The sequence below is a fragment of the Pseudomonas sp. GD03858 genome (genome assembly GCF_029840925.1).
In the GTDB taxonomy this organism is placed as follows: Bacteria; Pseudomonadota; Gammaproteobacteria; order Pseudomonadales; family Pseudomonadaceae; genus Aquipseudomonas.
Genome location: NZ_JAOCDM010000017.1, coordinates 1 through 57671, shown reverse-complemented (window position 1 = coordinate 57671; position 57671 = coordinate 1). Strand labels below are relative to the sequence as shown.

At 65.7% G+C, this 57671-nt stretch carries 45 protein-coding genes (1 of these 45 running past the window's edge); 12 read left to right on the top strand and 33 right to left on the bottom strand.

Annotation, left to right across the window (positions count from 1 at the left end):
- The 5 genes from urtE to urtA form a co-directional block, all read right to left on the bottom strand.
- A protein-coding gene (urtE, locus tag N5D48_RS07395) for an urea ABC transporter ATP-binding subunit UrtE (RefSeq protein WP_050707108.1) crosses the window boundary here: on the bottom strand, nucleotides 1–296 show its start. It extends 403 nt beyond the left edge of the window; 296 of the gene's 699 nt are visible here — the first part of the coding sequence; it begins with the start codon at nucleotides 294–296; its stop codon lies beyond the left edge, outside the window.
- A 127-nt stretch (nucleotides 297–423) separates the two neighbouring features.
- Nucleotides 424–1281 carry an urea ABC transporter ATP-binding protein UrtD gene (urtD, locus tag N5D48_RS07390; RefSeq protein ID WP_279882705.1) on the bottom strand — a complete coding sequence of 286 codons (858 nt, stop codon included), beginning with the start codon at nucleotides 1279–1281 and terminating at the stop codon, nucleotides 424–426.
- A complete protein-coding gene (gene urtC / locus N5D48_RS07385) occupies nucleotides 1278–2357 on the bottom strand; it encodes an urea ABC transporter permease subunit UrtC (RefSeq protein WP_279882703.1) in 1080 nt (359 codons plus the stop codon). The genes urtD and urtC overlap by 4 nt, the downstream gene beginning before the upstream one ends.
- Nucleotides 2357–3844, bottom strand: a complete 1488-nt coding sequence (gene urtB / locus N5D48_RS07380) for an urea ABC transporter permease subunit UrtB (protein WP_279882701.1) — start codon at nucleotides 3842–3844, stop codon at nucleotides 2357–2359. Before urtB ends, urtC begins: the two co-directional genes overlap by 1 nt.
- Before the next feature lie 113 nt (nucleotides 3845–3957).
- Nucleotides 3958–5223 carry an urea ABC transporter substrate-binding protein gene (urtA, locus tag N5D48_RS07375; protein ID WP_279882699.1) on the bottom strand — a complete coding sequence of 422 codons (1266 nt, stop codon included), beginning with the start codon at nucleotides 5221–5223 and terminating at the stop codon, nucleotides 3958–3960.
- Nucleotides 5224–5739: 516 nt separating this feature from the next.
- Here urtA and N5D48_RS07370 point away from each other — a divergent pair.
- The gene (locus N5D48_RS07370; protein WP_279882697.1) at nucleotides 5740–6039 is read left to right on the top strand and encodes a hypothetical protein; all 300 of its coding nucleotides are present in this window, start codon (nucleotides 5740–5742) and stop codon (nucleotides 6037–6039) included.
- 132 nt (nucleotides 6040–6171) lie between these two features.
- On the opposite strand, the gene cycA is transcribed toward N5D48_RS07370, so the two are convergent.
- The 13 genes from cycA to cbiE all read right to left on the bottom strand — a co-directional run bounded on the left by cycA (nucleotide 6172) and on the right by cbiE (nucleotide 18150).
- Nucleotides 6172–7587, bottom strand: coding sequence for a D-serine/D-alanine/glycine transporter (cycA, locus tag N5D48_RS07365; RefSeq protein WP_279882695.1), 1416 nt, complete (start codon nucleotides 7585–7587; stop codon nucleotides 6172–6174).
- 279 nt (nucleotides 7588–7866) lie between these two features.
- Complete coding sequence (locus N5D48_RS07360; RefSeq protein WP_279882692.1) at nucleotides 7867–9231, bottom strand: PepSY domain-containing protein; 1365 nt, start codon at nucleotides 9229–9231, stop codon at nucleotides 7867–7869.
- Between the two features lie 58 nt (nucleotides 9232–9289).
- Nucleotides 9290–11356: a TonB-dependent copper receptor gene (locus N5D48_RS07355; protein WP_279882690.1), complete on the bottom strand. Its 2067-nt coding sequence runs from the start codon at nucleotides 11354–11356 to the stop codon at nucleotides 9290–9292.
- 69 nt (nucleotides 11357–11425) lie between these two features.
- Nucleotides 11426–11857, bottom strand: coding sequence for a DUF2946 domain-containing protein (locus N5D48_RS07350; RefSeq protein WP_279882688.1), 432 nt, complete (start codon nucleotides 11855–11857; stop codon nucleotides 11426–11428).
- A gap of 25 nt (nucleotides 11858–11882) precedes the next feature.
- Nucleotides 11883–12365 carry a copper chaperone PCu(A)C gene (locus N5D48_RS07345; protein ID WP_279882686.1) on the bottom strand — a complete coding sequence of 161 codons (483 nt, stop codon included), beginning with the start codon at nucleotides 12363–12365 and terminating at the stop codon, nucleotides 11883–11885.
- Nucleotides 12366–12412: 47 nt separating this feature from the next.
- Nucleotides 12413–12802, bottom strand: coding sequence for a DUF2946 domain-containing protein (locus tag N5D48_RS07340; RefSeq protein WP_279882684.1), 390 nt, complete (start codon nucleotides 12800–12802; stop codon nucleotides 12413–12415).
- A 209-nt stretch (nucleotides 12803–13011) separates the two neighbouring features.
- Nucleotides 13012–13866, bottom strand: coding sequence for an SPFH domain-containing protein (locus N5D48_RS07335; protein ID WP_262952530.1), 855 nt, complete (start codon nucleotides 13864–13866; stop codon nucleotides 13012–13014).
- A 26-nt stretch (nucleotides 13867–13892) separates the two neighbouring features.
- Nucleotides 13893–14330, bottom strand: coding sequence for an NfeD family protein (locus N5D48_RS07330; RefSeq protein ID WP_279882679.1), 438 nt, complete (start codon nucleotides 14328–14330; stop codon nucleotides 13893–13895).
- 72 nt (nucleotides 14331–14402) lie between these two features.
- On the bottom strand, nucleotides 14403–14813 hold the full coding sequence (vapC, locus tag N5D48_RS07325) for a tRNA(fMet)-specific endonuclease VapC (RefSeq protein ID WP_279882676.1): 411 nt from the start codon (nucleotides 14811–14813) through the stop codon (nucleotides 14403–14405).
- Nucleotides 14813–15043, bottom strand: coding sequence for a type II toxin-antitoxin system VapB family antitoxin (gene vapB, locus N5D48_RS07320; RefSeq protein WP_279882674.1), 231 nt, complete (start codon nucleotides 15041–15043; stop codon nucleotides 14813–14815). Before vapB ends, vapC begins: the two co-directional genes overlap by 1 nt.
- A gap of 83 nt (nucleotides 15044–15126) precedes the next feature.
- A complete protein-coding gene (locus tag N5D48_RS07315) occupies nucleotides 15127–15855 on the bottom strand; it encodes a cobalt-precorrin-6A reductase (protein ID WP_279882673.1) in 729 nt (242 codons plus the stop codon).
- Nucleotides 15852–16946 (bottom strand): cobalt-precorrin-5B (C(1))-methyltransferase, encoded by a 1095-nt coding sequence (locus tag N5D48_RS07310; RefSeq protein WP_279882671.1) that lies wholly within the window; start codon nucleotides 16944–16946, stop codon nucleotides 15852–15854. Before N5D48_RS07310 ends, N5D48_RS07315 begins: the two co-directional genes overlap by 4 nt.
- Nucleotides 16939–18150 carry a precorrin-6y C5,15-methyltransferase (decarboxylating) subunit CbiE gene (cbiE, locus tag N5D48_RS07305; RefSeq protein ID WP_279882669.1) on the bottom strand — a complete coding sequence of 404 codons (1212 nt, stop codon included), beginning with the start codon at nucleotides 18148–18150 and terminating at the stop codon, nucleotides 16939–16941. Before cbiE ends, N5D48_RS07310 begins: the two co-directional genes overlap by 8 nt.
- A 167-nt stretch (nucleotides 18151–18317) precedes the next feature.
- On the opposite strand from cbiE, the gene cobG reads away from it, so the two are divergent.
- Genes cobG through cobJ form a run of 4 tightly spaced genes read left to right on the top strand, consistent with a single transcriptional unit; the run spans nucleotide 18318 to nucleotide 22681 of the window.
- On the top strand, nucleotides 18318–19643 hold the full coding sequence (gene cobG, locus N5D48_RS07300; RefSeq protein ID WP_279882667.1) for a precorrin-3B synthase: 1326 nt from the start codon (nucleotides 18318–18320) through the stop codon (nucleotides 19641–19643).
- Nucleotides 19636–20262, top strand: coding sequence for a precorrin-8X methylmutase (locus N5D48_RS07295; protein ID WP_279882665.1), 627 nt, complete (start codon nucleotides 19636–19638; stop codon nucleotides 20260–20262). The genes cobG and N5D48_RS07295 overlap by 8 nt, the downstream gene beginning before the upstream one ends.
- Nucleotides 20259–20993 (top strand): precorrin-2 C(20)-methyltransferase, encoded by a 735-nt coding sequence (locus N5D48_RS07290; RefSeq protein WP_279882663.1) that lies wholly within the window; start codon nucleotides 20259–20261, stop codon nucleotides 20991–20993. The genes N5D48_RS07295 and N5D48_RS07290 overlap by 4 nt, the downstream gene beginning before the upstream one ends.
- Nucleotides 20981–22681 carry a precorrin-3B C(17)-methyltransferase gene (gene cobJ, locus N5D48_RS07285; protein WP_279882662.1) on the top strand — a complete coding sequence of 567 codons (1701 nt, stop codon included), beginning with the start codon at nucleotides 20981–20983 and terminating at the stop codon, nucleotides 22679–22681. The genes N5D48_RS07290 and cobJ overlap by 13 nt, the downstream gene beginning before the upstream one ends.
- Before the next feature lie 12 nt (nucleotides 22682–22693).
- Here cobJ and N5D48_RS07280 read toward each other — a convergent pair whose 3' ends face one another.
- From N5D48_RS07280 to prmA, 8 genes are all read right to left on the bottom strand, one after another.
- Nucleotides 22694–23290: a MarC family protein gene (locus N5D48_RS07280; RefSeq protein WP_279882661.1), complete on the bottom strand. Its 597-nt coding sequence runs from the start codon at nucleotides 23288–23290 to the stop codon at nucleotides 22694–22696.
- 201 nt (nucleotides 23291–23491) lie between these two features.
- On the bottom strand, nucleotides 23492–26257 hold the full coding sequence (locus N5D48_RS07275; RefSeq protein ID WP_279882659.1) for a hybrid sensor histidine kinase/response regulator: 2766 nt from the start codon (nucleotides 26255–26257) through the stop codon (nucleotides 23492–23494).
- Between the two features lie 133 nt (nucleotides 26258–26390).
- The gene (gene purD / locus N5D48_RS07270) at nucleotides 26391–27686 is read right to left on the bottom strand and encodes a phosphoribosylamine--glycine ligase (protein WP_279882657.1); all 1296 of its coding nucleotides are present in this window, start codon (nucleotides 27684–27686) and stop codon (nucleotides 26391–26393) included.
- Nucleotides 27687–27871: 185 nt separating this feature from the next.
- Nucleotides 27872–29479: a bifunctional phosphoribosylaminoimidazolecarboxamide formyltransferase/IMP cyclohydrolase gene (gene purH, locus N5D48_RS07265; protein WP_279882655.1), complete on the bottom strand. Its 1608-nt coding sequence runs from the start codon at nucleotides 29477–29479 to the stop codon at nucleotides 27872–27874.
- 76 nt (nucleotides 29480–29555) lie between these two features.
- Nucleotides 29556–29876 (bottom strand): DNA-binding transcriptional regulator Fis, encoded by a 321-nt coding sequence (gene fis / locus N5D48_RS07260; protein ID WP_134692528.1) that lies wholly within the window; start codon nucleotides 29874–29876, stop codon nucleotides 29556–29558.
- Nucleotides 29873–30886 (bottom strand): tRNA dihydrouridine synthase DusB, encoded by a 1014-nt coding sequence (dusB, locus tag N5D48_RS07255; RefSeq protein ID WP_279882653.1) that lies wholly within the window; start codon nucleotides 30884–30886, stop codon nucleotides 29873–29875. The genes fis and dusB overlap by 4 nt, the downstream gene beginning before the upstream one ends.
- A gap of 198 nt (nucleotides 30887–31084) precedes the next feature.
- Complete coding sequence (locus N5D48_RS07250; RefSeq protein ID WP_279882651.1) at nucleotides 31085–32386, bottom strand: DUF3426 domain-containing protein; 1302 nt, start codon at nucleotides 32384–32386, stop codon at nucleotides 31085–31087.
- 43 nt (nucleotides 32387–32429) lie between these two features.
- Entirely contained in the window at nucleotides 32430–33308 is an 879-nt protein-coding gene (gene prmA / locus N5D48_RS07245) for a 50S ribosomal protein L11 methyltransferase (RefSeq protein WP_279882649.1), read from the bottom strand.
- A 212-nt stretch (nucleotides 33309–33520) separates the two neighbouring features.
- Here prmA and N5D48_RS07240 point away from each other — a divergent pair, with 212 nt between their 5' ends.
- Nucleotides 33521–37405 (top strand): DUF6543 domain-containing protein, encoded by a 3885-nt coding sequence (locus N5D48_RS07240; protein WP_279882647.1) that lies wholly within the window; start codon nucleotides 33521–33523, stop codon nucleotides 37403–37405.
- Between the two features lie 61 nt (nucleotides 37406–37466).
- On the opposite strand, the gene accC is transcribed toward N5D48_RS07240, so the two are convergent.
- The 6 genes from accC to N5D48_RS07210 all read right to left on the bottom strand — a co-directional run bounded on the left by accC (nucleotide 37467) and on the right by N5D48_RS07210 (nucleotide 45791).
- Complete coding sequence (gene accC, locus N5D48_RS07235) at nucleotides 37467–38822, bottom strand: acetyl-CoA carboxylase biotin carboxylase subunit (RefSeq protein ID WP_279882645.1); 1356 nt, start codon at nucleotides 38820–38822, stop codon at nucleotides 37467–37469.
- A 17-nt stretch (nucleotides 38823–38839) separates the two neighbouring features.
- A complete protein-coding gene (accB, locus tag N5D48_RS07230; RefSeq protein WP_279882643.1) occupies nucleotides 38840–39307 on the bottom strand; it encodes an acetyl-CoA carboxylase biotin carboxyl carrier protein in 468 nt (155 codons plus the stop codon).
- A gap of 101 nt (nucleotides 39308–39408) precedes the next feature.
- Nucleotides 39409–39861 (bottom strand): type II 3-dehydroquinate dehydratase, encoded by a 453-nt coding sequence (gene aroQ, locus N5D48_RS07225; RefSeq protein WP_279882641.1) that lies wholly within the window; start codon nucleotides 39859–39861, stop codon nucleotides 39409–39411.
- 177 nt (nucleotides 39862–40038) lie between these two features.
- Nucleotides 40039–41796: a protein-disulfide reductase DsbD gene (locus N5D48_RS07220; protein WP_279882639.1), complete on the bottom strand. Its 1758-nt coding sequence runs from the start codon at nucleotides 41794–41796 to the stop codon at nucleotides 40039–40041.
- A gap of 168 nt (nucleotides 41797–41964) precedes the next feature.
- Nucleotides 41965–43926 (bottom strand): methyl-accepting chemotaxis protein, encoded by a 1962-nt coding sequence (locus N5D48_RS07215; protein WP_279882637.1) that lies wholly within the window; start codon nucleotides 43924–43926, stop codon nucleotides 41965–41967.
- Between the two features lie 248 nt (nucleotides 43927–44174).
- On the bottom strand, nucleotides 44175–45791 hold the full coding sequence (locus N5D48_RS07210) for a PleD family two-component system response regulator (RefSeq protein WP_279882635.1): 1617 nt from the start codon (nucleotides 45789–45791) through the stop codon (nucleotides 44175–44177).
- 250 nt (nucleotides 45792–46041) lie between these two features.
- Here N5D48_RS07210 and N5D48_RS07205 point away from each other — a divergent pair, with 250 nt between their 5' ends.
- The 5 genes from N5D48_RS07205 to N5D48_RS07185 all read left to right on the top strand — a co-directional run bounded on the left by N5D48_RS07205 (nucleotide 46042) and on the right by N5D48_RS07185 (nucleotide 51079).
- Nucleotides 46042–47109, top strand: coding sequence for a DUF2333 family protein (locus N5D48_RS07205; RefSeq protein ID WP_279882634.1), 1068 nt, complete (start codon nucleotides 46042–46044; stop codon nucleotides 47107–47109).
- Nucleotide 47110: 1 nt separating this feature from the next.
- Entirely contained in the window at nucleotides 47111–47647 is a 537-nt protein-coding gene (locus N5D48_RS07200) for an NUDIX hydrolase (protein ID WP_279882632.1), read from the top strand.
- Nucleotides 47648–47974: 327 nt separating this feature from the next.
- The gene (locus N5D48_RS07195) at nucleotides 47975–48346 is read left to right on the top strand and encodes a translation initiation factor Sui1 (RefSeq protein WP_050703605.1); all 372 of its coding nucleotides are present in this window, start codon (nucleotides 47975–47977) and stop codon (nucleotides 48344–48346) included.
- A 152-nt stretch (nucleotides 48347–48498) separates the two neighbouring features.
- Nucleotides 48499–50412 (top strand): arginine decarboxylase, encoded by a 1914-nt coding sequence (gene speA, locus N5D48_RS07190; protein WP_279882630.1) that lies wholly within the window; start codon nucleotides 48499–48501, stop codon nucleotides 50410–50412.
- Nucleotides 50413–50623: 211 nt separating this feature from the next.
- Nucleotides 50624–51079 (top strand): transposase, encoded by a 456-nt coding sequence (locus N5D48_RS07185; RefSeq protein ID WP_279882628.1) that lies wholly within the window; start codon nucleotides 50624–50626, stop codon nucleotides 51077–51079.
- Nucleotides 51080–51213: 134 nt separating this feature from the next.
- Here the strand turns inward: N5D48_RS07185 and N5D48_RS07180 are convergent, their stop codons facing one another.
- Nucleotides 51214–52551, bottom strand: coding sequence for an MATE family efflux transporter (locus tag N5D48_RS07180; RefSeq protein ID WP_279882626.1), 1338 nt, complete (start codon nucleotides 52549–52551; stop codon nucleotides 51214–51216).
- Nucleotides 52552–52785: 234 nt separating this feature from the next.
- Between N5D48_RS07180 and N5D48_RS07175 the strand changes: the two genes are divergently transcribed.
- Nucleotides 52786–57671 (top strand): alpha-2-macroglobulin (locus N5D48_RS07175; protein WP_279882624.1); only part of this gene is annotated, 4886 nt, incomplete at its 3' end.

Genomic DNA, 57671 nt, shown 5'->3' with positions numbered 1-57671 from the left:
ATCAGCAGGTTTTCCTCGACGGTCAGGCGCGGGAAGATCTCGCGGCCCTGGGGCACGTAGGCGATGCCGGCGTGGACCCGTTGCTGGGGCTTGAGCGTGGTGATGGGCTTGCCTTCCCATTCCACGCGGCCCTCGCGGGCCGGCAGCAGGCCCATCAGGCAGCGCAGCAAGGTGGTCTTGCCCACGCCGTTGCGGCCCAGCAGGCAGGTGACCTCGCCGACCTTGGCCTCGAAGGACAGGCCGCGCAGGATGTGGCTGCCGCCGTAGTATTGGTGCAGGGTGTCGATTTTCAGCATGTTCTGCCCTTGAGTCGTTCAATTCGTGGGAGCGGGCTTGCCCCGCGATAGCGTCAGGCCAGGGAATGATGTTGGCCGGGCGGACGCAATCGCGGGGCAAGCCCGCTCCCACGTTGCCCGCATTGCCCTACCGCCCGAGGTACACCTCGACCACCCGCTCATCCTCCTGCACCTGCGCCAGCGATCCTTCCGCCAGCACACTCCCCTGGTGCAGCACCGTCACATGGTCGGCAATGCTGCCGACGAAGCCCATGTCATGCTCCACCACCATCAGCGAATGCCTGCCTGCCAAAGAGCGGAACAGCTCGGCGGTGAACTCGGTCTCGGCATCGGTCATCCCCGCCACCGGCTCGTCGAGCAGCAACAACCTCGGCTCCTGCACCAGCAACATGCCGATCTCCAGGAACTGCTTCTGCCCATGGGACAGCAACCCCGCCTGGCGCTGTGCCAGGGGCAGCAGGCGCAGGGTGGCCAGCACCTCCTCGATGCGCTGGCGCTGCTCGCCGGACAACCGCGCCACCAGGCTTGCCCACACCGACTTGTCGGCCTTGAGCGCCAGCTCCAGGTTTTCGAACACCGTCAGCGCCTCGAACACCGTGGGCTTCTGGAACTTGCGGCCGATGCCGGCCTGAGCGATCTGGTACTCGCTCATGCGTGTCAGGTCGAGGGTGTCGCCGAAAAACGCGGTACCTGTATCGGGGCGGGTCTTGCCAGTGATCACGTCCATCATCGTGGTCTTGCCGGCGCCGTTGGGGCCGATGATGCAGCGCAACTCGCCGACGCCGATGTACAGGTTCAGGTCGTTGAGCGCCTTGAAGCCATCGAAGCTGACGCTGATGCCCTCCAGGCTCAGCACCGTGCCGTGGCGGGTGTCGAGCCCAGCCTCGCGGCGCCGACCGAGGCCGATGGCCTCGCGACCGCTGCCGATCTGGTCGAAGATCGGTTCCAGCATGAATTCCGGATGCACCGGGGGCACGCTTCTCATGGCTGGCTCCTTTTCTTCACAAGGCCGACCACGCCCTTGGGCAGGTACAGGGTGACGAGGATGAACAGCGCGCCGAGGAAGAACAGCCAGAACTCGGGGAACGCCACGGTGAACCAGCTCTTCATGCCATTGACGACGCCTGCGCCAAGCAGCGGCCCGATCAGCGTGCCGCGCCCGCCGAGCGCCACCCACACGGCGGCTTCGATGGAGTTGGTCGGCGACATCTCGCTGGGGTTGATGATGCCCACCTGCGGCACGTACAGCGCCCCGGCCAGGCCGCACAGCACGGCGCTGAGCACCCACACCAGCAGCTTGAAGCCGCGCGGGTCGTAGCCGCAGAACATCAGGCGATTCTCGGCGTCACGCACGGCAGTGAGCAGGCGCCCGAACTTGCTCTGGGTCAGGCGCCAGCACAGGAACAGGCTACCCAGCAGCAGGCCCACGGTGAGCAGGAACAGCACGGCCCGGGTGCCTTGGGAGGCGATGTCGAAGCCGAGGATGGTGCGAAAACTGGTGAAACCGTTGTTGCCGCCAAAGCCAGTCTCGTTGCGGAAGAACAGCAGCATGCCGGCGAAGGTCAGGGCCTGGGTCATGATCGAGAAGTACACACCCTTGATCCGCGAGCGGAAGGCGAAGAAGCCGAACACCAGGGCCAGCAGCCCCGGCGCCAGCACCACCAGGCACAGCGCCCAGGCGAAATGCTGGGTGCCGGCCCAGTACCAGGGCAGCTCGCTCCACGACAGGAAGGTCATGAACCCCGGCAGGCCGTCGCCCGCCGCCTGGCGCATCAGGTACATGCCCATGGCATAGCCGCCCAGGGCGAAGAACAGGCCGTGGCCCAAAGACAGTAACCCTGCGTAGCCCCACACCAGGTCCAGTGCCAGGGCGACGATGGCGTAGCAGAGGATCTTGCCGACCAGGGTCAGGGTATAGGCCGAGACCTGCAAGGCGTGCCCGTCGGGCAGCAGCGACAGCAGCGGCAGGGCCAGCAGCACCAGGACGACAACGGCGCCGACGGCCATTGAAACCCGGGTGCCGACCTTGCGCGAGGCAGTGACAATCAATGGCTGGTTCATCAGTCGATTACCCGTCCCTTGAGGGCGAACAGGCCTTGCGGGCGCTTCTGGATGAACAGAATGATCAGCGCAAGGATGAGGATCTTGCCCAGCACCGCACCGATCTGCGGCTCCAGCAGTTTGTTGGCGATACCTAGCCCGAACGCTGCCCACAGGCTGCCGGCCAACTGGCCGACGCCGCCGAGCACCACCACCAGGAACGAGTCGATGATGTAGCTCTGACCCAGGTCCGGCCCCACGTTGCCGACCTGGCTCAGGGCCACGCCGCCGAGCCCGGCGATACCGGAGCCGAGGCCGAAGGCGAGCATGTCGACGCGGCCGGTCGACACCCCGCAGCAGGCCGCCATGTTGCGGTTCTGGGTGACGGCGCGCACGTTCAGGCCCAGCCGGGTGCGGTTGAGTAGCAGCCAGGTGAGCAGCACCACCGCCAGGGCGAAGCCGATGATCACCAGGCGGTTGTATGGGAGCACCAGGTTGGGCAGTACCTGGATGCCACCGGACAGCCAGGCCGGGTTGCTCACCTCGACGTTCTGCGCGCCGAAGATCAGGCGCACGGCCTGGATCAGGATCAAGCTGATGCCCCAGGTAGCCAGCAGGGTTTCCAGTGGCCGGCCATACAAGTGGCGGATCACCGTGCGCTCCAGGGCCATGCCGACCCCGGCGCTGACGGCGAAGGCCACCGGCAGGGCGATCAACGGATAGAACTCGATGGCGCCGGGGGCATAACGTTGCAGCAGCACCTGGACCATATAGGTGCTGTAGGCGCCGAGCATCAGCATCTCGCCGTGGGCCATGTTGATCACCCCGAGCAGGCCGAAGGTGATTGCCAGGCCCAGCGCCGCCAGCAGCAGGATCGAGCCCAGTGACAGGCCGCTGAAGGCCTGGCCGAGCAGTTCGCCGACCAGCAGCTTGCGCTGTACCTGGGCCAGGCTGGTTTCAGCGGCGGTGCGCACGGCGGCGTCGGTTTCGGCGTCGGGTTGTAGTAGCGCTTCGAGGCGGGTGCGGGCCAGCGGGTCGCCGGTTTCGCCGAGCAGGCGCACGGCGGCCAGGCGTACCGCGGGCTCGCTGGCGCCCAGTTGCAGGTTGGCCAGGGCCAGGCCGAGGGCGGCGTGCACGGCGGCGTCGGGTTCGCTGGCGAAGCGGCGGTCGAGGAAGGCCATCTGCGCCGGTTGCGCGGTTTTTTGCAGTTGTTGGGCGGCGGCCAGGCGGATGCTGGCTTGGTCGCTGAACAGCTGATGGCTGGCCAGGGCGTTGTCGATCAGGCCGCGCAGGCGGTTGTTCAGGCGTAGCTTGCGTATATCGTTGTCGGCGATGCGGCCTTGGCGCAGGTTTTCCAGCAGCGGCAGGCGGGCGGCATCGGGTTGCGCGGCCCAGGTTTCGAGCATGTTGGCCTGTTCGGCGGGCTTGGCGGTAAGGAAGAATTCGCCCTCGCTGGCTTGGGTGGCCAGGGGTAGAAGCAACAATAGTGTGAGCAGGAGTCTGAGCATAAGGGCAGTCCTGGAAAATCGGCGGTGGATTCATCGCGGGGCAAGCCCGCTCCCACGCCGTACCCACATGGGTGAGGGGGCAGGCGTGGGAGCGGGCTTGCCCCGCGATGGCGTCAGTTGCCTTTCACCGCATAGTCAGGCCGCTTGTCATTCCCCGGAATGAACGGGCTCCAAGGCTGCGCCCGCAGCGGCTGTTCGGTCTGCCACACCACGCTGAACTGCCCGTCATCCTGGATTTCGCCGATCATCACCGGCTTGTGCAGGTGGTGGTTGCTCTTGTCCATGGTCAGGGTGAAGCCCGACGGCGCTTTGAAGCTTTGCCCGGCCAGCGCCTCGCGCACCTTGTCCACATCGGTGCTGCCGGCCTTCTGCGCCGCCTGCGCCCACATGTGGATACCGACGTAGGTGGCCTCCATCGGGTCGTTGGTCACCGCCTTGTCGGCCCCCGGCAGGTTCTTGGCCTTGGCGTAGGCCTTCCAGTCGGCGACGAACTTCTGGTTGACCGGGTTATCCACGGACTCGAAGTAGTTCCACGCGGCCAGGTGCCCCACCAACGGCTTGGTGTCGATGCCGCGCAGCTCCTCTTCTCCCACCGAGAACGCCACCACCGGCACGTCGGTGGCCTTCAGCCCCTGGTTGGCCAGCTCCTTGTAGAACGGCACGTTGGAGTCGCCGTTGACCGTGGAAATGACCGCCGTCTTGCCCCCGGCCGAGAACTTCTTGATGTTGGCGACGATGGTCTGGTAATCGCTGTGGCCGAACGGCGTGTACACCTCTTCGATGTCCTTGTCGGCCACGCCCTTGCTGTGCAGGAAGGCGCGCAGGATCTTGTTGGTGGTGCGCGGGTAGACGTAGTCGGTGCCCAGCAGGAAGAAGCGCTTGGCGCCGCCGCCGTCCTCGCTCATCAGGTACTCGACGGCCGGGATCGCCTGCTGGTTGGGCGCCGCGCCGGTGTAGAACACGTTCGGCGACATCTCTTCACCCTCGTACTGCACCGGGTAGAACAGCAGGCCGTTGAGCTCCTCGAACACCGGCAGCACCGACTTGCGCGACACCGAGGTCCAGCAGCCGAACACCACCGCGACCTTGTCCTGTGTCAGCAGCTGGCGGCTCTTCTCGGCGAACAGCGGCCAGTTGGACGCCGGGTCCACCACCACCGGCTCCAGCAGCTTGCCGTTGACCCCGCCCTTGGCGTTGATCTCGTCGATGGTCATCAGCGCCATGTCCTTGAGCGAGGTCTCGGAGATCGCCATGGTCCCGGACAGCGAATGCAGGATGCCGACCTTGATGGTCTCGGCGGCCTGGATGCTCCAGCTCAGGCCCATCGCGGCGATCGATGCGCTGAGGGTAAAGGCCTTGATCAGACTGCGTCGCTTCATGTGCTCACTCCGATGTGATGGTGGGTGTTGGCCTAGTTGGAGAGTGCAAAGGCTGTGCCGAGCGATGGAATGTGCGTGATAGAGCGGTTGTGCGACGAATCGGGGCGCGGGGTGGGGCCAGGATGGTGCTTGCAGGTTGGGCCTGCACAGGATTGGGGCCGGGGGCGATGAACACTTTTGACACATAAGCACTACTTGAGTACCGTGCCGCACCGCAGTAGTTTCTGCGGTTCGGGATTGGCGTCCCGCTGTCAGAACCGGGCACATCGCACCTGCGATAGCGTGTCCTGCATGGTTGCACCCGTTATGGGCGGAGCCGTGTGTGGGAGCCTTCGGGCTCACCGGACCTTCTGACCGGCAACGCCAACCCGCACGGCTCCGTCCACCCATATTGGCGTATGGGCACGGAGAGACACTTCAGAAGGCTGCAAGGAGTAGCACCATGCTCAAGAAGATCGTTCCAGATCCACCGTTCGCATTTGTTGATATCGCCACCTTTCATCGAGAGGTGCAGCCATGAGCCAGGAATCGCTGGTCAACCACAGTCCCCGCCAATCACGTCCCGTCACTGCTTGTTCCCACTTCGGCACCTGCAATCACGCCCATGATCCGATTCTCTCGGTACGTGCTGGCGTTGATAGCGAGGATGCGCTGGTGTGCGCCGTGGCGGCGTTGAAGGCGGCGTATGAAACCAATGCCGCAGCGCTGGAGAAGGCGGGGGAGCCGTTGCGCAGTTTGCTGACGGCGACCGAGAACTCGCTGGAGAAAGGCCTGGCGTTGGCCGAGGCGGTGCTCGAGGGATTGGAGCAGGCTTAGTGCCTGGCTGAACATCCTGGGGCTGCTGCGCAGCCCTTTCGCGACACAAGGCCGCTCCTACAGGGGAACGCAATCTCCTGTAGGAGCGGCCTTGTGTCGCGAAAGGGCCGCGCAGCGGCCCCATTGGCCAGATCAGTTGTTAGACGCTTCACGCACCGACGCACGCGGCTGACGCCTGCTGCGCACAAACTGATAGGTCACCGCCAGAATCACGAACCAGATCGGCGTCACCACCAGCGCCGAGCGCGTATCCGCCTCCAGGCTCAACAGCACCAGAATGCCGGCAAAGAACACCAGGCACACGTAGCACATGAAACGCCCGCCGGGCATCTTGTAGGTGGACTGCTCATGCAGCGCCGCGCGCTGTTTGCGGTAGCTCAGGTACGACAGCAGGATCAGCGTCCACACGAACATGAACAGCACCGCCGACACCGTCGTCACCAGGGTGAAAGCTTCGATCACATTGGGTACCAGGTAGATCAGCACCGCGCCCAGCAGCAGGCAGGTGCAGGAGAAGTACAGGCCGTTGGCCGGCACCGCGCGGCGCGAGAGTTTCTCGAACGCCTTGGGCGCATCGCCCTCCTGGGCCAGGCCGAACAGCATGCGGCTGGTGGAGAACACGCCGCTGTTGGCCGACGAGGCCGCCGAGGTGAGCACCACGAAGTTGATGATGCTCGCCGCCGCCGGCAGGCCGGCCAGCACGAACAGCTCGACGAACGGGCTCTTGCCCGGCACCACGTCGCGCCATGGCGTTACCGCCATGATCGCGATCAGCGCCAGCACGTAGAACACGATGATGCGGATCGGGATCGAGTTGATCGCCCGCGGCAGGGTGCGCTCGGGGTTCTTCGCCTCGGCGGCGGTGGTGCCCACCAGCTCGATGCCGACGAAGGCGAACACGGCGATCTGGAAACCGGCGAAGAAGCCCAGCATGCCGTTGGGGAACATGCCGCCGTCATTCCACAGGTTGGCCAGGGTGGCGGTGTGGCCTGCTGGCGACTGGAAGCCGGTAACGACCATGTACAAGCCGGTGGCGACCAGGCCCATGATGGCGATGATCTTGATCAGGGCGAACCAGAATTCCATCTCGCCGAACATTTTCACCGTCACCAGGTTCAGCGACAGCAGCAGGGCCACGCAGCTCAGCGCCGGTATCCACTGTGGCAGGTCCGGGAACCAGAATTGCGTGTAGGCGGCGATCGCCACCACGTCGGCGATGCCGGTGACCACCCAGCAGAACCAGTAGGTCCAGCCGGTGAAGTAGCCGGCCCAGGGGCCGAGCAGGTCGGCGGAGAAATCGATGAACGACTTGTAGTTGAGGTTCGACAGCAGCAGCTCGCCCATGGCGCGCATGACGAAGAACAGCATGAAGCCGATGATCATGTAGACGAAGATGATCGACGGGCCGGCCAGGCTGATGGTCTTGCCCGAGCCCATGAACAGGCCGGTGCCGATGGCGCCGCCGATGGCGATGAGCTGGATGTGGCGGTTGGTCAGGTTGCGTTGCAGGTGCTGCTCTTCGGAGGGTGTCTGGGAGGTCCGGGTCATAGGCTGCATTCCATTGAGGGTCAGTCTTTTTGTGAGCGAAAGCCGAGTAGGCTATCACGTCGCGTTCCGATCGCGGGTGCGGCAGATCGGCACGATCTTGGCGGTGCAGCGCGGTCGGGGACATGATCGCGGTCAATGGATGGATCACACATCCTGGGGCTGCTGCGCAGCCCTTTCGCGACACAAGGCCGCTCCTACAGGCGACCGCGTCCCCTGTAGGAGCGGCCTTGCCGAGGCGTCGGGCCGGTCGGAAAGGGGCGCAACGCGCCCCCGGCAATCTCAAATCTGGACCATGGCCCGGCGTCTCACCACCAGGCTATCCACCACCCACATCACCACCATCGAAACCCCCACCAGCGGGAAGGCGACGCCCAGCACCACCATCACCCCCACCGCCATCTTCCAGCGCGGCAGGTCATGACGCAGCGGCGGCACCCCCAGCCCACCGGCCGGCTTGCGCTTCCACCACATCACCAGCCCGCTCACCGAGCCCAGCAGGATCATCAGGCACACCAGCAGGATGACGATCTGGTTTAACGGCCCGAACATCTTGCCCTCATGTAGCATCACCCCCAGCTCCGTGGCACGCGCCACCGGGCTGTAGTCCTGCCAGCGCACATCGGCCAGCACCTTTGCGGTGTACTGGTCCACATGCAGGGTGGCGTCGTTGCGCGGATCGTCGGCGAATACCGCGATGGTGAACACGCCGTCGGCACTGGTCGGCAGGGTGATGCTGTAGCCCGGCTCGACCTCGCGCAGATCGGCGATGTTCTCGACCTGCTGCAGGCTGACCTGCGGCGCGGCGGGGGCGTGATCCATCATGTGATGCCCGGCATGCTCGGCATGGGCACCGGACACCGGCATCGGGGTGTTCTCCATGGCCCACGGCACGGTCTGGCGATGGGCGCTGTTGAGGTCGCGGGCTTCTTTATCGGACTTGGGCACGTCATTCCACATGGCCGCCGGAAAGCGGTTCCACAGGTCGGCATACTGCTTGCCCCACAGCCCGGTCCAGGTCATGCCGCTGATCAGCATCAACAGCAGCAATGCCGAACCCCAGAAGCCGGTGACGGCATGCAGGTCGCGCCACAGCACACGGCCGCGTGCGCTCAGGCGTGGCCACAGCACCCCGGCGCTGCTGCGCCCGCGTGGCCACCATAAATAGAGGCCGGACACGACCAGGACGATGCCCCAGCCGGCCGCCAGTTCCACCAGCCGGTCGCCGACCGTGCCGACCATCAGTTCGCCATGCAGGGCGCGGGCGATGGCCTGCAGGTTCTGCTTGCCGTCCTGTTCGCCCAGTACCTTGCCGCTGTACGGATCGACGAAGACGTTCAGCTCGCGACCGCCATCGTGCACCACGAACTGCGCGCTGCGCTCGGCGCCTACCGGTGGCAGGTACTGCCCCACCTGACCCTGTGGATAAGCCTGGCGCACGTTGGCCAGCAGCGTATCGGCGTCCTGTCGGTGATGGCCGGCCTCGACCACCATCAGCTCGCGATACATCAACGGATCGAGCTGCGGCTTGAACAGGTAGATGATCCCGGTGATCGCCAGCAGGATCATGAACGGCGCCACGAACAGCCCGGCATAGAAATGCCAGCGCCACGCAAGGTTGTAGAAGGAAACGTTTGGTTTGCTCATATGAGCCTCCCGTAGACCTTAAGTGGGCGCGGTCAGGCCCCGCGCCCGTTTGTTGTTGTCAGAAGCTGAAGTCGACCTTGGTCCAGAAGGTCCTGCCTGGCTCGTTCACCGGGTCCGTGGCGTTGGCCGGGTAGCCGAACCCGGCGTTCCCGGCCAGGTTCAGGTGCTCGGCGTAGGCCTTGTCGAACAGGTTGTCGACGCCCGCGCTGAGCTTGAGGTTGTTGTTGACCTTGTAGGCGCCGTTGAGCGAGAACACGCCGAAGCCTGAGCTGGTGTCATAGTCCTTGCCGACCACATTGCCTTGGTTCTGGGCGATGCGGTTCTGCTCGGCCACCAGGCGCCACAGGGCGCCGACGCTCCAGGTGTCGTGGCTGTAGGTCAGACCCAGGCGGCTTTCCAGCGGTGGCATCTGTGGCAGGGCCTTGCCGTCGCTGCTGTTCTTGCCCCAGGCGTAGGCCAGGGTGGCGTCGGCCTTCCAGTTTTCGGTCAGTTTGTAGGCCGCGCCCAGTTCGCCGCCCATGATGCGCGCATCGATGTTCTGCGCCTGGGAGGTGAGCGAACCCATCATGTTGCGCTGGTAGTCGAACAGGATGTAGTCGCGGACCTGACCGACGTAACCCGAGGCCCAGGCTTCCAGGCGTTCGTCGCGGTACTGGATGCCGAAGTCGAGCTGGGTGGTCTTCTCTGGCTTGATGCCGTCGAAGGCGTTGACCGAGCCGGCCGGGGCGCGCTTGGGCGAGAACAGCTCCCAGTAGTCGGGGAAGCGCTGGGTGTGGCCCAGGCCGATGTAGGTGGTGGCCGGGATCGCCGCCAGGTCGTGCTCGTAGCGCACGAAGCCGCTGGGCAGGGTGTCGGCGCGGGTATCGCCCTCAGTGGCGCTGCCCTTGCGGAAGTCGCGGGCCGAGGCACGGTCCAGGCGAGCGCCGGTGACCAGGCGGTCCTCGCCGGTCGCATACCAGGTGAGCTCGCCGAAGGCGCCGTAGTTGTGGAAGTCGGCGTCCTTGGTCCAAGGCTGGCCCTTGTGTGCGTTGACGCCCATGCCGCCGCGCTGGCGATGCTCGTTGGTCTGCGCGTCGATACCGCTGATCAACTGCACGTCGGCCCAGCGCCAGGTGGCCTTGATCCGCGCGCCCATGGTGCGGCGGTCGACGTTGCTGACCATGGGCATGCCCATCATGCCGGTGCCCGACGGTGTGCGCAGGGTATAGTTGTCCATTACATGGTCGGCGTAGTTGTAGTAGACCTGCGCCTCGACCTTGTCGAGCACCTCGCCGAGGTTGGACTTCTCGAAACGCAGCCCCAGGCTTTCGCGCTTGAACTGCGAGCCGTCCATGCCGCGCCCGGCGGAGCGGGCTTCGCCATCGCCCTTGCCGGCGGTCAGTTCCAGCAGGGTGTCGGCGTCCGGGGTCCAGCCGAGGCTGACGTCGCCGTTCCACTTGTCCCAGCGCGAAGGCACGGTGTCGCCGTTGCCGTCCTCGAAGTCGTCCGAGTGCGACTGGTTGCCGATGAAGCGCACGTAGCCGAGCTGGTTGCCGGCCGCGGCGTCGAGCACCTTGTCGAAGCGGCCGTTGGAGCCGGCCAGCACGCTGCCGTTGACCCGGCTGCCCAGCTCGCCGAACTTCTCCGGTTCACGCTCGAACAGGATGGTGCCAGCGGAGCCGCCCGGGCCCCAGATCACGCTCTGCGGGCCTTTGATCACCGTGAGGCGGTCGTAGGTCTCCGGCGAGATATACGAGGTCGGGGCGTCCATGCGGCCAGGGCAGGCACCGAGCATCATGCCGCCATTGGTGAGGATGTTCAGGCGCGAGCCGAACATGCCGCGCAGCACCGGGTCGCCATTGGTGCCGCCGGCACGGATCACCGAGAAGCCGGGAATGGTCTTGAGGTAGTCGCCGCCGTCGCTGGCCGGTACGGGCTGGCGCGGGTCCTTGGGGTTGGTGACCACGGTCAGCGGCGAGCTGGGGGCGATGGCGGTGATCACCGTCGGGCTCAGCTCGGCCGGGTCGTGCACATGGCCTTCATGGCCGGTTTCGGCGGCAAGGGCCAGTGGCGCGAGCAGCGAGCCGCAGAGCACGGCGACGGTGCCGCGCAGGGAAAGGGCAAAAACAGGGGTGCAGCCGGACATAATGATTCCAGTCGATCAGTCATGAGTCAGCGCGAAGCCTCCTGGCTTCGGGCGTTTAGCGTGTGGTGTTCAGGCGACGATCGAACGGGGCGGCGCGCGGCTGCGGGCGCCGGGGAATACAGCCTGCCGGGCATGGCCCTGGCGCGTGGCGACGGTGAGGTGGCTGGGTGGGGTGATGCTATCCGCGCTGAGCGGGCTGAGGGTCTGGGGCAGGGCGGGGCAGTTGAACAGCAGGCTGCAGTAGCCGCACTTCTCCCACATCACATGCAGTTGGCCGTCGTTGCCGTGGCCGTGGTGCTCGTCGTGACCGTGCGCCATGGGCATGCTCATCGACATGTCCATGGGCATGGACATGCCGGCGTGGTGCTCCATCGGCATCGACTGGGAAACCAGCGGGCCGATGAAGATCATCCACATGGCGAACAGGCTCAGCCAGCCGCCACCGACGCGCCTGCGATCAGGGCGGGTAGTGCGGACGGAGCTGTAGCGCGGCAGGCTCATGGTGAGCGCCAGTCAGTCGATCAGGTCAGTGCGCGTGCTCGTGCGCGGCCTGCTCGGCCGGTGGCTGCTTCTGCACGGCGACTTCGACGGTGATGTCACCGGCCTTCTCGAAGTGCAGGGTCAGCGGGAAGCGCTTGCCGTCGGTCAGCAGGCTGCGGTCCTTGGGTTGCATGATCATCACGTGGTAGGCGCTGGGGGCGAAGGTCAGGTCCTTGCCGGCGGGTACCACCACGCTTTGCACCTGCTGCATCTTCATGGCGCCGGTTGAGCTCATCGCATGCTCGTGCAACTGGGCGTCGGCGCTGATCGGCGTGTCCGCCGAGAGCAGGCGGTCGTCGGTCTTGCCGTTGTTGTGCACGACGAAATAGGCCGCGACGTTGGGCGCGTTCGGCGGCAGCTCCAGCGACCAGGGGTGGGCGATGTGCAGGTCGCCTTTGCTGTATTCGTGGGCGTTGGCATAGGCGCCGGGCAGCAGCAGGGCGGCCAGGACGAGGGCTTGCTTGAGCATGGGTGAGTCTCCGATCTGTTGAGGTTCAGGCAGACAGCGTAGTGAACTCAGGTCAGCGGAGAGGCACGGGGGTTGAGCGCGGGCCATAGCTGGCGCGGCGTAGGTTGGTAGTCGGCGAGTTGCGCAGAGTGCCCCGCAGGCAGCACGGGCGGATTGTGCAACTGCGGCGGGTAGCCTGGCAGGGCCAGCAAGGGCGCGGCGCCCAGGCAGCACCAGCAGTTCATCATGCTGGCGCTGTCGTCGCTTTGCGTCCCTAGGTCGATCTTGGCCAGGGCCTGGACATCGACCTTGGCCTTGCCGGCCATGCTGGAACAGAAAGCCCCCCACAGCAGCTGCTCGGCCGGGCCTTTCGGCGCGGCGGAGGACAGCGGCATGGCCAGCAGGTTGAACAGCACTGCGAAGCAGGCTATCCAGGCAATGTGCCGACGTGGGGGCATGGAGAGATCCGGTCAGGAATCGTGATGGCTATTGTACGGCGGAGTATAGGTAAAAATGCCAGGGTGCGGTGAAGTGCCGCACCTGGGGGCTGCTGCGCAGCCCATCGCGACACAAGGCCGCTCCTACAGGGGGATGCGATCGCCTGTAGGAGCGGCCTTGCCGAGGCGTCGGACCGGTCGGAAAGGGGCGCAAAGCGCCCCCGGCGTTATCAGACCTTGCCACGCCCCAGCAGTCCACGCACGGTTTCCTGCAGATCAGCCGGCAGCACCACGACTTTCGCATTGTCGCTACCCGCCAGGTTCTCCATCGCCCCAATGTAACGCTCACCCAGCAGGTACATGGCCGGCACGGTCTCGCTGCCCACCGCTTCCTTGACCAGGGTGATCGCCCGCGCCGACGCCTCGGCCAGGTTGACCTGGGCCTCGGCATCCAGCTTGGCCGCCTGCAGGCGCGCCTCGGCTTCGAGAATCGCCGCCTGCTTGTTGCCTTCGGCACGGGTCACGTCGGCCTTACGCTCACGCTCGGCAGCGGCCTGGCGCTCCATGGCGGTCTGCATGCTCGGCGATGGCTTGATGTCCTGGATCTCCACCGAGCGCACGGTCACGCCCCAGTCTTCGGTCTGCTCGGACATCGCCTCGCGCAAGCGTGCTTTGATCTGCTCGCGGCTGGACAGCGCTTCGTCCAGGTCCATGGCACCGACGATGGCGCGCAGCGAGGTCATGGTCAGGCTGGTGACGGCGAACGAGAAGTTCTGCACGCCATACGAGGCCTTCTGCGGGTCGACCACCTTGGCGAAGCACAGGGCGTTGGCGACGATCACCGCGTTGTCCTTGGTGATGATCTCCTGCTGCTGCACGTCGAGGATGATGTCCTTGGTCGGCAGGCGGTAGGCGACCACGTCCATGTACGGGATGACGATGTTCAGGCCCGGCTTGAGGGTGCTGTGGTAGCGGCCCAGGCGCTCGACGATCCACTCCTCGCCCTGGGGCACGATGCGCACCCCCTTGAACACGGTGATAAGAACGAATGCGGCGAGGGTGCCGACGACGATGAGGCTGGTCATGCTGCGAACTTCCTTTTAGTGCGGATTCAGGCCCGGGTGACCCGGGCGGTGTTGCCTTCGATGGCGGCCAGGCGCACGCGCTCGCCGGCGGGGATGTCGTTGTCGGCGACGCAGGTCCATTCCTCGTTGCCGAGGATGGGCTTCTGAAAGCGCACCCGGCCTTTCTGGAACTGCGAGACATTGGTGGTCAGCAGGCCGACCTCGCCGATCACGCTGTCGGCGGTCCAGCGCACGTCCGGCTTCTTGCGGCGGAACACCTTGAACCAGAGCACGGTGGTGATCGATGAGAACACCACCCACAGCAGGCCCTGCATATCGAGTTGCAGGCTGGGGGCGAGCAGCGAGACGAGCGACACCAGCACGGCACCGACGCCGAACCAGAGGATGAAGAAGGTGGGGAGCACCAGTTCCAGCAGGATCAGGGCCACGCCGAAGACGAGCCAGATCCACCATTGCATTTCCATATGGGTGGAGCCTTCCAGAAGGGGAGAGGTGATTCTACGGCAGGATCAAGGCACAGGGCCATCTCGTGACCGTCAGCGTGGGTATGTTACCCAGTCTTCCACACGCAGCCCCGGCACACGCTGGAACTCGCGCAGGTTGTTGGTCACCAGTGTGAGGCCGCGAGCGCGGGCGTGGCCGGCAATCATTCTGTCGTAGGGGCCGATGGGCGTGCCGGCCTTGGCCAGCTCCGCACGTAGCTGTGCGGTGTGAGCGGCGCCCTGAATGTCGTAGTCAAGCACATCGAGCCGTGCGGCGAACCCCTCGACAATGGCCAGGTTGCGTTCCGGCGCGGCGGATTTTTCCGCACCGTAGATCAACTCCATCAGGGTTACCGTGCTGATGGCCAGCTGGCCGTGATGGCGATTGAATGCCTCGCGCACTACCTGTGGCTTGTTCTTGATGGTGAAAATGCAGATGTTGGTATCGAGCATGTACCTGAGCATCAGAATCCTTCGCGCTCCTGGTCGGCTGGCTGTTCCCTGCTTGCCATGAAGTCCGCACTCACATTGTCACCCTCGAACCAGCTGTCCCAGCTTTCGCCGGCAGGCGAGATGATACGGGAACGGCCCACCGCAACGATGTCCACGCGGGTGACGTCTTCTGGAAGGGCGAGGGCTTTTGGCATGCGGATAGCCTGGCTGCGGTTACTTTTGAAGACTGCACCTTGCTCCATGATGGGCCTCCTTGAAAGCGCAAATGTATGACCGGAGTTTAATTCCGGAGATGGATATGTCAATGGGATATATATGATGCCGATCAGGCCTTGGGCAGGTGGAGCGCCTCCAGCAGCCGCCTCGCATCCTGGAGTTCCCGATCCACTTCCGGCAGTACTGGCCGCTTGAGTACCAGCACCGGCACCCTGCGCGCCCGTGCAACCTCCAGCTTTGGCTCGGTAGCCGTGCTGCCGCTGTTCTTGCTCACCAGCACGTCGATCTGCCGACGTTCGAACAGGGCACGTTCATCGTCGATGAGGAAGGGCCCGCGAGCACCGATCACCTCGCAGCGTTCATTACCGGGGCACGCCTCGAGGGCGCGCAGGGTCCAGAACTGGTGTGGTGGGATTTCGTCCAGATGTTGCAGGGGTTCGCGACCAAGGGTGAACAAGGGACGTTGGAACGGGGCCAGCGCCTCGATCAGCCCGGCCCAGTCCTCGACTTCGCGCCAGTCATCGCCGGGCTGCGCCTGCCACGCCGGGCGGCGCAGGGCCCAGCAGGGAATGCCGGCGCTGCGTGCGGCGAGGGCGGCGTTGCGGCTGATCTGCGCGGCATAGGGATGGGTGGCGTCGATCAGCAGGTCGATGCCTGCTTCGCGCAGGTACTCGGCCAGGCCTTCGGCGCCGCCATAGCCGCCGACCCGCACCTGGCAGGCCAGGTCCTGGGGAATGCGGCCGATACCGGCGAGGCTGTAGACATGTTGCGGACCCAGCTGGCGAGCGATGGCCAGGGCTTCGGTGACGCCGCCGAGCAGCAGGATGCGACCATTCATGCCACGCCCGCCTTGCCGACGATGCCGCCCTGGCGGTCGATGGCGAACACTTCCACTTGCACCTGGGCCGGCACCACGCTGCGGGCGAAGTCCAGGGCATGGCGGCACACCTCATCGCCCAGGGCGATGCCGGCGGCATGCGCGAGGGCGAGGGCCTGCTGGCTGGTGTTGGCGGCGATGATCGCCTGTTGCAGCGCCGTATCCGCGCCAATGGCCGCCGCCCAGCCCGCCAACTGCGGCAGGTCGATGCTCGAATGGCGGCTGTGCAGGTCCATGTGCCCGGCGGCCAGCTTGCTGATCTTGCCGAAGCCACCGCATAGCGTGAGGCGCGGCACGGGTACCTTGCGCAGGTGCTTGAGCACGGCGCCGACGAAGTCGCCCATCTCGATCAGGGCGATCTCCGGCAGGTCGTAGACCCGGCGCATGGTGTCTTCGCTGGCGTTGCCGGTACAGGCGGCGATATGGGTGTAGCCGTTGGTGTGGGCGACGTCGATGCCCTGGTGGATCGAGGCGATGTAGGCCGAGCAGGAGAACGGCCGGACGATGCCGCTGGTGCCCAGGATCGACAGCCCGCCGAGGATGCCCAGACGTGGGTTCATGGTCTTGAGGGCCAGCTGTTCGCCGCCTTGCACGTTGACCGTCACTTCGAAACCGCCGTGGTATCCGCAATCGCCCGCCAGTTGCAGCAGATGGTCGCTGATCATCTTGCGCGGTACCGGGTTGATGGCCGGTTCACCGACTGCCAGCACCAGCCCCGGGCGAGTCACGGTCCCCACGCCCGCGCCCGCGACGAAGCGAACGCCAGGTTCGGCGCACAAGCGCACCTGGCTGAAGAGCAGGGCGCCGTGGGTGACATCGGGATCGTCGCCGGCATCCTTCAAGGTGCCGGCCTCGGCCATGTCGCCCTTGAGGTGGCAGAACTCCAGGCGCATCTGCACCACCTTGCCCTTGGGCAGGGTAATTTCCACCGCGTCGTGCCGTTGCCCGGTCAGCAGCAGGCGTGCTGCGGCCAGGCTGGTGGCGGTGGCGCAGCTGCCGGTGGTCAGGCCGCTGCGCAGTGGCGCGGCCTGTTCGCGGGTTTCTTCACGCATCGAGAGGTTTCACCACGTCGAGCAGGGTGATCGGCAGGGCCTGGCGCCAGGTGTCGAAGCTGCCCAGGGGCTGGGTGTGGGCGATGTGGATGCGGGTCAGCTCGCCGCCGTGCTGCTCGCGGAACTGTGCCAGGGCGACCTCGCTTTGCAGCGTGACCGCATTGGCAACAAGGCGTCCGCCCGGCAGCAGGCGCTCCCAGCACAGCTCGAGCACACCTTCGCGGGTGACGCCACCGCCGATGAAGATCGCATCCGGACGTTCCAGCCCGGCCAACGCTTCGGGGGCCTTGCCGCGAATCAGTTGCAGGCCGGGCACGCCGAGGGTGTCGCGGTTGTGTTCGATGAAGCCCTGGCGGCCTTCGTCAGCCTCGATCGCAAGCGTGCGGCAGCTGGGGTGGGCGCGCATCCATTCGATGCCGATGGAACCGCAACCGGCACCTACATCCCACAGCAGCTCGCCGGGTTGTGGTGCCAGGCGGGCCAGGGTGATGGCGCGCACGTCGCGCTTGGTCAGTTGGCCGTCATGACGGAAGGCGCTGTCGGGCAGGCCGGCCACGCGAGGCAGGCGCGGGGTGTCAGGCGAGGCCTGGCATTCGATGGCGACCAGGTTGAGCGTGGCGATATCGGCGTGTGGCCAGTCATCGGCGGTGCCGCTCAGCGTTCGCTCCTGCGGGCCACCGAGGTGTTCGAACACCTGGAGACGGCTGGGGCCGAAGCCACGTTCGCGCAGCTGCGCGGCAATGGCAGCCGGGCTGCTTTCGTCGTTGCTCAGCACCAGCAGGCGCACGCCACTGTGCAGATGGCCATTGAGCGCGGCCAGCGGGCGGGCGACCACCGAGACCACCTGCACATCCTGCAACGGCCAGCCCAGGCGGGCGGCAGCGAGGGCGCAGGAGGAGGGCATCGACAGCACCCGCAGTTCTTCGGCGGGCAGCTGGCGCGCCAGGCTGGCGCCGACGCCATAGAACATCGGGTCGCCGCTGGCCAGCACGCATACCGGCTCGCCGCGCAAGGCCATGACCGGGGCCAGGGAGAACGGGCTGGGCCAGTGCAATTGCTCGGCGGTCACGCAGCGGGGCAGCAGCGCCAGCTGGCGTGGGGCGCCGATGATTCGCGTGGCCGACAGCAGGGCGCGGCGGGCCTGTTTGCCCAGGCCGCTGAAGCCGTCTTCGCCGATGCCTATTACTGTCAGCCAGGGGGCCATCTGTTCCTCGTACCAATCATTGATCGCGGGGCAAGCCCGCTCCCACGTGGGCGCGTGGGAGCGGGCTTGCCCCGCGATTCGTCTAAACGTTCGACCACCGGTTTTTCATGCCGCCGGACAAAGCAGGCATAATACCGCGCCTTCTACACTGAAGCGCACTTTCACGATTGCCGGATGCCCCCTTGACGCAGCCCCCGCCCTCCGAAGTTTCGCCCCGTCCCTCGGCCTGTCCGGGGTTGTGGCGCATCGTCGCTGCACGCGATGGTGGCATTTGCCGGATCAAGCTGCCCGGTGGCCTGCTGCTGGCCGACCAGGCCGATGCCGTGGCCGACGCCGCCGAGTGTTTTGCCGGAGGGGTGGTCGAGGCGACCAACCGAGCCAACCTGCAGATTCGCGGCATTGGCCAGGATCACGGCGGCCTGGTCGAGCATCTGCTGACCGCAGGGCTCGGCCCGCGTGACGCGGCGGGCGATGATGTACGCAACCTCATGCTCAGCCCACTGGCCGGGCTCGATCCGGCCATGCTGTTCGACACCCGGCCATTGGCAGGGCAGATCCTCGACCTGCTGGAGAGCACACCCAGGTTCCACAAGCTCTCGGCCAAGTTCGCCGTGCAGCTCGATGGCGGCGAAGCGCTGGCGATGCGCGAACACGCCCATGATCTGTGGCTGTCCGCGATGCAACGCGAAGGACGCATCTGGTTGCGGTTCGGGCTCGCGAGCAGCCTGTCGAATGGCCAAGCGTTGGGTGCGGTGCCGGTGGAGCAGGGGCTGGCGTTGGTGCGCGCAATGCTGGAGCGCTTCCTCGATCTCGCGACACCCGAGCAGTCGCGCATGCGTCAATTACTGCAGGTGTGCCCGGTGAAGCACTTCCTTGAAGGGCTGCCCCTGCAGATCGACACAGTATCGATGGCCTGGCAGCTCCCGGTGGTGACAAGCCCCTGGCTGGGCGTGCTGCCACAGCGCCAGGGCGTGGCCCTGGGCGTCGCACCACCCCTCGGGCGCCTGACGCCCGCAATGCTCCGCTGTGCCGCGCATATCGCCCGGCAATGGGGCGATGGCAGCTTACGCCTGACGCCTTGGCAGAGCCTGGTGCTGACCTCCCTCGAACCGACGGAGCTGGAAAACGCACGCGCGCAACTGACGGCATCCGGCATGCTCTGTCACAACGATCATCCGCTGGCGCGGGTCGTCGCCTGCACCGGCTCCAGTGGTTGCGCCAAGGCCCAGGCCGACACCAAGGCCGACGCCATTGCCCTGGCCGCCCTGCTGCACCACGGTGCCCCTGGCAGCGTGCACCTTTCCGCCTGCCCACGTTCCTGCGCCATGGCCCACGTCGCCCCGGCTACCCTGCTGGCCCGTGCCCCGGGCCGCTATGACCTTTACTTGCGCGATGCGCGCCTGCCGGGCTTCGGCAGGCTGCGCGGCGCCGACCTTACCCCAGAAGAAGCAGGCGCCATGCTCGACCTGCCGACGGAGCACCTTGATGATTGACTACATCCGCGATGGTCAGGAGATCTATCGCAATTCCTTCCGGATCATCCGCGAGGAAGCCCGGCTCGAGCGGATCCCCGCCGATCTTGAAAAGCTCGCCGTGCGCGTGATCCATGCCTGTGGCATGGTCGAGGCCATCGATGGCCTGCAGTTCTCCGAAGGCGCCGGCACCGCCGGCCGCGAGGCCCTGGCCAAGGGCGCGCCGATCCTCTGTGACGCGCACATGGTCGCCGAAGGCATCACCCGCGCCCGCCTGCCAGCCAACAACCCGGTGATCTGCACCCTGCGCGACCCGAGCGTGCCGGACCTGGCCAAGGCCGAGGGCAACACCCGCTCCGCGGTGGCCCTGGAACTGTGGCGCCCGCACCTGGAAGGCAGCGTGGTGGTGATCGGTAACGCGCCGACCGCATTGTTCTACCTGCTGGAAATGCTCGATGCCGGCGCGCCGAAACCGGCGCTGATCCTCGGTTTCCCGGTCGGCTTCGTCGGCGCCGCCGAATCCAAGGCCATGCTCGCCGCCGACAGCCGCGGCGTGCCGTTCGTGATCATGCAGGGCCGCCTGGGCGGCAGCGCGATGGCCGCCGCCGCGGTCAACGCCCTGGCCTCGGAGGTGGAATGATGCACGCACGCGGACGACTGCTGGGCCTGGGCGTGGGCCCGGGCGATCCCGAGCTGATCACGGTCAAGGCCCTGCGCCTGCTGCGCGAGGCACCGGTGGTGGCGTACTTCGTGGCCAAGGGCAAGCGCGGCAACGCCTTCGGTATCATCGAAGCGCAACTGCAAACCGAACAGACCCTGCTGCCGCTGGTGTATCCGGTAACCACCGAGGCGCTGCCCGCGCCGCTCTCCTACGAGCAGGTGATCAGCGACTTCTACGACGAGGCGAGCGTACAGGTGGCCGAACATCTCGATGCCGGCCGCGACGTGGCGGTGATCTGCGAGGGCGACCCGTTCTTCTACGGTTCCTACATGTACTTGCATGATCGCCTGGCGTCGCGTTACGAGGCCCAGGTGATCCCCGGCGTCTGCTCGATGCTCGGCGGCGCCTCGGTGCTCGGTGCGCCGCTGGTGTATCGCAACCAGACCCTCACCGTACTGTCCGGTGTATTGCCTCATGAAGAGCTCAAGCAGCGCCTGGCCGCCGCCGATGCGGCAGTGATCATGAAGCTGGGACGCAACTTCCCCAAGGTGCGCCAGGTGCTCGGCGAGCTGGGCCTGGATAGCCGTGCGCTCTACGTGGAGCGGGCGACCATGGCCAACCAGAAGATCGTCGCATTGGATGAAGTCGATCCGCAGTCCTCGCCGTACTTCTCGCTGATCATCGTGCCGGGTGAGAAATGGCAGGGATGATCAAGGCACCGGCAATCGTCATTCTCGGCCCGGGCAGCCTGGCCACCGCGCAGCGTATCCAGCAACGTTATCCACAGGCCGTGATTCATGGCCTGCAAGGGCGAGTGGAGGGGGCCGACCGTTACTACGCGGCCTTCGGCGACACCCTGCGCGAGCTGTATCAACAAGACACGCCGATCATTGCTTTGTGCGCGGCGGGTATCGTCATTCGCACCTTGGCGCCGCTGTTGAGCGAAAAAGGCGTCGAGCCGCCGGTGCTGGCCGTGGCCGAGGATGGCAGCGCCGTGGTGCCGCTGCTCGGTGGCCTGGGCGGGGTCAACGTCATGGCCCGAGACATTGGTGAAGCGTTGGGTGTAAGCGCAGCGATCACCACCAGTGGCGAGCTGCGCTTCGGCACCTGTCTGCTGAACCCGCCCGAGGGGTACGCGCTGGCAGACCTGGAACAGGGCAAGCGCTTCGTCTCCGACCTGCTGGCGGGCGAAACCGTGCGTGTCGAAGGCGAGGCGCCGTGGCTCGAGCACGTGCAGTTGCCCGCCAGTGACGATGCGCAACGCATCATCCACGTGGGCAGCGCACTGCGTCCGGCCAGCCGTGACGAACTGGTGATCCATGCGCGTTGCGTGGTGGTGGCGGTCACCGCCGGTAGCGCTGACCTGGTGCAACAGGTGCGCGAGGAACTGCTGCAAGCGAACATCGCCGAGCCCGCGCTGGCCTGCCTGCTGGCGAGCGAAACCGAGATGGCGGAGCCGGCCCTGCACGAGGCTGCACAGGCACTGAATGTCCCCCTGCGCTTTGCCCCGGCTGCCGAGAGCCTGGAGCGGATGCTGGCTGATGCATTGCCGCAAGCGCGTGTGGGGTCGTCCGTGGGGCTCGCCCACGCGGTTGCCGCGGCACCGGTCGACATCGACCGCGTTGGCCGTCGCCGGGGTCGCCTGGCCGTGATCGGCCTGGGGCCTGGTGCCGCCGAGCTGATGGTGCCGGCGGTCAAGGCGGAATTGGCGCGTGCGCAGGATGTGCTCGGCTACGAAACCTACGTGCGCATGGCCGGCCCCTTCCGCGACGATCAAGTGCTGCACTGCACCGACAACCGCGAAGAGATGCAGCGCGCCCGCCATGCCTTCGAGCTGGCGGCCCAGGGCCGTTCGGTGGTGGTGGTGTCGTCCGGTGATCCGGGCGTATTCGCCATGGCCGCCGCAGTGCTCGAAGCGTTGCACGAGTCCAGCGACCCGGCCTGGCAGCGCGTCGAGTTGCAGATCCTGCCCGGCGTCTCGGCCTCGCTGGCCACCGCCGCGCAAGCGGGGGCGCCGCTGGGGCACGACTTCTGCGTGATGTCGCTGTCGGACAACCTCAAGCCCTGGTCGATCATCGAAAAACGCCTCGACCTGGCGGCCCAGGCGGATCTGGTGTTGGCGTTCTACAACCCGATCTCCAAGGCCCGGCCTCGTCAGTTGGGTGTGGCGCTGGAGGTGGTACGTCGTCATCGCGACGCAGGCACCCCCGTGGTGCTGGGCCGTGATATCGGCCGGCCGGGGCAGACCCTGCGGGTGGTGAGCCTGGGCGAGCTGCTGCCGGAGATGGTCGACATGCGCACCATGGTGCTGGTCGGCTCCTCGACCACCTGCGCCTTCCCCCGTGCCGATGGCGGCCAGTGGGTGTACACGCCGCGCTGGTACCCCGCCAAGCCCTGAGCGCAGCCGGGGTCAGGGCAGCAGGTAGCCCTTGATCCCGGTGAAGATGATCTGCGCCGCCAGGGCGCAGACGAACAGCCCCATCAGGCGGCTGACGATCTGCAGGCCCTGGTCGCCGAGCAGCCGCTCGATACGGTGCGAGAGGTACAGCACCAGGCCGACGGTGAAGCTGGCCAGGGCGATGCTGACGATGGCCAGCAGCTTGTCGTCCCAGTGCGGCTGGCCCACCCCCATCACCAGCAGCGCACCGATGGTGCCCGGGCCGACTGTCAGCGGAATGGTCAGCGGCACGATGGTCACGTCCTGCTGCACGTTGTCGGTCTGCACCGCCGACTTGCCCTGGGCCATGCCTAGCGCCGAGATGAACAGCACCGAGCCGGCACCGATGCGGAAGGCGTCGGCGGTGATGCCGAACACGCCGAAGATCACCCGCCCGAACAGATACAGCAGCACGCTGGCGATCAGCGTGGCGATGGCCACGCGCCAGGCCAGTTGCTTGCGCTCCTTGCTGGAGTGACCGCGGGTCAGCCCGATGAAGCACGACAGGACGAAGAACGGGCTGTAGAGCACGAGCATTTTCAGATAGACACTGAACAACTCATGGAGCATGGGGGCGGGTCCAGGCGGAGAAGAGTGGCATCTGTATAGCACGGAACCTGTAGGAGCGGCCTTGCCGAGGCGTCGGACCGGTCGGAAAGGGCCGCAGAGCGGCCCCAGGATCTCAGCTATAGCAGAAATGGTCGGGGGCTGCTGTGCAGCCCATTCGCGACGCAAGGCCGCTCCTACACCGATAGCACTGCCCGCGGCGTTTCAGTCGAGGGGCGCGGTGACCACCTGCCGCTGCCCCGCCCAGAACTGCACCAGATCGCGCAGTTGCGACAGCTCCACTGGCTTGGCCATGTGCCCGTCCATGCCTGCCAGGCGCGCGCGCTCCTTGTGCTCGCTGAGAATATGCGCGGTCAGTGCCACCACCGGCGTGCGCGGGCGCTGGTTTGCGGTTTCCCAGGCGCGCAGCTGCTGGGTCGCGGAGAAACCGTCGAGCACCGGCATCTCGCAGTCCATCAGCACCAGGTCGTACTGTTTGGCCTTCATCGCCTGCAGGGCTTCTTCGCCGTTGCTGGCGGTGTCCGGCTCGAGGTTGAGCTTGCCGAGCATGCCGCGGATGACCTTGGTGGAGATGCTGTTGTCCTCGGCTACCAGGATGCGGAAGTCGCCGGGCAGGTCGAGCGGTGGCGGCGTGCCGACCGGCTGCGGCGGTGTCGCCTGTTCACGGCCGCGCAAGGCGAGCTCTTCGGCCAGGGTGGTCTTGAGGGTATAGCCGGCCACCGGCTTGGCAAGGATGCGCTTGACCCCGGCATTGCGGGCGATGACCTTGCTCGGCGCGTTGCTGATGCCGGTGAGCATGACCACCAGGATGTCGTGGTTCAGGCTCGGGTCTTCCTTGATCTTGGCCGCCAGTTGCATGCCGGTCATGCCAGGCATGTTCTGGTCCAGCAACACGGCGTCGAAGTAGTCGCGCAGGTGTGCCTTGGTGCGCAGCAGGGCCAGGGCTTCCTTGCCGGACGGCACCGCGCTGACATTCATGCCCCAGGCACTGCACTGTTGCACCAGTACCTTGCGACAGGTGTCGTTGTCGTCCACCACGAGCACCCGCGCGTCGCGCAGCGGGCCATCGAGGTCGGTCGGCGGCTGCTCGAGGCGCTGCGGGTCCAGCGGCAGGGTGAGCCACAGGGTGTTGCCCAGGCTGGTGCTGGTCTTGATCCCGAATTCGCCCTGCATCAGGCCGATCAGCTGCTTGGCGATCACCAGCCCCAGGTGGCCGCCGAGCTTGTTGCTGGAGAGGAAATGGCGGCTGTGCAGTTCGGCCTGCAGCAGGGCGTCGCGCTCGGCGGGGGGCATGGGCTCGCCGCTGTCCTGCACGGCGATGCGCAGGCGCGGTCCAGCGCCGCGCTGCTCCAGCGCCACCACCAGCAGGATCTCGCCCTGTGTGGTGTTTTTCAGGGCGTTGTCCAGCAGGCTCGACAGCGCCTGGCGCAGGCGTGTCGGGTCGCCACTGATCACCCGCGGCACCTGGGGCTGGGTGAAGCTGATCAGTTCGATGTTCTGCTGTTCGGCCTTGGCCCGGAAGATGTTCAGGCAGTCCTCGATCAGTGCATTGAGGTCGAACTGCACGTCGTCCAGCTCGATCTGTCGGGACTCGAGCTTGGAGATGTCGAGGATCTCGTTGATCAGGGTGAGCAGTTCGTTGCCGGCACTGTGGATGGTCTGCACATAGTCACGCTGCTTGACCGACAACGGCGTGCCCAGCAGCAGTTCGGTCATGCCCAGCACGCCGTTCATCGGGGTGCGGATCTCGTGGCTGATCTTGGCCAGGAACTCGGCCTTGGCGTTGATCTCGGCGTCGCTGGCGGCCAGGGCGCGACTGGCGCGGAAACGTTCCTCGCTGATCCGCCGCAGGCGTTCGCTGACGGCGAGGTTGAGCAACAGGCCGCTGACCACGGTCAGCGTCATGAGAATGCACAGCAGCCAGGGGGTGGCGGTCCGTGTCAGGCCGAGCAGGGCCGGGAGCAGTACCAGGCCGCCGAGGTTGAACACCAGCATGGCCAGGGTGAACAGGCGCGCTGGGGTGTAGCCCTTGTACCAGTGATAGCTGCTGACCAGCAGCATGCTTACGCTACCCAGGGCGAGCAGGGCGTAGGTCATCAGGTTCAGCGGGAGCGTGTCGACGAACAGCACCACCAGGCCGCTGACGGCGGCTACCAGCATCTCCATATGCAGCAGCCGGTTGAGCCGCGCCGAGCTGCAAGGGGAGAAGAAGTGCAGGGTGAAATACAGCCCGGCCAGGCCGGCCAGCACCAGGGTGAGGTAGGCGGCCGGGGTCTGGGCGCTGTACCACAGGTGCCACCAGGGCCCGCTGAGGTTGAGGAGAATCAGGGCGCTGAGCAGCATCAGGGCGTGATACAGCGCCAGGGACAATGTGGTGTAGGAGCGGGTGTAGGCGAAGCGAATCAGGTTGTGCAGGATCAGCATCACCAGGCCGCCGAACAGCAAGCCGAACAGCAGGGGCTGGCGCTGATCGGCGGCGGCTTGAGCCGAGGGCTCCAGGCTGATGGCCGGGCGCAGCTGATGCTCCGAGATCAGGCGCAGGTAGATATCCACCTGCTGGCTGCTGCGTGGCAGAGGCAGTACATGGTCACTGCCGTGCAGGCTGGAGTCGTTGCTTTCGTTCTGGCCACCATGGTGCAGTTGGCGCAGCAACTTGTCGCCTTCGAGGGCGTAGAGGTCGATGCGTGAGAGGTCGGGGGCGAAGATGCGGACCAGTTGTTCCTGCTCGTCAGGGGCGAGGCGATAGTGCAGCCACAGGGCCTGGTCGGGCAGGGCGGCATCGAGCTGGTCGAGGGCCAGAGGGCTGAACTGGTTGCGGTAGCGCTCGGAGCGTACGTCGGAAAGCTGCAGGTTGGCTTGCTCGTCGAGCAGAGCGGACCAGCCCGCGCTCGGTTCGGCATGGGCTGGAACCAGGCAGAGCAGGGTCAGCAGGCTGACGATCTGGACAATGGCAATCCGAAGCCGACGCACGACGAAATCCCTTCTTAGCTGATGTGCCGAGTACCCACTATGCGCGGCGGGCCAAGGCGAAGGCAAGGCCCCGAGGGGCCTTGGCGACGAGGCGAGGACCGCGCGCGCGAGGCGTGGCGGTCATGCGCTGCGTTTACTGCTGATGTTCACCGCGCTCGCGGGCGATGGCCCGGTAGCCGATGTCGGTACGGTAGAAGCTGCCATCCCACTTGACCTGCTCGGCCAGGCGATAGGCGTGCTGCTGGGCGGCCTCGACGGTGTCGCCCATGGCGGTGGCGCAGAGCACGCGGCCGCCAGCGGTGAGCACCTGGCCGTCCTTCAGCGCGGTGCCGGCATGGAAGACCTTGCCCTCGAGCTTGGCGGCGGCGTCCAGGCCGCTGATTGCCGCGCCCTTGGCATAGTCGCCGGGGTAGCCGCCGGCAGCCAGCACCACGCCCAGGCTCGGGCGCGGATCCCACTGCGCCTCGACCTTGTCCAGGGCCTTGGCGAAGGCGGCTTCGATCAACAGCACCAGGCTCGATTCCAGACGCAGCATGACCGGCTGGGTTTCCGGGTCGCCGAAGCGGCAGTTGAATTCGATGACCTTGGGGTTGCCGGCCTTGTCGATCATCAGGCCCGCATAGAGGAAGCCGGTGTAGACGTTGCCTTCCTCGGCCATGCCGCGCACGGTCGGCCAGATCACCTGATCCATCACGCGCTGGTGAACCTCGGCGGTCACCACCGGGGCGGGCGAGTAGGCGCCCATGCCGCCGGTGTTCGGTCCGGTGTCTTTGTCGCCGACGCGCTTGTGGTCCTGGCTGGTGGCCATGGGCAACACGTTGTGGCCGTCGACCATGACGATGAAGCTGGCTTCCTCGCCGTCGAGGAACTCTTCGATCACCACGCGCGAGCCCGCGTCGCCGAAGGCGTTGCCGGCGAGCATGTCGCGCACCGCGTCTTCGGCTTCCTGCAGGGTCATGGCGACGATCACGCCCTTGCCCGCTGCCAGGCCATCGGCCTTGATCACGATCGGCGCGCCTTTTTCACGCAGATAGGCCAGGGCCGGCTCGATCTCGGTGAAGTTCTGGTAGTCGGCGGTAGGGATCTTGTGGCGGGCCAGGAAGTCCTTGGTGAAGGCCTTGGAGCCTTCCAGCTGGGCCGCGCCCTTGGTCGGGCCGAAGCAGTCCAGGCCACGGCTGCGGAACAGGTCGACCACGCCGATGACCAGCGGCGCCTCGGGGCCGACGATGGTCAAGTCGACGTTCTTCTCGGCGAAGTCGGCCAGTTGCTCCAGGGCGGTGACGTCGATGGCGACGTTCTCGCACTTGGCTTCGGTGGCGGTGCCGGCGTTGCCGGGGGCAACGAAGACCTTCTCGACGCGTGGGTCCTGGGCGACTTTCCAGGCCAGGGCGTGTTCACGACCGCCGCTGCCGATGATCAAAACTTTCATGTCAAAACCTCGAATTCTGTATTACGGCGATCCGCGTTCCCTGTGTAGGAGCGGCCTTGTGTCGCGATAGGGCTGCGCAGCAGCCCCAGCAATTTCTGCTGCGAAGCTGAAACCTGGGGCCGCTTTGCGGCCCTTTCGCGACACAAGGCCGCTCCTACAGGGACCGGGATCGGCCCGGCATCTGATTAGTGGCGGAAGTGGCGCATGCCAGTGAAGACCATGGCGATACCGGCTTCGTCGGCTGCGGCGATGACTTCGGCGTCACGCATCGAGCCACCCGGCTGGATCACCGCGCTGATACCCACTTTAGCTGCGTTATCGATGCCATCGCGGAACGGGAAGAACGCATCCGAGGCCATCACCGCGCCCTGGACCTGCAGGCCGGCGTGCTCGGCCTTGATGGCGGCGATGCGCGCGGAGTTGACGCGGCTCATCTGGCCGGCGCCGACACCGATGGTCTGGCGGTTCTTGGCGTAGACGATGGCGTTGGACTTGACGAACTTGGCCACTTTCCAGGCGAACACTAGGTCGTGGATTTCCTGCTCGGTCGGCGCGCGCTTGGTGACGATCTTCAGGTCGTCGGCAGTGATCATGCCGATATCGCGGCTCTGCACCAGCAGGCCACCGTTGACGCGCTTGAAGTCCCAACCGGCGGCACGCTCGGCTGGCCACTCGCCGCACTCCAGCAGACGCACGTTCTGCTTGGCGGCCACGACTTCGCGGGCGGCCTGGGAGATTTTCGGGGCGATGATCACTTCGACGAACTGACGCTCGACGATCGCCTTGGCGGTTTCGCCGTCCAGCTCGCGGTTGAAGGCGATGATGCCGCCGAAGGCCGACTCGGTGTCGGTGGCGTAGGCCAGGTCGTAGGCCTTGCGGATACCGCCTTCGTCTTCAGGCACCACGGCCACGCCGCACGGGTTGGCGTGCTTGACGATGACGCAGGCCGGCTTGACGAAGCTCTTCACGCACTCCAGCGCGGCGTCGGTGTCGGCCACGTTGTTGAACGACAGCTCCTTGCCTTGCAGCTGGATGGCGGTGGAGATGCTGGCCTCGCCCTTCTTCGCCTCGACGTAGAACGCCGCGCTCTGGTGCGGGTTCTCGCCGTAGCGCATTTCCTGGGCCTTGACGAACTGGCTGTTGAAGGTGCGTGGGAATTCGCTGCGGTCCGCGGTCGACAGGGTTTCTTTGGCCTGGTCGATGCTGCCCATGTAGTTGGCGATCATGCCGTCGTAGGCGGCGGTGTGCTCGAAGGCCTTGAGCATCAGGTCGAAGCGCTGGGCGTAGGTCAGGCCGCCGGCCTTGAGGTTTTCCAGCACGCCGGCGTAGTCGCTGGCATTGACCACGATGGCCACGTCCTTGTGGTTCTTCGCCGCCGAACGGACCATGGTCGGGCCGCCGATGTCGATGTTCTCGATGGCGGTCGGCAGGTCGCAACCCGGCTTGCTGATGGTGGCCTCGAACGGGTACAGGTTGACCGCGACCAGGTCGATCGGCTTGATGCCGTGTTCGTTCATGATGGCGTCGTCGGTGCCGCGACGGCCGAGGATGCCGCCATGGATCTTCGGATGCAGGGTCTTGACCCGGCCGTCCATCATTTCGGCGAAGCCGGTGTAGTCGGCCACTTCCACCGCGTTCACGCCATTGTCCTTGAGCAGCTTGTAGGTGCCGCCGGTGGACAGGATCTCGACACCGAGCTGTTGCAGCTCACGGGCGAACTCGAGGATCCCGGTCTTGTCGGAGACGCTGATCAAAGCGCGGCGGATCGGCAGGCGGGTAGTCTGGTCGGTCATTTCAGATTCCATAACGCGGTGGAGTCAGCAAAAAAGGCGCCTCGTCAAGAGCGCCTTTTTGGTTGGGGTTCTGGCCTTACAACAGATCGTACTGCTTGAGCTTCTTGCGCAGCGTGCCTCGGTTGAGCCCGAGCATCTCGCTGGCCTTGGTCTGGTTGCCCTTGACGTAGTTCATCACGCTTTCGAGCAGCGGTGCCTCGACTTCCGAGAGCACCAGGTTGTACACGTCCGTGACGGTGGCGCCTTCCAGGTGGGCGAAGTAGTTGTGCAGCGCCTTCTCGACGCTGCCGCGAAGGGTCTGGCCCTCTTCGCTCGGCGTGTTCAGGTGCTGCTTGAGGTTGACGTTGTCGCTCACGGGCGTTGTTCCACTCACTAATGTCTCGGTCATCATCGTCATGCGGCCACCCCTTGTTCGTCCTCTGTGCCAAGGCTCTGTCGACGTTCGGCGAAATAGGCCTGAACGTTGGCGCACTGTGCTTGTGTGTCTTGCAAAGCGTTGAACTGGCTGCGGAACTCCTTGCCGCCAGGTCGGGTCGCCAGGTACCAGCCAACGTGCTTGCGGGCGATACGCACGCCCATCACATCGCCATAGAAGGCATGCAACGCGGCCAGGTGCTCCAGCAGAATGCGTTCCACTTCGTCCTGCGCCGGTGCGGGCAGCTGCTCGCCCGTGCGCAGGTAATGCTCGATCTCGCGGAAGATCCACGGCCGCCCTTGGGCGGCACGGCCGATCAGCAAGCCGTCGACCCCGGTGGCGTCCAGCACCGCCTGGGCCTTTGCTGGCGAGGTGATGTCGCCGTTGGCGAACACCGGGATCGACACCGCCTGCTTGATGGCGGCGATGGTGTCGTACTCGGCTTCGCCGGTGTACAGGTCGGCGCGTGTGCGGCCGTGCACCGCCAGCGCCTGGATGCCGGCCTGTTCGGCGATTTTCGCCACATTCAGGCCGTTCTTGTTCGCCCGGTCCCAGCCGGTGCGTATCTTCAGCGTCACCGGAACCTCCACTGCGCCGACCACGGCATGAAGGATCTCGCTGACCAGGGCTTCGTCTTTCAATAAAGCAGAGCCGGCAGCCTTGTTGCAGACTTTTTTTGCCGGGCAGCCCATGTTGATGTCGATGATCTGGGCGCCGGCGTCCACGTTCGCGCGGGCCGCCTCGGCCATCATCTGCGCGTCGCCACCGGCGATCTGCACCGAGCGTGGCTCGGGATCGTCTTCGTGGATACGGCGCAGGCTCGACTTGCGGCTGTTCCACAGGCGCATGTCGCTGGAAACCATCTCCGAGACCACCATGCCCGCCCCCAGGCGTTTGCACAGGGTACGGAAAGGCTGGTCCGTGACCCCGGCCATGGGTGCCAGGATCAGGTTGTTCTGCAGTGTGTAAGGGCCGATGCGTACCGCCGACATAGGTGTTCCCTGTTGTGGGGCCGAATCATTGGAGTTCGAAAAAGGGTTGGCATGATACCCGCTCTCGATGACCGGATAAAGATGAATCTGGATAAAATCTGAACAACGGGCGGTAGCCTCAAGCGGCAAGCTTCAAGCTGCAAGACAGATGCCGATCGGCTTTTTCTTGCAGCTTGAAGCTTGCAGCTTGCAGCTGTTTCATTCCGGCGAGCGGAAGCTCAGGCTGTAGTTCACGGCCTTGGGGCCCGGGTCGAGGATGTCGAGGGCGATGTGGATCGGGGTCTGGCTGGGCATCTCGCCGCGCCCGGCCAATTCGCCGGAAAGGTACTCGCTGGGTTTGAAGCGCCGGCTGGCGATCAGCTGGCCGTTGAGGTCGGCGAAGCGCAGCTCCAGCAGCGGGAAGGGCTGGGCGAAGGGGGCGCGGTTGTAGATGATCGCATCGACGATCAGCGCGCCCTTGAAGTCAGGGTGGCTGCGCACCACCAGGTTGCTGCTCTTGATCCGCGAGATGTCCACGCGGGTCGGCACCTGGCAACCAAGTACCGGGCACAGTTGCTGGAACCATGGACGGTACTGGTCCTGGCGGGCCATCTCGTCGAAGTGGAACCAGACGTACTGGAAGGCCAGTACCCCGGCGGCCAGGAAGGTCAGCAAGCCCCACAGCAGGCGCTTGCCCCAGTTTGGCGCGGGCTTTTCCCAATCCAGTTGCAACGGATCGTCGACCACGTCGACCAGCGGCTCCTTGCGCGGGCGCTCGGGCTTGATGCCCAGGCTCGGCTCCAGGCGCTGTTCTTCGGACACGCCGTCGCGTGCCGAGAAATGCTCGTCGCGGCTTTCGTCATCGAGTGCCGACAGGCCTTTTTCCGGCATCGGCTCGTCCTCGGCGGACAGGCGCTCGATTGGCGCGTCGAGGTCTTCGGCATGGGGTTGACGGCGTACCGGCGGCTCGTCGTCCAGGTCGAGGTCGGCGTTGCCGAGGGTAGGCTCGGTGCGTTCGCCGTCGACAGGCTCGAGGTCCAGCGGTTCCTGCTCGACCAGCACCGGCGCTTCCTTGCGTTCCGGCGCGGGCTCCAGGGGCGCGTCGGTGGCGGTGCCGAACAGTTCGTCGGCGTGTTCGTCGGTGCCTTGGTGGTCGTCACGGCTGGCCTGCAGCACGCCCTTCTGTCCGGCGCTACGGCGATCGCCCGGGCTGCGCCGTTCGAGGCGTGCCAGTTCCTGGTCGAGGTCCAGCGCGTCCAGCTCTTCGGCGGTCACGGCCCAGCTGTCTTCGCCGGGTGGCGGCTGCTCGGCGTCGGGTAGCGTCGCCGCGGCTGGCTCCGGCGCGCTGGTGCTGGCCTCTGCACTGGCAGCGCGGTTCTGCTCCAGCAGCTGTTTCGCCGCGTTGAACACCTGCAGGCAATTGCCGCAGCGCACCACGCCACGGGCCAGGCTCAGCTGGTGGTGGGTGACGCGAAAGCTGGTCTGGCAATGCGGACACTGGGTGACGAAACTGTCGGTCATGCGGCGATCCGGAGAACTGGGCAAGAGTTGATTCTAGGCGCGCTTAGCGGCGGCGACCACTGATGCGCACCCAGCCGTCGCGCACGACGATCGGGTCCAGATCGAAGTCGCCGGCATAGGCGGCGGCCACTTCCTCACCCTGTTCGGCGAGGATGCCCGACAGTGCCAGCAGGCCACCTGGGCGAACCAGACCGGACAGTTGCGTAGCCAGCGATACCAATGGGCCAGCGAGGATGTTGGCGACCAGCACGTCGGCCTGCATGGCTGGCATATGTTCTGGCAGGTACAGCGCCAGTTTCTCATCGGCGATGCCATTGCGCTGAGCGTTGTCACGCGAGGCTTCGATGGCCTGCACGTCGATGTCGGTGCCGACCGCCTCGCGGGCGCCCAGCAGCAGGGCAGCGATGGCGAGGATGCCCGAGCCGCAGCCGAAGTCCAGTACCTGGGCACCTTCGAGCTGTTGGCCGTCGAGCCATTCCAGGCACAGCGCAGTGGTGGGGTGGGTGCCTGTGCCGAAGGCCAGGCCCGGGTCGAGCAGCAGGTTGACCGCGTCCTTCTCCGGGGCCTCGTGCCAGCTGGGCACGATCCACAGGCGCCGACCGAAGCGCATGGGCTGGAAGTTGTCCATCCAGCTGCGTTCCCAGTCCTGGTCCTCGATCACCTCGGCGTGGTGCTCGGGCAGCGCGGCGCCGGTCAGCAGCGCCAGGTGGGCGAACACCGCCTCAGGCTCGGCGTCGGCCTCGAACAGGGCCAAAAGGTGGGTGTGCGACCACAGCGGAGTGGTGTTGAGGTCCGGCTCGAAGATCGGCTGATCTTCGGCGTCCATGAAAGTCACCGAGACGGCACCCACTTCCAGCAGGGCGTCTTCGTAGGTCTCGGCTTGTTCCGGGCTGATGGCCAGGCGTACTTGCAGCCAGGGCATGGCGGGCACCTTTGGGAAATCGACAGGGGCAGCGCGTGGCTGCGCAAAGGGCGCCAGTTTACGCCAGACGGGCGGTAAAAGGGAGTGAGGGTCGGTTGATGTTCCGACCCTCACCGCGCCGCGCAATGTCTTGGCGATAAGTGATATGTACAGCCAGCCTCGGGTGGCGACATTCGAAACTACCGGCTCCAACACTATCAGGAGCAGGATAAGTGAGTACACAGGTAGAGACAGCAGCTTCCGAAATATCGATCAAGCAGCTTGTGGACAAGCTGGAAGGCTGGGCGCAAGCGTTCGATCAGCGCCTGAAGTCGCAGCCGACCTGGCTGGATACGCTCGCGGAAAACATCCACGTCGAACTGCGGGTCTACTTTGCACAGGGGCACTATGCCGACGGCTTTCTCGACAATCTGCTGGATACCATCCTGCAAGCCTCGATCGACGGGCAAGCGTCTGTTTACGACGAGGCGCTCGACGCGCCTCATCGTTGGGAGAAGAAGGTGTCCCAGGAGATCCCGCAGGAGCGTAGAGACACCCTTGTCCAACTGATCGAGGGCATGTTCGATCGCTTGGTCGGCATCTACGACGACGCGCTTCGTCGGCACTGGCAGACACCGCCGATAGTCGTCGACGATGCCGTGGATTTTCATGTGCGGCTGCAGGCATGCCTCGATAAGCATATCGAGGCATGCAAGGCGCTGGTCGATGGCAAGGATCGGGAAGGGCGGACGGCGCAAGGCCTGCGCGCGGAAATCGAGGAGCTGCAACGTGAGTGGCATGGCCAAGTCGCGATCCAGGCCCTGGCGACCGACGTGCAGACACTGAGGCTGCAGCGCTTTGCCACTGCCTCTCGGCCCGAGTGGATGAAGGCGCTCCAGGACAGCACAGAAACTGCGTTGCGTGAATCCCATTCACGATTGGAGGACGCATTGCTGTTGCAACAGCTCCAGCTGGAGGATGTCGAGACGCTCGAAGCTTATGCGCGGGAGCGGGCCAGGCAATTCCTGCTCGGGGAGACCGGCTATCGCATGGACCCGGACCAGATCAAGCTTCACCGGCGTTTCACGGTCGACCCAGGGCACCCTGTCGAAACCTTGAGCCTGACGTCGCAGGTCATGCTTGGGCCGCTCAAGGCGGGCATGCTTCAGGTCATCAGCAAGTTCGAAGCCCCAGCGCGCCATGAGGGCGCCCTTTCCGTGCAGTTGCTGGAGCGGCTGGTGGAATCGATCGATGCGCCGGGGGACTACTACCCAGCCTTGCTTGAACATTACGCACAGGATGACGTGATGGGGGTAATGAAGGATGCCTATCAGGCTCGCTTGCAGCACAGTCTGCTGGTAGCAATCCACGCAGGTCATATCGACCAGCGGATGGCGGATCGTGTCACCTCGACGGTCAACGCCAAGGGGGACACGCTGCAGGTTCGCACCCTTGGGGTCACGGCAACCAGCAGCTGGTATGGCCTGATGCTGTTTTACAGCGAGGACGATCGCGGTGAGCTGGACGAAGCGGTGCTCTACGCACCGGAAAAGCCCGATGGCCAGGAGTGGGTGGCGCTGCGCGGGCCTGGAGCCATTGCAATGGAAGTCGGCGGCTGGCTGTCACGGGACTGGGGGCAGGCCTATCTTCGATCGTTGACCCCGGTGGTTATCCGCTCGTATGCGCATGAGCTCTACTCGCAGGTGATCGACAATCCCGCGAAGTCGAGCCTGGGCAGTGATCTGCGCGGGCTGGCCACAGGTTATGCGGCATGTCTCGAGGAGCATGTCGTGTCCCGCCAGAGCATGCATCTGGAGCACGTGAAGCGCGTCGACTCGCCAGACTGGTATCGTGGACTGTCGCTCGAGATGCGCAGGACCTATTGCTACAACCGGGCGCTGGCTGGCTGGCATGAACAGAAGTTCGACGGCCTGATGGCCGGTCATGAAAGCTTCCTGGCGTTCGCCCGCCGGAAGGTCCGCGAGGACATCGCGCCTTACCTGGCCACGGTCGGTGTGACCGAGGCGGTGGACCCGGAAACGGTGCTGATCGATTACCACGCCGATGGAGATGGTCAGCCCGCCAGCAGCATGACGTTGCTGCATATGAGCATCTTCGGCTACGACGACAATTGGGGGATCGACAATCCCGATCGCGGCGTGCGCTCCTCCGTCGGGCAGGACCTGGGTCGGGTGCGTAGCGCGGAACTCGCACGCTATGCCCGGCGAGTCTACCTGGGGCAGAAGTATGCCGAGGCGATCGAGGTCCGTTACCTGAATGCCGCTTCGGCTGACTACACCGCCCGGCGCGAGGCGTTTGGTCAGATGTTGAACTGGCTCCTGGACCGGGACTTGTGCCAGGCCCTGGGGCAGAAGGACATCGCCGTGGATCACTACAACCATTTGGTCAGGCTGGTAAGCGAGGCCTCGGGCCGCAATGCGCCTCGCGCGCAGAAAGCGCTCCCCGAAAGTGTCGCCAGCACCGAAGGTATTTTCCAGTTGACGCTGGCTGGCCATCCGATACGCGGTGCCTACGTGCTGCGACTGATCGAAGGTAGCGTGGCACGGGATTGGCTGTACCTGCCGGAAGCTTATGACCAGCGTGTGCTGCGGCCCTATGCGGACCTGCGAGGCACCGCCACCGGAATGCTGCGGGAGGAGCTGGTCGGTCGAGCCACGCAGGCCACCGCCGAGGTGGTGCGTGCGTTTCTCGAGCGACTGGCGGCGGGCTCCACGCATCCGGATTCGGTGCGTGAAGCCCAGCGCGTGGATGCTCTGCGGACAGAGTTCGATGTCTACATCCGGCACGGCCTCAACGAGGTCAGGCAGATCACCCGCTCCCGCGCGCAGGTAATAAAGGCGCAGGTATTCAAGGGGCTGTTCTTCGCATCGATACCTGTAGCGCTCGTTTGCCCCCCCTTTGCCTTGCTGATGGACATCGGTTTCCTGGTTCATGGCGTGCAGAATGCGATCATCGCGCACGCCAAGGGTGATACCGAGCAGGCGTTGCGGGAGTGGCTGCAGGCTTCCTGGGCGCTGTTCGGCGCGTTTACGCTGGCACCGCGGGTGTTAGGTACCCTGCGCGCGGTGGTTGGGGGCGGGCGGGCGAGCCGGACTGCGCGCGAGCTGGCGCCGGCGATCAGGCAGAACGTGCGCCTGGACAAGCAATGGGCCGTGAGCAATAGCCCGTCGGGCCTGACGAATGCCCCCCGTGATGGGGTATGGAGCGGTACACGGCTCGGTAGCGATGGCAAGTACTACGTGCACCACAAAGGTCGCTATTTCCAGGTGCGCCATGAGCTTGGCGAAGACTTCCTGCGCGTGGTCAATGCGCGTCGTCCCGATGCGTATTTCAAGATGCCGGTGCGTGTGTCCGCTGATGGTCGCCTGCAGCCGGTCCGGCCAGGCCTCGTGGGTGGTGCTCCCGCGCAGGACCTGGGTAGGGTGCGCACACCTGCCGAGGCGTTTTCGGGTGATCGTCCTGACGTGGCGCGTGGAGCGCTGCAGGGCGAAGCTGTCATCGGCCGGTTCGGAGCCGCGGTCAACGACAACTACCTGTTCACTCTGAACGTACAGACCTGCGTGGCGGTGACGCTATACAACCCTGTGACCAAGGCCGGTGCAGTGCTCCACTTCGATCACAACATCAGGTCGTTGATCACGCGTGCGATCAATGAGGTGCTGCCTGCGGTCAAGGGGACGACGCCAGCCAGCAAGATACGCACGGTGATGGTGGGAGGAGACTGGCTGACAGGGGCGGATATCGGTGGGCCGGTGGCGAGTGTCCTGCGGCGCAATGGGCTGCGCCCCAGCTGGGATCATTGGTCTTACTCGTCATGTCTCGGCAGGACTTATGGCGTGCGACTGGACCTGAACGGGGGCGCGGTCAAGGTGTTCCAGACCTCGGCGGATTTCGTCGCGGGCATCTATGACCCGGTCCTGCGCGCGGCCAGGTTCAATGCGCCTGGTCTGCCGGGCAGGGCGCACCGTTTCATGCGCAGAGTCCGTGCCGAGACGCTGCGGGAGGGCGGCAACGGGGCGGTGTTCGACGCGCTGGGGCGTCCCGCCGACGCGGCGGCGACCAACCAGCAGGCCATCAGCGTGATCGACCTGCGCTGAAACCAGGCGAAAAAAACAACCCCGGCTCCAGGCCGGGGTTGTTCTTCATCTCACCTCACGATCACTCCTGGCTGGCCAGTTTGTGCTCGAGGTAGTGGATGTTGACGCCGCCTTTGCAGAAACCTTCATCACGCACCAGGTCGCGGTGCAGCGGGATGTTGGTCTTGATGCCGTCGACGACGATCTCGTCCAGGGCATTGCGCATGCGCGCCATGGCTTCGTCGCGGTCCTTGCCGTAGGTGATCAGCTTGCCGATCAGCGAATCGTAGTTCGGCGGAACCGAGTAGCCGCTGTACAGGTGCGAATCGACGCGAACGCCGTTGCCGCCCGGGGCGTGGAAGTGCTTCACCTTGCCTGGGCTCGGGATGAACTTTTTCGGGTCCTCGGCGTTGATCCGGCACTCCAGCGAGTGACCACGGATCACCACGTCTTCCTGGCGGAACGACAGCTTGTTGCCAGCGGCGATGCTGAGCATCTCCTTGACGATGTCGATGCCGGTGACCATTTCCGAGACCGGGTGCTCGACCTGCACGCGAGTGTTCATCTCGATGAAGTAGAAACGGCCGTTCTCGTACAGGAACTCGAAGGTACCGGCACCGCGGTAGCCGATCTCGATGCAGGCGTCGACGCAACGCTTGAAGACTTCCTGGCGGGCCTTCTCGTCGATGCCCGGGGCCGGGGCTTCTTCCAGGACCTTCTGGTGACGGCGCTGCAGCGAGCAGTCACGGTCGCCCAGGTGCACGGCGTTGCCCTGGCCGTCGGACAGAACCTGCACTTCCACGTGACGTGGGTTGGTCAGGAACTTCTCCAGGTAGACCATCGGGTTGCCGAACGCGGCACCGGCTTCGGTGCGGGTCAGCTTGGCCGATTCGATCAGGTCTTCTTCCTTGTGCACCACGCGCATGCCGCGACCACCACCGCCACCGGCGGCCTTGATGATCACCGGGTAACCCACCTCGCGGGCGATCGCCAGCGCGGTTTCCGGGTCTTCCGGCAGCGGGCCGTCGGAGCCCGGCACGGTCGGCACGCCCGACTTGATCATCGCGTCCTTGGCCGACACCTTGTCGCCCATCAGGCGGATGGTGTCGGCTTTCGGGCCGATGAAAATGTAGCCGGAATTTTCCACCTGCTCGGCGAAATCGGCGTTTTCCGCGAGGAAGCCGTAACCCGGGTGGATGGCGGTGGCGCCTGTCACTTCGGCAGCGGCGATGATCGCCGGAATGTGCAGGTACGAATCCTTGGACGATGCAGGGCCGATGCAGACCGACTCGTCCGCCAGGCCCAGGTGCATCAGTTCACGGTCGGCCGTGGAGTGCACGGCGACGGTCTTGATACCCAGCTCTTTGCAGGCACGCAGGATCCGCAGGGCAATTTCCCCGCGGTTGGCGATCAGAACTTTTTCGAGCTTCCCAGACATCGTTGGTTCTCCGCGAATCAAACGATGGTGAACAGCGGCTGGTCGTACTCAACCGGCTGGCCGTCTTCCACCAGGATGGCGTCGATCACACCGCCGATCTCGGATTCGATGTGGTTCATCATCTTCATGGCTTCGACGATGCACAGGGTGTCGCCTTTCTTCACGGCCTGGCCGACTTCTGCGTAGTTCGGCGAAGTTGGCGAAGGCTTGCGGTAGAAGGTGCCGACCATTGGCGAACGGATCACGGTGCCTTTCAGGGCCGGCGCGGCGGCAGCGGCTTCAGCGGCCGGGGCGGCAGCGGCAACAGGTGCTGCGGCGGCAACCGGAGCGGCCATCGGAGCCGGAGCGGCGAAGTACTGGGCGCCGGCCGGGGTCTTGCTGTGGCGGCTGATGCGAACGGATTCTTCGCCTTCCTTGATCTCCAGTTCGTCGATGCCAGACTCTTCCAGCAGTTCGATCAGCTTCTTGACTTTACGGATATCCATTAATCATCAACTCCCAAGGTTCGGTCGGGGACGTATTTTTAAAACGTGTCGAAAACGTTTCTTCATGAGCCTCGGCCCGAAGGGGCCAAGACCTTGTGTCATCAGGGCTGTGCGTTGGCAGCCAGCTGTTCCAGCGCGGACTCCAGGGCCAACCGGTAGCCGGTGGCACCGAGGCCGCAGATCACTCCCACCGCGACATCGGAAAAGTAGGAGTGGTGGCGGAACGGTTCACGCTTGTGCACGTTGGAGAGGTGCACTTCGATGAATGGGATGCTCACCGCGAGCAATGCGTCACGTAATGCGACGCTGGTGTGGGTGAAAGCGGCCGGATTGATCAGGATGAAGTCCACGCCTTCGTTGCGCGCGGCATGGATGCGGTCGATCAATTCGTATTCGGCATTGCTCTGCAGGTATTGCAGATGGTGGCCGGCGGCGCGGGCGCGCTGCTCCAGGTCCTGATTGATCTGCGCCAGGGTGGCGGCGCCGTAGTGGCCCGGTTCGCGGGTGCCGAGCAGGTTCAGGTTGGGGCCGTGCAGCACCAGTAGGGTTGCCATCTGCGATTCCTTGGTTTTGTAGGGCAATTCGACATAGCGCGGCGACTATGCCGTAACAAGTGATGAGTGTCCAGTTCCCGGCAATAGCCAGCACGATGTCCGAGGTTCGCGCAAAGTATGTGACCAGATGATTAAGTCTGGTCACTTGTAGCGAGATTTTTCACAGGTAGCGGGAAGTTATAGACCCAGTTGGCCACGCACGCGCGCCAAAGTCTTCGCGAAATCGCCGGCGTTTGTCTCGCCGATGACCCGATCGGCGGTCATTTCGCTGCCGTTCGCCGCAAAGAACATCAGCGCGGGCGGGCCGAACAGGCGGTAGCGGTCGAGCAGGGCACGCTGCTCGGCATTGCTCTCGGTGATGTCGACGCGCAGCAGACGGAAGGCGGCCAGTTGTGGCTGGACCTGCGGCGCATTGAGCACTTCGTGCTCGATCACCTTGCAGCTGATGCACCAGTCGGCGTACCAGTCGAGCAGCACCGGCTGGCCGGCGGCCTTGGCCTCGGCCAGGGCGGCGTCGAGAGCGGCGGGGGTGGTGAGGGTCTGCCAGGCGTCGGCTTGGGTCGCGGCGGTGTTGCTGGCCACGACTGGTGGCGGCAGCGGGCGCAGCGGGTCTCCCTGGCCGCTCAGGGCGCCATACCAGCAGGCCAGGGCGTACACCAGCAGCGCCAGACCAAGCAGTTGCGCCAGGCGTTGGCGCGGCGTCTTGACCACGAATTCCAGCGCGCCGAGGAACAGCGCCACGCCGGCAGCCAGCAGACCAACCAGCAGCAGAGTGACCGGCCCTGGCAGCACGCGGCTGAGCAGGCCGATGGCCAGGCCCAGCAGCAGCACGCCGATGGCGTTCTTCACGGTGTTCATCCAGGGGCCGCTCTTCGGCAGCCAGGCCGCGCCGCCGGTGGCCACCAGCAACAGCGGCGCGCCCATGCCCAGGCCGAGGGCGAAAAGCTTCAGCGCGCCGCCCAAGGCGTCGCCGCTGGCGCTGATGTACAGCAAGGCGCCGGCCAGAGGCGCCGAGACGCAAGGCGAAACCAGCAGGCTGGAGAGCACGCCGAGCACCGCCGCGCCGAGCAGCGAACCGCCCTTGGTGCGGTGCGCGAGGTTGTCCAGGCGGCTGCTCAGTGCCTGTGGCAGCTTGAGGTCGAACAAGCCGAACATGGCCAGGGCGAACAGCACGAAGAATGCGGCGAACGGCATCAGCACCCAGGCCGACTGCAGGCGCGCCTGCAGGTTCAGGCCAGCGCCGAACAGCCCCATCAGCGCGCCGAGCACGGCGAAGCTCGCCGCCATCGGCAGCACATAGGCCAGCGACAGCGACAGCCCGCGCAGGCCGCCGACCTGGCCGCGCAGGACCACGCCGGAGAGGATCGGCAGCATCGGCAGTACGCAGGGAGTGAAGGTCAGGCCGACCCCGGCGAGGAAGAACAGCAGCAGCGATTTCCAGGTCCAGCCCTGCTCGGCGGTTGCCGGCAGCGGGGCGCCTTCGCCGTCGATGCTCAGCCGTTCGGTTTCCGGCGGATAGCACAGGCCCTTGTCGGCGCAGCCCTGGTAGCCCACCAGCAGGGTGAAGGCGCGCGGGTCATTGCGTGGCAGCTCGATGTCGAGCACGCCGTGATAGACCTCGACGTCGCCGAAGAACTCGTCGTGCTTGGCCTCGCCCTTGGGGATGTTCGGTACGCCCAGGCGAATGTCCGCGGGCTCGGCGCGGAACTGGAAGCGATGGCGGTAGAGGTAGTAGCCGTCGGTGGCGACGAAGCGCAGCTTGATGGTCTGGGCGTCGGCCTGGACCAGGCTGAGCTTGAAGGCTTCATGCACCGGCAGGAAGTCGGCGCTGTTGGACGCGGCGCCGAGGGTGGCGCTGGGGCGGTTGTCGAGCAGGCCCGTGGCGAAGGCGGGGCTGGCCAGCAGCAGGAACAGCAGGAAAAACAGGCGGCGCATGGCGGACTCGCGAGGTGGAACGTGGCGGGCATGATAGCGGAGTTGGTCGAAATTGGGGCCGCTGCGCGGCCCATCGCGACACAAGGCCGCTCCTACAGGGTTCGCGTACCTATGTAGGAGCGGCCTTGTGTCGCGATGGGCTGCGAGGCAGCCCCATCAAGCAGATGGCTAGAGCCTGAACGCCCGCACCGCCGTATTCAACTCGCCGCCCAGCTTGAGCAACTGCTCGCCCTGCTCACGCCCTTCACCAATGCGCTGCAGGTTGTCCTCGCCCAGCTCGTGAATCCGCTCGCTGTGATCGCGGATCTCGCTTACTGCTCCGCTCTGTTGCGCGGTCACGTCGGCAATGCGCACCGCCGTGTCGGAGATGGTGCGGATGGCGCTGACGATCGCGTCCAGCGCGCCATCGGCCGATTGTGCCTGGTTGGCCGTGGCCTCGGCGTGTTCCAGCTGGGCACGCATGCCCTCCACCGATTCACGGGCGGCCTGCTGCAGGCGGTCGATCAGCGCCTGGATCTCGCCGGTGGCGCCGGTGGTGCGCTGGGCCAGCGAGCGCACCTCATCGGCAACCACGGCGAAACCGCGTCCCATCTCCCCGGCCCGGGCCGCTTCGATGGCAGCGTTGAGGGCCAGCAGGTTGGTCTGCTCGGCGATCGCCCGGATCACCGTGAGCACGCTGCCGATGGTGGCCGACTCTTGCGCCAATTGCTCGATCATCCGGGCGTTGCCCTGCACCTCGTCGACCAGCGAACGCAGGCCGGACAGGCTCTGGCCGATCACCGTCTGGCCCTGTTCCACGGCCCGGCCGGCATCGCGGCTGGCCTCGGCGGCGGCGCTGGCATCGCCGGCCACCTGCTGGATCGTCGCCTCCAGTTCACCCAGGGCGTCGCGGATCTGCGCGGTGTCGCCGGCCTGGCGTTCGGCGCCGTCGTGCAGGGCGCTGCTCATGCCGGCCAGAGCGTGACTGCTGCCGGCCACCTGTTCGGCGTTGTGGCGGATGGTGCCGACCAGCCCCACCAGGTACTGGCGCAGGCGGTTGAGCGATTCCTGGATGTCGTGCAGCTCGCGATTGGTGCGGCCCAGGGCGATGGCCTGGGCGAAGTCGCCCTCGGCCCAGCGCGACAGCGCCGGCGCCAGGCTGGTCAGGGTGCGCGCCAGGCGGCGTTGCAGGGTATCGATGAGCAGGGCGATCAGCAGAATCAGGCCGATCATCAGACCCTGGATGAGGCGTACCTCGCTGGCGATGGTCGCGTGCAGGCCGCGCACCTCGGGCTCCAGGCCGGCGATGGCCTGTTGCACCGCATCCAGGCGTTCGCCGGTGCTGGCGGCCAGCGCGGCGCGGCGCTCGATCTGCTCGCGGGTACGCTGCAGTTCGCCGGGGTAGCGCCCGAGCAGGCTGTGCAGCTCGCGCTTCAGGCCCACGGCGATGTCTTCCTGCTGGCTGCTGGCCTGGGATTCCAGGCCCATCATCGCGGCGAAGTCGTCGGCGTTGGATTCGGCGGCGCGGGTCACCCCCAGCAATGGCAGGCTGTCGATGGCCTGGGCCTGGGCGGCGATCAGTTGCAGTTCGCGCTGCACCTCGTCGGCCAGCTCGGCGCGCCCGCTGCTGACCAGCTTGTCGCGAGCCAGGGACAGCCGACCCAGGTGCAGGGAGGCCTCCAGCAGCGGCGCCAGGTAGCGGCCGGCGTCGCTGCTGGCGCTGTCGCGGGCGTAGCCAACCAGTTGCTCGAGGTTCGCTCCCAGCTCCCGCTCGGCCTGCAGCAGCAGGGCCTGGGGATCGCCGGCCAGCTTGCCGGCGGCGAGCAGTTCGTTGGCGGTGAAGCCTTGCAGGTTGTCCAGGCTCGGACGCAACTTGGCCGACAGGTCCTCGGGCCAGTCGGCCAGGGCGGCCTGCAGCTGCTTGTTGGCCTCCATGGCCGCGGCATGGCGCAGGGCATCGCCGCTGCCCAGGTACGCCTGGATATTGCGCGCGGTGTCGTTCTGGAACTGCTGGGACAGGCCCAGATAGCGCTCCATCAGTTGGTAGGGACGTTCCAGGGCGCGTTGCGACCACCACAGGGTCGCGCCCAGGGCGATACACACGGTCACCAGCAACAGGGTGTTGAAATTGGTCAGCCACTTCAGGCGCATAGCCGCGAACTTCCTGCGGAGGGGGAGTGGAGAGGTCGGGGCCTGAAGTTATTGCGATTTTGTGACGAGGTGATGACGCCGGAGGGTTGGCGCCATAAAAAAGTGGCACAGTGCCGGTATTGTTTGATGGTTGCTCTCTGTAGGAGCGGCCTTGCCGAGGCGTCGGACCGGTCGGAAAGGGCGCTCCTACAGGGTCGAGTTAAATCAGTGGATTACGAGTTTTCCATTAGAGCGGCCCATGTCGGCGGCTACGGCTCGACCCTGACCACGCAGTTACGCCCGGCATGCTTGGCCCGGTACAGCGCCTCGTCGGCGGCGCTGGCCATGGTCAGCGCATCGAGGCTGTCGTCCAGCTGCACCACACCGCCGCTGAAGGTGCACTGCAGGTCGTGGGGCTGGGCCGGGTAGTGGATTTCGGCGAAGCGCCTGCGGATTTCGTCCAGCACCTTGTGCGCGGCCTCGAGCCCGGTGCCGGGCATGACGATGGCGAATTCCTCGCCGCCGTAGCGGCCGATGAAGTCGGTCTTGCGCAGGCGTTGCTTGAGGAACAGCGCCAGGCTCTTGATCACCCGGTCGCCCATGGGGTGCCCGTGGCGGTCGTTGATCTTCTTGAAATGGTCGATGTCGAGCATGGCGAAACTCAATGGCTGCGCTTCGCGGCGGGCGCGGAAACTGCAGTCTTCGAGCAGTTGCAGGATATGGGTGTGGTTATACAGCCCGGTAAGGCTGTCGCGGACCATCCGCGCCTTGAGGTGGCGGGCGCGGGCGGCGCGGTTGCGCACGGTGGTCACCAGGTGCCGCGAGCGGATCGGCTTGGTGAGAAAGTCGTCGCCGCCCTCGCTCATGGCATCGAGCTGCTTGTCCAGGTCGTCCTCGGCCGACAGGTAGATGATCGGCACGCTGACATAGCGATCGTTGTGGCGGATCACCTTGGCCAGCTCCGGACCCGTGCACTCGGGCATGTACAGGTCGAGAATGATCAGGTCGGGCTGGAAGTCGGCCAGCTCGCTCATGGTGCGGATCGGCTCGGTCAGGGTGCGGGTAATGATCCCGGCGCCGTTGAGCAGGCGTTCGGTGTGCAGGGCCTGGGCGCGGGAGTCGTCGATCACCAGCACGCGGAACGGGTCGTACTGGGTGGCGCTGGTCAGCAGTTCGAGCTTCTCCAGCAGGCTCGAGGCGTCCAGGGTGCCGGTGAGAAACTCCTGGCCGCCGGCGCGCACGGCGGCCAGGCGGGTCGGGGTGTCGGTTTCGTGCAGGCTGAAGAACAGCAGCGGTACCGGCTGTTCCAGCCCCTGCTGGGCCTGGGCCGCCAGTTGCAGGCCGATGCCGGGGCCGGTGAAGTCGACATCCATGACGATGGCCGAAGGCAGGCGTTCGCTCATCGACGCCTGGAATGCGTCGGCGCTGAACAGCGCCTGCACCGTCAGGCCGAAGAACTCCAACTGCTGGGCCAGGCGCTCGGCGCGGTCGTGGTCCTGCAGGACGATGTACACCGGCTTGCGCAGCGGTGGCAGGGGCACGTTGTCGAGCTGGTCGCCCTTGCGCAGGCCGGTGCGCGAGAGACGCTGCATCAGGCGGTTGAGCTCGCTGATCAGTTCAGAGTTGAGCCGGGCACTGTTGGCCTCGATGGCGCGCAAGGTCTGGCCGATGGCCGTCGACAGGCTGCGGTGCTCGGGCTGCTCGAACCGCTCGGCATAGCGCTGCAGGCGTAGATTGGCTTCGCACAGCTCGCCCAGGTCGCCGCTGGACCATTGGCCGCGCTGCAGGCGCTGCCAGATCTCGAGCATCTGCCGGGCCTGGTGGATCACCCGCTGGGCAAAGTGCTGCTTGAGGCGTTCGTGGCTCGGCTCGGCTGGCTGGGTCATGTCCTGACTACTTATAGGTGGGCGGGGCGCAGGTTCAATGATGGCTCTATGCTAGCACCGCTTTTCCGACAAGCGAGTGCCTCGGGTCAACAAAGTGTTCAAGGCCCGTTATTCAGTTGCCGACCCGTTGGTTGCTTATACGAATGGCGGTGTCTGCTTTATAGTGCTGCCACCTGGGTTTGTCGTGGCACCCTGGCCGAGGCCTGCGGTCCAAGCCCTGAACCGTTCGTGACTGATTAAGGACACTGCCATGCTGGATTGGAAAAACCGTGAGGCCAAGGCCGAGCCCCGTGAGCGGGTCGATACCCGTGGCGCCGCCACCCGTAGCTACCTTGGCGGCTTGTGGAGCCGCGCCCTGGGCACGCTGATCGGCCTTTACCTGCTGGTGTGCATTGGCCTGGGCTGGTACTGGAGCCAGGAGCCGGATCTGTTCCCGGTGCAGCAGAACGCCCAGGCTGCCGCCGAGCGCAATGGCCAGCAGATGGTGGTCGGCTACACCACCGTCGAGACCCTCAAGACCGTGGCCGGCACCCTGCTCGACAAGCCGGGCGGCTACATTTCCAATGACCGCTTCCCGCCAGGGCTGTGGATGGACAACATGCCGAGCTGGGAGTACGGCGTGCTGGTCCAGGTGCGCGACCTGTCCCGCGCCCTGCGCAAGGACTTCGCCCGTTCCCAGTCGCAATCGACCGAGGACGCCGACCTGGCCAAGGCCGAGCCGCGCTTCAACTTCGACAACAAGAGCTGGATCCTGCCGTCGAGCGAGTCGGAGTTCGAGGAGGGCATCAAGTCGCTGAACCGTTACCAGACCCGTCTGGCCAAGGGCGACCAGGGCGCGATCTTCTACACCCGCGCCGACAACCTGAACAACTGGCTGGGCGATGTCGCCACCCGTCTGGGCTCGCTGTCGCAGCGCCTGTCGGCCAGCGTCGGCCGGGTCAAGCTGAACAACACCCTGAAGACCGAGACCGTGGCCCCGGGCCAGGCGCCGCAGGTCGACGAGGAAGTGGTCGAGACTCCGTGGCTGCAGATCGACAACGTGTTCTACGAGGCCCGTGGCCAGGCCTGGGCGTTGTCGCACCTGCTGCGCGCCATCGAGGTGGACTTTGCCGACGTGCTGGCGAAAAAGAACGCCACGGTCAGCGTGCGGCAGATCATCCGCGAGCTGGAAGCCTCGCAGGAAGCGCTGTGGAGCCCGATGGTGCTCAATGGCAGCGGCTTTGGCATGTGGGCCAACCACTCGCTGGTGATGGCCAACTACATTTCCCGAGCCAACGCCGCGGTCATCGACCTGCGCCAACTGCTGTCCCAGGGCTGAGATGCCGGTCAATCCTGCCGAGGTCGCGCACCGCGCGGCCTCCGACGCCGAGCTGGTGGCCTGGGTCGACGAGCATGATCAACTGCTCGGCGCCCTGCCACGGGCCGAGCTGCGCGAGCGAGGCCTGATCGGGCGCTGCACCTTCATCTTGCTGTTCAACGGCGCGGGCGAGCTGTGCGTGCACCGTCGGACCCTGAGCAAGGCGCTGTATCCCGGTTACTGGGACGTGGCGGCGGGGGGCATGGTCGGGGTGCAGGAGTCCTACGCCGATTCGGCGGCGAGGGAGCTTGCCGAGGAACTGGGGGTGAGCGGTGTCGAGCTGCGCTTCCACGAGACGTTCTACTTCGAGCAGCCGGGCAACCGCTTGTGGTGCGCGGTGTATTCGGCGGTGTGGGACGGGCCGTTGCGCTTGCAGCCCGAGGAGGTTATCGAGGCGCGGTTCATCAGTTTGCAGATAATCGAGCAAGAGAGCGTGAAGAAACCGTATTGCCCGGACTCGCTGGTGGCGTTGCAGCGGTACAGGAACAGTCTGATTTAGCAGTGTTGCCTCTTGGGGGCGCTTTGCGCCCCTTTCCGACCGGTCCGACGCCTCGGCAAGGCCGCTCCTACAGGGGATCGCGTTCTCCTGTAGGAGCGGCCTTGTGTCGCGAAAGGGCTGCGCAGCAGCCCCAAGCATCTGAAGGTCGCAAAACTTTCGTAAAATGGCGCAATCCTGTACTTAGCAACAGCCAGATTTATCGTTAAACTGCGCGCCCTTTTCGGGCTGTCGCATGATCTTGCGGCAGTAGCGCCGCCCCTGCCAGAGTGGGGCTTCGCGGTCGGCTCCCGCCGACCAGTTTTTTGTCCTCGGCACAGAGGAACAAAAGTGGCCAAGAAAGCTTCTTCCTTCGCCGCCCTTGGCGGTCTCGTATATTCCACCGATGCCGGTCGGCACTGTCCCGACTGTGGCCAGCCGGTGGACGCCTGTATCTGCAAGCAGCAGGTCATCCCCGAAGGCGATGGCATTGCCCGTGTGCGTCGTGAAAGCAAAGGTCGCGGCGGCAAGACCGTGACCACCATCACCGGCGTGCCGCTGCCCCTCGAACAGCTCAAGGAGCTCGCCAGCACGCTCAAGCGTCGTTGCGGCACCGGCGGCGCGCTCAAGGACGGGGTCATCGAGATTCAGGGCGACCACGTCGAACTGTTGCTCGGCGAGCTGATCAAACAGGGCTTCAAGGCGAAAAAATCCGGCGGCTGAGGCTGTCGCGCGACTTTTCGCCCAGCGCTTTCTAAACTCGATGCCGTGGCCAGGGTCTATCCGGGGGCACGGACGATTCGTCATTTTCAGCTTCTACACTGCGCCCGCCACCTGACGGGGCAGTGTCTTGGACTTATCTATAGGGGACTTGAATGTCCGTACGACGCACACGCAAAGACGATGGTAGCCAATGGACCGTGGCCGACAGCCGCAGTGTTTATGGCATCCGCCATTGGGGCGCTGGTTATTTCGCCATCAATGAAGCCGGGCGCGTCGAAGTGCGCCCCAACGGCCCGGACAGCGCGCCGATCGACCTGTTCGAGCAAGTCCAGGAGCTGCGCCAGAGCGGCCTGTCGCTGCCGCTGCTGGTTCGTTTTCCGGACATCCTGCAGGACCGCGTGCGCCAGCTGACCGGCGCCTTCGATGCCAACATCGCGCGCCTGGAGTACCAGAATCAGTACACCGCGCTGTACCCGATCAAGGTCAACCAGCAGGAGGCGGTGGTCGAGAACATCATCGCCACCCAGAACGTCTCCATCGGCCTGGAAGCCGGCTCCAAGCCCGAGCTGCTGGCGGTGCTGGCGCTGGCACCGAAGGGCGGCACCATCGTCTGCAACGGTTACAAGGACCGCGAGTTCATTCGCCTGGCGCTGATGGGCCAGAAGCTCGGTCACAACGTGTTCATCGTCATCGAGAAGGAATCCGAGGTCGCCCTGGTGATCGAGGAAGCCGCGGAGCTGAAGGTCAAGCCACAGGTCGGCCTGCGCGTGCGCCTGTCGTCGCTGGCCTCGAGCAAGTGGGCCGACACCGGCGGCGAGAAGTCCAAGTTCGGCCTATCCGCCGCCCAGCTGATCTCGGTGGTGCAGCGCTTCCGTGATGCGGGCCTGGACCAGGGCATCCGCCTGCTGCACTTCCACATGGGCTCGCAGATCGCCAACCTGGCCGACTACCAGCACGGTTTCAAGGAAGCCATCCGCTACTACGGCGAACTGCGCGCGCTGGGCCTGCCAGTCGATCACATCGACGTCGGCGGCGGCCTGGGCGTTGACTACGACGGTACCCATTCGCGCAACGCCAGCTCGATCAACTACGACATGGACGACTACGCCGGCGTGGTGGTCGGGATGCTCAAGGAGTTCTGCGACGCGCAGGGCCTGCCGCACCCGCACATCTTCTCCGAGAGCGGTCGCTCGCTGACCGCGCACCACGCCATGCTGGTGATCCAGGTGACCGACGTCGAAAGCCACAACGACGAGATGCCGACCATCGAGAACAAGGAGTCGCTGCCCGAGACCGTGCAGTGGCTGGCCGACCTGCTCGGCCCCACCGACATCGAGATGGTCACCGAGACCTACTGGCGCGCCACCCACTACATGGGCGACGTGGCCGCGCAGTACGCCGACGGCAAGCTGACCCTGGCCGAAAAGGCCCTGGCCGAGCAGTGCTACTTCGCCGTGTGCCGTCGCCTGCACAACTCGCTCAAGGCCCGCCAGCGCTCGCACCGCCAGGTGCTGGACGAGCTGAACGACAAGCTGGCCGACAAGTACATCTGCAACTTCTCGGTGTTCCAGAGCCTGCCGGACACCTGGGCCATCGGCCAGGTGCTGCCGATCATCCCGCTGCACCGCCTGGACGAAGAGCCGCTGCGCCGCGCCGTGCTGCAGGACCTGACCTGCGACTCCGACGGCAAGATCAACCAGTACGTCGACGAGCAGAGCATCGAGACCAGCATGCCGGTGCACGCGGTCAAGGAAGGCGAGGACTACCTGCTGGGCGTGTTCCTGGTGGGCGCGTACCAGGAAATCCTCGGCGACATGCACAACCTGTTCGGTGACACCGACTCGGTGAACATCTACCAGAACGCCGACGGCAGCGTGTACCACGCCGGCATCGAGACCCACGACACCATCGAGGACATGCTGCGCTACGTGCACCTGTCGCCGGAGGAGTTGATGACCCACTACCGCGACAAGGTGGCCAGCGCCCGGATCAGCGCGCGCGAGCGCACGCAGTTCCTCGATGCGTTGCGCTTGGGATTGACCCGGTCTTCGTACCTGTCTTCGTAATCCCCGGGGCCGCTTTGCGGCCCATCGCGACACAAGGCCGCTCCTACAGGCGATTGCGCAGTAATTGCCATACGCGATCCCCCTGTAGGAGCGGCCTTGTGTCGCGATCTGAGGGCGCAGCCCTCACCGCGTCATACCCGGTAATGATCCGCTTACGCCATCCCTCATCGAGACACCTATCCTGCGAATGCAATGTTCAAAGGAAGTCGACATGGACCGTCACGGCAATCATCGCCTGCGCCAAGGGCGCTTTTCAGAGTCAGGCAGGCTTTATCTGCTAACTACCGCTACCCGCCAGCGTAGCCCACTGTTTCAGAATCTTTGGTTTGCGCGAGCGGCCATCCATCAATTGCGTCTGAATGATCATGAAGGTAGCTGCCGTACATTGGCTTGGGTTCTGATGCCAGACCATCTGCACTGGTTGATCGAGCTTGGGCCTACCAGCCTGGACAAACTCATGTGTGCCTTCAAGTCGCGAAGCAGTTGTGCTCTTTACCGTAAAGGTGCCGAGCGAAAGCACATCTGGCAGCCTGGATTTTACGACCGGGCATTGCGCAAGGACGAGGATGTCAGGGCTGCTGCCCGTTACATCATCGCCAACCCGATTCGGGCTGGACTGGTTAGACGAGCCGGCGAGTACCCACATTGGGATTGTGTGTGGCTGTGAGCCCGCAGGTGAGGGCTTCGCCCTCATTTCGCGACACAAGGCCGCTCCTACAGGCGATCGCGCAATAATTGCCATACGCGATCCCCCTGTAGGAGCGGCCTTGTGTCGCGAAGGGCCGCACAGCGGCCCCGGCGTCACTGAATCCAGCGCTGCTTCTCCTGCAACCGCCACCCCACCCATCCCAGCGTCACCGCTCGCAGCGCCATGAACAGCAAAAAGGCCAGCCACAACCCATGGTTGCCCAACCCGCTCAACCCCAGCGCAAAGGGCAGGGCGATCAGCACCGACACCAGCATCGCATTGCGCATCTCCCGCGCCCGCGTGGCGCCAATGAACAAACCATCCAGCAAGTAACTCCACACCGCGATCAACGGCAGCAACGCCAAGTACGGCAGGAACGGATACGCCGCCTCGCGCACGCTGGCGATGTCGGTCTGCAGGTCGATGAACAGGTGACCACCCAGCACGAACAGCACCGCGAAACCCAGGCTGACGATCAGCGACCAGCCACAGGCCACCACCAGCGCTCGTTTGAGGGTACGGCGATCACGGGCGCCGATGGCATGCCCGCACAGTGCCTCGACCGCATGCGCCAGGCCATCGAGGGCATAGGCGGTGAGCATCAGCCCGTTGAGCAGCAGGGCATTGGCCGCCACCGTCGCCTCGCCCAACCGCGCGCCTTGCACGGTCAACAGCAGGAACACCAGCTGCAGCGCCAGGCTGCGCAGGAAGATATCGCGGTTCACCGCCAGAAGGGGGCGCCAGGCCTGCCAGCGCTTCAGCGCGGCCCAGGCGATGTGCCCGGGATAGGCGCGCAGCGCCGGGCGGGTGAGGGCCAGGCCGAGCAGGGCGGCGCACCATTCGGCGATCACCGAGGCCCGCGCCGAGCCGACCACGCCCCAGTCCAGGCCGAGCACGAACCACAGGTTCAGGGCGATGTTCAGCAGGTTGGTGGTCAGCAGGATCGCCAGCGGCGCCCGGGCGTTCTGCGTGCCGAGAAACCAGCCGACCAGGGCATAGCTGGCCAGCGCCGCCGGCAGGCCGAGCAGGCGCGTGTGGAAGAACGCCTCGGTGGAGGCATGCAGTGCCTCGCTGGGCTGCATCGCTTGCAGCGCCAGCTGGCTGAAGGGCAGGGCGAGCAGGCCGATCAGCAGGGCGAAGGCCAGTGCCAGCAACAGCCCCTGCACCAGCACCTGACGCAGCGCGGCGCCGTCGGCGCGACCGGCGGCCTGGGCGGCGAAGCCGGTGGAGCCCATGCGCAGGAAGCCCATCAGGCCGACCATGAAGGTGAACAGCGTGGCGCCCACCGCCACCGCGCCCAGCTGGTGGGCGTGGGGCAGGTGGCCGATCACCGTGCTGTCGACCAGTGCCACCAGCGGTACTGAGATGTTGGACAGGATCATCGGCGCGGCCAGGGCCCAGACCTTGTGGTGGGTGGGGCGGTCGCGCCAGGCGGTGGACAGTGAAGACATGCGGGCTCCAGCGGGGGATACAAATTGGGCCATCGCGGGGCAAGCCCGCTCCCACGCAAGTGCACTTCATCACGTGGGAGCGGGCTTGCCCCGCGATGGTCGAACGGATTGTACCGCCCCGGCAACCAATCGGCGCGAACACGGTCTCACTTGCCGCGCATCGCCAGGTAAGCCCCTCGGCGTTGCGCTATAGTTGCCCCCCTCACGTACACGCTGCCGAAGAGTTCTCTCTCAATGCTCAACAAAGGATTGTTGCTGGCCTGCGCGCTGGCCCTGCTCAGTGCCTGTGACTCGTCCACGCCGGACAAGCCATCGGCCCCCGCCGACGCCGCCACCGCCGTCGCGCCCGCCGAAACCAAGGCAGCCAAGCGTGAAGACCCGGCGCTGCTCGCCAAGCGCTACGCCGGCCGCGAGCTGACCGTGCTGGACGTCTCGGAAGTCCAGCTCGACGGCGCCAGCACCCTGTCGGTCAGCGTCTCCGCGCCGCTGGACGCCAACCAGGACTTCGCCGCCAAGCTGCACCTGGTCGACACCGTCAAAGGCAAGGTCGACGGCGCCTGGGAACTCTCCGACAACCAGATGGAACTGCGTCTGCGCCACCTGGAGCCGCAGCGCAAGATGGTCCTGACCATCGACAAGGGCCTGCTCTCGGTCAACGGCAATCAGCTTGAGGCCGAATCGGTCAGCCGCTTCGAGACCCGCGACATGCAGCCCACCGTGGGCTTCGCCAGTCGCGGTTCGCTGCTGCCCACGCGCCTGGCCGAAGGCCTGCCGGTGATCGCGCTGAACGTCGACAAGGTCGATGTCGAGTTCTTCCGCATCAAGCCGGACATGCTCTCCAGCTTCCTGGTCAACTGGGGCCGCAACTCAAGCCTCTACTACTACCAGTCCAAGGAAACCCTGGAGATGGCCGAGCTGGTCTACAGCGGCCGCTTCGACCTCAACCCCGCGCGCAACACCCGCGAGACCGTGCTGCTGCCGATCGCCGGGATCAAGCCGCTGCAGGAGCCGGGCGTGTACCTGGCAGTGATGCGCGCCTCGGGTACCTATGACTATTCGCAGCCGGCGACCCTGTTCACCCTGAGCGACATCGGCGTTTCCGCCCACCGTTACCGCGACCGCCTGGACGTGTTCAGCCAGGCCCTGGAAGGCGGCAAGGCGCTCAAGGACGTCACCCTCGAACTGCACGACGACAAAGGCAAGTTGCTGGCCCAGGCCAAGACCGATGGCGACGGCCATGCCCAGCTGCCGATCACCGCCAAGGCCGACACCCTGATCGCCACCCAGGGCGTGAACACCACCCTGCTGCGCCTGAACACCGCCGCCCTGGACCTGGCCGAGTTCGACATCACCGGCCCCCAGGCCAACCCGCTGCAGTTCTTCATCTTCGGCCCGCGCGACCTGTATCGCCCGGGCGAGACCGTGCTGCTCAACGGCCTGCTGCGCGATCAGGACGGCAAGCCGGTCAAGGCCCAGCCGGTGAATGTGGAAGTGCGCCGCCCGGACGAGCAGGTCAGCCGCAAGTTCGTCTGGGAGGCCGACCAGAACGGCCTGTTCCAGTACCAGCTGCAACTGGCCAGCGAGGCCCCGACCGGCCGCTGGCAACTGCTGCTGGACCTGGGTGGTGGGCGCAAGCAGGTCTACGAATTCCTCGTCGAGGACTTCCTCCCCGAACGCCTGGCGCTGGAACTCAAGGGCAGCAGCACGCCGCTGGCGCCGGATGAGACCGCCACCATCCAGGTCAATGGCCGTTACCTCTACGGCGCGCCGGCCGCCGGCAACCGCCTCAGCGGCCAGGCCTACGTGCGCCCGCTGCGTGAAGCGGTCAAGGCGCTGCCGGGCTACCAGTTCGGCGCGGTCACCGAGACCGACCTGAACCAGGACCTGGAGCTGGACGAAGTCACCCTCGATCAGAACGGCAAGGCCCGCATCGATATCGAAAGCCGCTGGGCCGAGGCCCGTTCGCCGCTGCAACTGACCGTGCAGGCCAGTTTGCAGGAGTCCGGTGGCCGGCCGATCACCCGGCGCCTGGAGCAGCCGATCTGGCCTGCCGAACGCCTGCCGGGCCTGCGCGGCCTGTTCGACGGCGAAGAGACCGACGGCGACGGCCCGGTGGAATTCGAATTTTTGGTGGCCGACCGCGACGGCAACAAGCTCGCCGCCGACAACCTGAAGGTGCGCCTGATCCGCGAGCGCCGCGACTATTACTGGAACTACTCGCAGAGCGACGGCTGGAGCTACAACTACAACGAGAAATTCCTCACCCAGGCCGAGGAGACCGTCAGCGTGAAGGCCGGCTCCACCGCCAAGCTGAACTTCCAGGTGGAGTGGGGCCCTTACCGCGTCGAGCTGGAAGACCCGCAGACCGGCCTGGTTTCCAGCGCGCGCTTCTGGGCTGGCTATCGTGCCCAGGACAACGCCGAAGGCGGCGCCGTGCGCCCCGACCAGGTCAAGATCGCCCTGGACAAGCCAGCCTACAAGGAAGGTGGCACCGCCAAGGTCACCGTCACCCCGCCGGCCGCCGGCAGCGGTTACCTGATGATCGAGTCCGCCGATGGCCCGTTGTGGTGGCAGGAGATCGAGGTGCCCGCCGAAGGCAAGACCTTCGATGTCGAGCTGGACAAGCAGTGGGCGCGTCACGACCTGTACATCAGCGCCCTGGTGATCCGCCCGGGCGAGCGCAAGGCCAATGCCACGCCGAAACGCGCCGTGGGCGTGCTGCACCTGCCTCTGGACCGCGCCGAGCGCAAGCTGGCCGTGTCGCTGCAGGCGCCGGAGAAGATGCGACCCAAGCAGCCGCTGACGGTCAAGCTCAAGGCGGTCAACGCCGACGGCAGCGTGCCGAAGCAGGTGCATGTGCTGCTGTCCGCGGTGGACGTGGGCATCCTCAACATCACCGACTTCAAGACCCCCGACCCGTTCGCCAGCCTGTTCGGTCGCAAGGCCTATGGCGCCGACCAGCTGGACATCTATGGCCAGCTGATCGAAGCCGGCCAGGGCCGCCTGGCCAGCCTGGCCTTCGGTGGCGACGCCGCCATGGCCAAGGGCGGCAAGCGCCCGAACACCACGGTGACCATCGTTGCCCAGCAGAGCCTGCCGGTGACCCTCGACGAGAAAGGCGAAGGCCAGGCCACGGTCGATATTCCCGACTTCAACGGCGAGCTGCGGCTGATGGCCCAAGCCTGGACCGAGGAACACTTCGGCATGGCCGAAGGCAAGAGCGTGGTCGCCGCGCCGCTGATCGCCGAACTGTCCGCGCCGCGCTTCCTGGCCGGTGGCGACCGCACCAGCCTGGCGCTGGACCTGGCCAACCTCTCCGGCCGCGCCCAGCAACTGACCGTGCAGCTGGCTGCCGAAGGGCAGTTGAGCCTGGCCGCTGGCGCGTCGCAAACCGTTGCCCTCGCCGAAGGTCAGCGCACCACGCTGATGATCCCGGTGCAGGCCCTGGGCGGCCTTGGCCAGGGCAAGGTGCGCGTGCAGGTCAATGGTCTGCAGTTGCCAGGCGAGCCGGCCAACGCTTTCGAGCGCGAGTGGACCCTCGGCGTGCGCCCGGCCTACCCGGCGATGCTCAAGCACTACCGCGTGGCCCTCAAGGACCAGCCCTGGAGCCTGCCGGACAGCGACCTGGCCGAGTTCGAAGCGGCGGGCCTTGAAGCCAGCCTGGCGCTGTCGAGCCGCCCGCCGCTGAACCTGGCCGAGCAGATCCGCGCCCTGGAAGCCTACCCTTACGGCTGCCTGGAGCAGACCACCAGTGGCCTGTACCCATCGCTGTACGCTGATGCCGACAGCCTCAAGCGCCTGGGCATCAAGGGCGAACCTGCCGATGTGCGCAAGCGCAAGATCGAGATGGGCATCGAACACCTGCTGGGCATGCAGCGCTACAACGGCAGCTTCGGCCTGTGGAGCTCGGACAGCGAGGAAGAGTATTGGCTGACCGCCTACGTCACCGACTTCCTGCTGCGTGCCCGCGAGCAAGGCTACGGCGTACCGGCCGAAGCGCTGAAGAAGGCCAGCGAGCGCCTGCTGCGCTATGTGCAGGAGCGCAACCTGATCGAAGTCGACTACAGCCAGAACGCCGACCACACCCGCTTCGCCGTGCAGGCCTATGCCGGCCTGGTGCTGGCGCGCAGCCAACAGGCGCCGCTGGGCGCCCTGCGCAGCCTGTTCGAGCGTCGCGCCGATGCCCGCTCCGGCCTGCCGCTGGTGCAGCTGGCGGTGGCGCTGGACAAGATGGGTGACAAACAGCGTTCGCAGCAGGCGCTGCAGGCGGGCCTGTCTGTCACGCGGGGCAAAGGCTGGATGGCCGACTACGGCAGCGCCCTGCGTGACCAGGCGCTGATCCTGGCCCTGCTGCAGGAGAACAACCTGGCCGGCAACCAGGTCGACCAGCGTCTGTTCGGCCTGTCCGACGAGCTGGCCGCCAACCGCTGGCTGTCCACCCAGGAGCGCAACGCGCTGTTCCTCGCCGGCCGTGGCCTGCTGGGCAAGCCGGAAGGCAACTGGAAAGCCCGCCTGGACAGCGCCGGTGAAGTGCGCGAGTTCGACAACAACGACTCGGGCCTGAAACTCGAAGGCCCGCTGCTGGCCTCGCCGCTGAGCATTCAGAACCAGGGCGGCGACACCCTGTACCAGCAGTTGACCCTGTCCGGTTACCCGCGCCAGGCCCCGGCCGCCAGCGGCAACGGCATGGAGATCCGTCGCGAGTACCTGGGCATGAACGGCCAGGCGCTGGATGTGCGCAACCTGCGCAGCGGCGACCTGGTGCTGGTGCACCTGGCGCTCAAGGCCCAGGACCAGGTGCCGGACGCCCTGGTGGTGGACTTGCTGCCGGCGGGCCTGGAGCTGGAGAACCAGAACCTGGCGCAGAGCGCTGCCAGCCTGGACAACGCCAGCAGCGCGGTGAAGCAGTGGCGCGAGTCGATGCAGAACGCCAGCGTGGTGCACCAGGAGTACCGCGACGACCGCTACGTGGCGGCGCTCAAGCTCGACAGCTACGGCACCACCCACCTGCTGTACCTGGCCCGTGCGGTGACCCCGGGCAGCTACCGCATCCCGCCGCCGCAGGTGGAGTCGATGTACCGGCCGAACCTGCAGGCGATCGGCGACAGCCAGGGGGAGAT

Excerpts from the sequence above, each read along its gene's own strand:
- urtD (WP_279882705.1), bottom strand. The coding sequence starts at position 1,281 with ATGAGAAGCGTGCCCCCGGTGCATCCGGAATTCATGCTGGAACCGATC.
- urtC (WP_279882703.1), bottom strand. The coding sequence starts at position 2,357 with ATGAACCAGCCATTGATTGTCACTGCCTCGCGCAAGGTCGGCACCCGG.
- urtB (WP_279882701.1), bottom strand. The coding sequence starts at position 3,844 with ATGCTCAGACTCCTGCTCACACTATTGTTGCTTCTACCCCTGGCCACC.
- urtA (WP_279882699.1), bottom strand. The coding sequence starts at position 5,223 with ATGAAGCGACGCAGTCTGATCAAGGCCTTTACCCTCAGCGCATCGATC.
- N5D48_RS07370 (WP_279882697.1), top strand. The coding sequence starts at position 5,740 with ATGAGCCAGGAATCGCTGGTCAACCACAGTCCCCGCCAATCACGTCCC.
- cycA (WP_279882695.1), bottom strand. The coding sequence starts at position 7,587 with ATGACCCGGACCTCCCAGACACCCTCCGAAGAGCAGCACCTGCAACGC.
- N5D48_RS07360 (WP_279882692.1), bottom strand. The coding sequence starts at position 9,231 with ATGAGCAAACCAAACGTTTCCTTCTACAACCTTGCGTGGCGCTGGCAT.
- N5D48_RS07355 (WP_279882690.1), bottom strand. The coding sequence starts at position 11,356 with ATGTCCGGCTGCACCCCTGTTTTTGCCCTTTCCCTGCGCGGCACCGTC.
- N5D48_RS07350 (WP_279882688.1), bottom strand. The coding sequence starts at position 11,857 with ATGAGCCTGCCGCGCTACAGCTCCGTCCGCACTACCCGCCCTGATCGC.
- N5D48_RS07345 (WP_279882686.1), bottom strand. The coding sequence starts at position 12,365 with ATGCTCAAGCAAGCCCTCGTCCTGGCCGCCCTGCTGCTGCCCGGCGCC.
- N5D48_RS07340 (WP_279882684.1), bottom strand. The coding sequence starts at position 12,802 with ATGCCCCCACGTCGGCACATTGCCTGGATAGCCTGCTTCGCAGTGCTG.
- N5D48_RS07335 (WP_262952530.1), bottom strand. The coding sequence starts at position 13,866 with ATGACCAGCCTCATCGTCGTCGGCACCCTCGCCGCATTCGTTCTTATC.
- N5D48_RS07330 (WP_279882679.1), bottom strand. The coding sequence starts at position 14,330 with ATGGAAATGCAATGGTGGATCTGGCTCGTCTTCGGCGTGGCCCTGATC.
- vapC (WP_279882676.1), bottom strand. The coding sequence starts at position 14,813 with ATGCTCAGGTACATGCTCGATACCAACATCTGCATTTTCACCATCAAG.
- vapB (WP_279882674.1), bottom strand. The coding sequence starts at position 15,043 with ATGGAGCAAGGTGCAGTCTTCAAAAGTAACCGCAGCCAGGCTATCCGC.
- N5D48_RS07315 (WP_279882673.1), bottom strand. The coding sequence starts at position 15,855 with ATGAATGGTCGCATCCTGCTGCTCGGCGGCGTCACCGAAGCCCTGGCC.
- N5D48_RS07310 (WP_279882671.1), bottom strand. The coding sequence starts at position 16,946 with ATGCGTGAAGAAACCCGCGAACAGGCCGCGCCACTGCGCAGCGGCCTG.
- cbiE (WP_279882669.1), bottom strand. The coding sequence starts at position 18,150 with ATGGCCCCCTGGCTGACAGTAATAGGCATCGGCGAAGACGGCTTCAGC.
- N5D48_RS07295 (WP_279882665.1), top strand. The coding sequence starts at position 19,636 with ATGATTGACTACATCCGCGATGGTCAGGAGATCTATCGCAATTCCTTC.
- N5D48_RS07290 (WP_279882663.1), top strand. The coding sequence starts at position 20,259 with ATGATGCACGCACGCGGACGACTGCTGGGCCTGGGCGTGGGCCCGGGC.
- cobJ (WP_279882662.1), top strand. The coding sequence starts at position 20,981 with ATGGCAGGGATGATCAAGGCACCGGCAATCGTCATTCTCGGCCCGGGC.
- N5D48_RS07280 (WP_279882661.1), bottom strand. The coding sequence starts at position 23,290 with ATGCTCCATGAGTTGTTCAGTGTCTATCTGAAAATGCTCGTGCTCTAC.
- purD (WP_279882657.1), bottom strand. The coding sequence starts at position 27,686 with ATGAAAGTTTTGATCATCGGCAGCGGCGGTCGTGAACACGCCCTGGCC.
- purH (WP_279882655.1), bottom strand. The coding sequence starts at position 29,479 with ATGACCGACCAGACTACCCGCCTGCCGATCCGCCGCGCTTTGATCAGC.
- fis (WP_134692528.1), bottom strand. The coding sequence starts at position 29,876 with ATGACGATGATGACCGAGACATTAGTGAGTGGAACAACGCCCGTGAGC.
- dusB (WP_279882653.1), bottom strand. The coding sequence starts at position 30,886 with ATGTCGGCGGTACGCATCGGCCCTTACACACTGCAGAACAACCTGATC.
- N5D48_RS07250 (WP_279882651.1), bottom strand. The coding sequence starts at position 32,386 with ATGACCGACAGTTTCGTCACCCAGTGTCCGCATTGCCAGACCAGCTTT.
- prmA (WP_279882649.1), bottom strand. The coding sequence starts at position 33,308 with ATGCCCTGGCTGCAAGTACGCCTGGCCATCAGCCCGGAACAAGCCGAG.
- accC (WP_279882645.1), bottom strand. The coding sequence starts at position 38,822 with ATGTCTGGGAAGCTCGAAAAAGTTCTGATCGCCAACCGCGGGGAAATT.
- accB (WP_279882643.1), bottom strand. The coding sequence starts at position 39,307 with ATGGATATCCGTAAAGTCAAGAAGCTGATCGAACTGCTGGAAGAGTCT.
- aroQ (WP_279882641.1), bottom strand. The coding sequence starts at position 39,861 with ATGGCAACCCTACTGGTGCTGCACGGCCCCAACCTGAACCTGCTCGGC.
- N5D48_RS07220 (WP_279882639.1), bottom strand. The coding sequence starts at position 41,796 with ATGCGCCGCCTGTTTTTCCTGCTGTTCCTGCTGCTGGCCAGCCCCGCC.
- N5D48_RS07215 (WP_279882637.1), bottom strand. The coding sequence starts at position 43,926 with ATGCGCCTGAAGTGGCTGACCAATTTCAACACCCTGTTGCTGGTGACC.
- N5D48_RS07210 (WP_279882635.1), bottom strand. The coding sequence starts at position 45,791 with ATGACCCAGCCAGCCGAGCCGAGCCACGAACGCCTCAAGCAGCACTTT.
- N5D48_RS07205 (WP_279882634.1), top strand. The coding sequence starts at position 46,042 with ATGCTGGATTGGAAAAACCGTGAGGCCAAGGCCGAGCCCCGTGAGCGG.
- N5D48_RS07200 (WP_279882632.1), top strand. The coding sequence starts at position 47,111 with ATGCCGGTCAATCCTGCCGAGGTCGCGCACCGCGCGGCCTCCGACGCC.
- speA (WP_279882630.1), top strand. The coding sequence starts at position 48,499 with ATGTCCGTACGACGCACACGCAAAGACGATGGTAGCCAATGGACCGTG.
- N5D48_RS07185 (WP_279882628.1), top strand. The coding sequence starts at position 50,624 with ATGGACCGTCACGGCAATCATCGCCTGCGCCAAGGGCGCTTTTCAGAG.
- N5D48_RS07180 (WP_279882626.1), bottom strand. The coding sequence starts at position 52,551 with ATGTCTTCACTGTCCACCGCCTGGCGCGACCGCCCCACCCACCACAAG.